This is a genomic window from Citrobacter sp. Cpo030, assembly GCF_030333005.1.
GTDB lineage: Bacteria > Pseudomonadota > Gammaproteobacteria > Enterobacterales > Enterobacteriaceae > Citrobacter > Citrobacter portucalensis.
The window spans coordinates 1-53,485 of the sequence record NZ_JAOWGT010000054.1 but is presented as its reverse complement, the minus strand read 5'-3'; the positions used below and the strand labels follow the sequence as shown (position 1 = coordinate 53,485).

General features: G+C 53.6%; 49 protein-coding genes and 1 pseudogene. 22 read left to right on the top strand and 28 right to left on the bottom strand.

Annotated features, from left to right (window positions below):
- Positions 1-55 precede the first annotated feature (55 nt).
- The 4 genes and pseudogenes from OGY37_RS09555 (at position 56) to OGY37_RS09540 (ending at position 4,591) form a co-directional block, all read left to right on the top strand.
- A protein-coding gene (locus OGY37_RS09555) for an IS1 family transposase (RefSeq protein WP_286619986.1) occupies positions 56-753 on the top strand; the annotation gives its coding sequence in 2 pieces (ribosomal slippage) (positions 56-305 and positions 305-753; 699 coding nt in all).
- Positions 754-767: 14 nt separating this feature from the next.
- Positions 768-980: pseudogene (locus OGY37_RS09550) on the top strand (fimbrial biogenesis chaperone); the annotation flags it as partial.
- A gap of 42 nt (positions 981-1,022) precedes the next feature.
- Complete coding sequence (locus OGY37_RS09545; RefSeq protein ID WP_232794629.1) at positions 1,023-3,518, top strand: fimbria/pilus outer membrane usher protein; 2,496 nt, start codon at positions 1,023-1,025, stop codon at positions 3,516-3,518.
- Entirely contained in the window at positions 3,509-4,591 is a 1,083-nt protein-coding gene (locus OGY37_RS09540) for a fimbrial protein (protein ID WP_286620668.1), read from the top strand. Before OGY37_RS09545 ends, OGY37_RS09540 begins: the two co-directional genes overlap by 10 nt.
- Before the next feature lie 4 nt (positions 4,592-4,595).
- Here OGY37_RS09540 and hcaR read toward each other — a convergent pair whose 3' ends face one another.
- Entirely contained in the window at positions 4,596-5,477 is an 882-nt protein-coding gene (hcaR, locus tag OGY37_RS09535; RefSeq protein WP_286620666.1) for a DNA-binding transcriptional regulator HcaR, read from the bottom strand.
- A 135-nt stretch (positions 5,478-5,612) separates the two neighbouring features.
- On the opposite strand from hcaR, the gene hcaE reads away from it, so the two are divergent.
- From hcaE to hcaD, 5 genes are read left to right on the top strand one after another with little or no spacing between them, the layout of a single operon-like run.
- Positions 5,613-6,974: a 3-phenylpropionate/cinnamic acid dioxygenase subunit alpha gene (hcaE, locus tag OGY37_RS09530; protein ID WP_063941929.1), complete on the top strand. Its 1,362-nt coding sequence runs from the start codon at positions 5,613-5,615 to the stop codon at positions 6,972-6,974.
- Positions 6,971-7,489 carry a 3-phenylpropionate/cinnamic acid dioxygenase subunit beta gene (gene hcaF, locus OGY37_RS09525; RefSeq protein WP_032944241.1) on the top strand — a complete coding sequence of 173 codons (519 nt, stop codon included), beginning with the start codon at positions 6,971-6,973 and terminating at the stop codon, positions 7,487-7,489. Before hcaE ends, hcaF begins: the two co-directional genes overlap by 4 nt.
- Positions 7,489-7,809: a 3-phenylpropionate/cinnamic acid dioxygenase ferredoxin subunit gene (gene hcaC / locus OGY37_RS09520; protein ID WP_003835270.1), complete on the top strand. Its 321-nt coding sequence runs from the start codon at positions 7,489-7,491 to the stop codon at positions 7,807-7,809. Before hcaF ends, hcaC begins: the two co-directional genes overlap by 1 nt.
- Entirely contained in the window at positions 7,806-8,618 is an 813-nt protein-coding gene (hcaB, locus tag OGY37_RS09515; RefSeq protein WP_048215769.1) for a 3-phenylpropionate-dihydrodiol/cinnamic acid-dihydrodiol dehydrogenase, read from the top strand. Before hcaC ends, hcaB begins: the two co-directional genes overlap by 4 nt.
- 9 nt (positions 8,619-8,627) lie before the next feature.
- Positions 8,628-9,830: a phenylpropionate dioxygenase ferredoxin reductase subunit gene (hcaD, locus tag OGY37_RS09510; RefSeq protein ID WP_286620663.1), complete on the top strand. Its 1,203-nt coding sequence runs from the start codon at positions 8,628-8,630 to the stop codon at positions 9,828-9,830.
- 92 nt (positions 9,831-9,922) lie between these two features.
- Here the strand turns inward: hcaD and glyA are convergent, their stop codons facing one another.
- Positions 9,923-11,176: a serine hydroxymethyltransferase gene (glyA, locus tag OGY37_RS09505; RefSeq protein ID WP_003835277.1), complete on the bottom strand. Its 1,254-nt coding sequence runs from the start codon at positions 11,174-11,176 to the stop codon at positions 9,923-9,925.
- A gap of 326 nt (positions 11,177-11,502) precedes the next feature.
- Between glyA and hmpA the strand changes: the two genes are divergently transcribed.
- Positions 11,503-12,693 (top strand): NO-inducible flavohemoprotein, encoded by a 1,191-nt coding sequence (hmpA, locus tag OGY37_RS09500; RefSeq protein ID WP_191222276.1) that lies wholly within the window; start codon positions 11,503-11,505, stop codon positions 12,691-12,693.
- Between the two features lie 101 nt (positions 12,694-12,794).
- Here hmpA and glnB read toward each other — a convergent pair whose 3' ends face one another.
- The 5 genes from glnB to purL form a co-directional block, all read right to left on the bottom strand.
- The gene (gene glnB, locus OGY37_RS09495; RefSeq protein WP_002914032.1) at positions 12,795-13,133 is read right to left on the bottom strand and encodes a nitrogen regulatory protein P-II; all 339 of its coding nucleotides are present in this window, start codon (positions 13,131-13,133) and stop codon (positions 12,795-12,797) included.
- Positions 13,134-13,193: 60 nt separating this feature from the next.
- Entirely contained in the window at positions 13,194-14,528 is a 1,335-nt protein-coding gene (gene glrR, locus OGY37_RS09490) for a two-component system response regulator GlrR (RefSeq protein WP_353622288.1), read from the bottom strand.
- Positions 14,528-15,271: a two-component system QseEF-associated lipoprotein QseG gene (gene qseG / locus OGY37_RS09485; RefSeq protein WP_286553061.1), complete on the bottom strand. Its 744-nt coding sequence runs from the start codon at positions 15,269-15,271 to the stop codon at positions 14,528-14,530. Before qseG ends, glrR begins: the two co-directional genes overlap by 1 nt.
- A gap of 22 nt (positions 15,272-15,293) precedes the next feature.
- Complete coding sequence (gene qseE, locus OGY37_RS09480) at positions 15,294-16,724, bottom strand: two component system sensor histidine kinase QseE/GlrK (protein ID WP_125112766.1); 1,431 nt, start codon at positions 16,722-16,724, stop codon at positions 15,294-15,296.
- A gap of 648 nt (positions 16,725-17,372) precedes the next feature.
- Positions 17,373-21,260 carry a phosphoribosylformylglycinamidine synthase gene (gene purL, locus OGY37_RS09475; RefSeq protein WP_286620659.1) on the bottom strand — a complete coding sequence of 1,296 codons (3,888 nt, stop codon included), beginning with the start codon at positions 21,258-21,260 and terminating at the stop codon, positions 17,373-17,375.
- Positions 21,261-21,517: 257 nt separating this feature from the next.
- Here purL and mltF point away from each other — a divergent pair, with 257 nt between their 5' ends.
- The gene (gene mltF / locus OGY37_RS09470; RefSeq protein WP_286620657.1) at positions 21,518-23,068 is read left to right on the top strand and encodes a membrane-bound lytic murein transglycosylase MltF; all 1,551 of its coding nucleotides are present in this window, start codon (positions 21,518-21,520) and stop codon (positions 23,066-23,068) included.
- Positions 23,069-23,108: 40 nt separating this feature from the next.
- Here the strand turns inward: mltF and tadA are convergent, their stop codons facing one another.
- Genes tadA through murQ form a run of 4 tightly spaced genes read right to left on the bottom strand, consistent with a single transcriptional unit; the run spans position 23,109 to position 26,580 of the window.
- Positions 23,109-23,645, bottom strand: coding sequence for a tRNA adenosine(34) deaminase TadA (gene tadA / locus OGY37_RS09465; protein WP_071845284.1), 537 nt, complete (start codon positions 23,643-23,645; stop codon positions 23,109-23,111).
- A gap of 28 nt (positions 23,646-23,673) precedes the next feature.
- Positions 23,674-24,309, bottom strand: a complete 636-nt coding sequence (gene yfhb, locus OGY37_RS09460; RefSeq protein ID WP_048234700.1) for a phosphatidylglycerophosphatase C — start codon at positions 24,307-24,309, stop codon at positions 23,674-23,676.
- Positions 24,310-24,312: 3 nt separating this feature from the next.
- The gene (locus tag OGY37_RS09455) at positions 24,313-25,677 is read right to left on the bottom strand and encodes a PTS transporter subunit EIIC (RefSeq protein WP_008785492.1); all 1,365 of its coding nucleotides are present in this window, start codon (positions 25,675-25,677) and stop codon (positions 24,313-24,315) included.
- 9 nt (positions 25,678-25,686) lie between these two features.
- Positions 25,687-26,580 (bottom strand): N-acetylmuramic acid 6-phosphate etherase, encoded by an 894-nt coding sequence (gene murQ / locus OGY37_RS09450; protein ID WP_003835317.1) that lies wholly within the window; start codon positions 26,578-26,580, stop codon positions 25,687-25,689.
- Positions 26,581-26,697: 117 nt separating this feature from the next.
- Here murQ and OGY37_RS09445 point away from each other — a divergent pair, with 117 nt between their 5' ends.
- Together OGY37_RS09445 and OGY37_RS09440 are read left to right on the top strand one after the other, a co-directional pair.
- On the top strand, positions 26,698-27,546 hold the full coding sequence (locus tag OGY37_RS09445) for a MurR/RpiR family transcriptional regulator (protein WP_286620654.1): 849 nt from the start codon (positions 26,698-26,700) through the stop codon (positions 27,544-27,546).
- 55 nt (positions 27,547-27,601) lie between these two features.
- The gene (locus OGY37_RS09440) at positions 27,602-27,862 is read left to right on the top strand and encodes a YfhL family 4Fe-4S dicluster ferredoxin (protein WP_003037590.1); all 261 of its coding nucleotides are present in this window, start codon (positions 27,602-27,604) and stop codon (positions 27,860-27,862) included.
- Positions 27,863-27,968: 106 nt separating this feature from the next.
- Here OGY37_RS09440 and acpS read toward each other — a convergent pair whose 3' ends face one another.
- From acpS to rseD, 12 genes are all read right to left on the bottom strand, one after another.
- Complete coding sequence (gene acpS / locus OGY37_RS09435; protein ID WP_003037588.1) at positions 27,969-28,349, bottom strand: holo-ACP synthase; 381 nt, start codon at positions 28,347-28,349, stop codon at positions 27,969-27,971.
- The gene (gene pdxJ, locus OGY37_RS09430) at positions 28,349-29,080 is read right to left on the bottom strand and encodes a pyridoxine 5'-phosphate synthase (protein WP_126317551.1); all 732 of its coding nucleotides are present in this window, start codon (positions 29,078-29,080) and stop codon (positions 28,349-28,351) included. The genes acpS and pdxJ overlap by 1 nt, the downstream gene beginning before the upstream one ends.
- Positions 29,081-29,095: 15 nt before the next feature.
- Positions 29,096-29,806 carry a DNA repair protein RecO gene (recO, locus tag OGY37_RS09425; RefSeq protein WP_008785495.1) on the bottom strand — a complete coding sequence of 237 codons (711 nt, stop codon included), beginning with the start codon at positions 29,804-29,806 and terminating at the stop codon, positions 29,096-29,098.
- 27 nt (positions 29,807-29,833) lie between these two features.
- Positions 29,834-30,739 (bottom strand): GTPase Era, encoded by a 906-nt coding sequence (gene era, locus OGY37_RS09420; protein ID WP_003037581.1) that lies wholly within the window; start codon positions 30,737-30,739, stop codon positions 29,834-29,836.
- On the bottom strand, positions 30,736-31,416 hold the full coding sequence (gene rnc / locus OGY37_RS09415; protein ID WP_003037579.1) for a ribonuclease III: 681 nt from the start codon (positions 31,414-31,416) through the stop codon (positions 30,736-30,738). The genes era and rnc overlap by 4 nt, the downstream gene beginning before the upstream one ends.
- 269 nt (positions 31,417-31,685) lie before the next feature.
- Positions 31,686-32,660, bottom strand: a complete 975-nt coding sequence (gene lepB, locus OGY37_RS09410) for a signal peptidase I (RefSeq protein ID WP_286620652.1) — start codon at positions 32,658-32,660, stop codon at positions 31,686-31,688.
- 15 nt (positions 32,661-32,675) lie between these two features.
- The gene (gene lepA, locus OGY37_RS09405) at positions 32,676-34,475 is read right to left on the bottom strand and encodes a translation elongation factor 4 (protein ID WP_003037577.1); all 1,800 of its coding nucleotides are present in this window, start codon (positions 34,473-34,475) and stop codon (positions 32,676-32,678) included.
- A gap of 270 nt (positions 34,476-34,745) precedes the next feature.
- Complete coding sequence (gene rseC, locus OGY37_RS09400) at positions 34,746-35,210, bottom strand: SoxR-reducing system protein RseC (RefSeq protein WP_003037576.1); 465 nt, start codon at positions 35,208-35,210, stop codon at positions 34,746-34,748.
- Complete coding sequence (gene rseB, locus OGY37_RS09395) at positions 35,207-36,163, bottom strand: sigma-E factor regulatory protein RseB (RefSeq protein WP_003835334.1); 957 nt, start codon at positions 36,161-36,163, stop codon at positions 35,207-35,209. The genes rseC and rseB overlap by 4 nt, the downstream gene beginning before the upstream one ends.
- Complete coding sequence (gene rseA, locus OGY37_RS09390) at positions 36,163-36,813, bottom strand: anti-sigma-E factor RseA (RefSeq protein ID WP_008785497.1); 651 nt, start codon at positions 36,811-36,813, stop codon at positions 36,163-36,165. The genes rseB and rseA overlap by 1 nt, the downstream gene beginning before the upstream one ends.
- 31 nt (positions 36,814-36,844) lie before the next feature.
- Positions 36,845-37,420 carry an RNA polymerase sigma factor RpoE gene (gene rpoE / locus OGY37_RS09385; RefSeq protein ID WP_003037573.1) on the bottom strand — a complete coding sequence of 192 codons (576 nt, stop codon included), beginning with the start codon at positions 37,418-37,420 and terminating at the stop codon, positions 36,845-36,847.
- A complete protein-coding gene (gene rseD / locus OGY37_RS09380) occupies positions 37,417-37,581 on the bottom strand; it encodes a rpoE leader peptide RseD (protein ID WP_122973798.1) in 165 nt (54 codons plus the stop codon). Before rseD ends, rpoE begins: the two co-directional genes overlap by 4 nt.
- A gap of 263 nt (positions 37,582-37,844) precedes the next feature.
- On the opposite strand from rseD, the gene nadB reads away from it, so the two are divergent.
- Positions 37,845-39,467 carry an L-aspartate oxidase gene (gene nadB, locus OGY37_RS09375; protein ID WP_286620650.1) on the top strand — a complete coding sequence of 541 codons (1,623 nt, stop codon included), beginning with the start codon at positions 37,845-37,847 and terminating at the stop codon, positions 39,465-39,467.
- Here the strand turns inward: nadB and trmN are convergent.
- On the bottom strand, positions 39,452-40,189 hold the full coding sequence (gene trmN / locus OGY37_RS09370) for a tRNA(1)(Val) (adenine(37)-N(6))-methyltransferase TrmN (protein ID WP_286547449.1): 738 nt from the start codon (positions 40,187-40,189) through the stop codon (positions 39,452-39,454). The two genes, nadB and trmN, sit on opposite strands and share 16 nt — an antisense overlap.
- Before the next feature lie 130 nt (positions 40,190-40,319).
- On the opposite strand from trmN, the gene srmB reads away from it, so the two are divergent.
- Positions 40,320-41,648 (top strand): ATP-dependent RNA helicase SrmB, encoded by a 1,329-nt coding sequence (gene srmB / locus OGY37_RS09365; protein ID WP_003835340.1) that lies wholly within the window; start codon positions 40,320-40,322, stop codon positions 41,646-41,648.
- A gap of 17 nt (positions 41,649-41,665) precedes the next feature.
- Here srmB and OGY37_RS09360 read toward each other — a convergent pair whose 3' ends face one another.
- Positions 41,666-42,562, bottom strand: coding sequence for a LysR family transcriptional regulator (locus tag OGY37_RS09360; RefSeq protein WP_126319767.1), 897 nt, complete (start codon positions 42,560-42,562; stop codon positions 41,666-41,668).
- 102 nt (positions 42,563-42,664) lie between these two features.
- Here OGY37_RS09360 and eamB point away from each other — a divergent pair, with 102 nt between their 5' ends.
- Positions 42,665-43,252: a cysteine/O-acetylserine transporter gene (eamB, locus tag OGY37_RS09355; protein WP_003835342.1), complete on the top strand. Its 588-nt coding sequence runs from the start codon at positions 42,665-42,667 to the stop codon at positions 43,250-43,252.
- A 79-nt stretch (positions 43,253-43,331) separates the two neighbouring features.
- Here the strand turns inward: eamB and grcA are convergent, their stop codons facing one another.
- Positions 43,332-43,715: an autonomous glycyl radical cofactor GrcA gene (gene grcA / locus OGY37_RS09350; RefSeq protein WP_003037563.1), complete on the bottom strand. Its 384-nt coding sequence runs from the start codon at positions 43,713-43,715 to the stop codon at positions 43,332-43,334.
- Between the two features lie 317 nt (positions 43,716-44,032).
- Here grcA and ung point away from each other — a divergent pair, with 317 nt between their 5' ends.
- Positions 44,033-44,722 (top strand): uracil-DNA glycosylase, encoded by a 690-nt coding sequence (gene ung, locus OGY37_RS09345; RefSeq protein WP_003835344.1) that lies wholly within the window; start codon positions 44,033-44,035, stop codon positions 44,720-44,722.
- A gap of 33 nt (positions 44,723-44,755) precedes the next feature.
- Here the strand turns inward: ung and OGY37_RS09340 are convergent, their stop codons facing one another.
- On the bottom strand, positions 44,756-45,835 hold the full coding sequence (locus OGY37_RS09340) for a tRNA/rRNA methyltransferase (protein ID WP_003835345.1): 1,080 nt from the start codon (positions 45,833-45,835) through the stop codon (positions 44,756-44,758).
- Between the two features lie 207 nt (positions 45,836-46,042).
- On the opposite strand from OGY37_RS09340, the gene trxC reads away from it, so the two are divergent.
- From trxC to OGY37_RS09310, 5 genes are all read left to right on the top strand, one after another.
- Positions 46,043-46,462 carry a thioredoxin TrxC gene (gene trxC, locus OGY37_RS09335; protein ID WP_003835346.1) on the top strand — a complete coding sequence of 140 codons (420 nt, stop codon included), beginning with the start codon at positions 46,043-46,045 and terminating at the stop codon, positions 46,460-46,462.
- Between the two features lie 69 nt (positions 46,463-46,531).
- Positions 46,532-47,230, top strand: coding sequence for a tRNA-uridine aminocarboxypropyltransferase (gene tapT / locus OGY37_RS09330; protein WP_003835347.1), 699 nt, complete (start codon positions 46,532-46,534; stop codon positions 47,228-47,230).
- A 36-nt stretch (positions 47,231-47,266) separates the two neighbouring features.
- Complete coding sequence (locus OGY37_RS09325) at positions 47,267-49,927, top strand: bifunctional acetate--CoA ligase family protein/GNAT family N-acetyltransferase (protein WP_003835349.1); 2,661 nt, start codon at positions 47,267-47,269, stop codon at positions 49,925-49,927.
- A 114-nt stretch (positions 49,928-50,041) separates the two neighbouring features.
- Entirely contained in the window at positions 50,042-51,397 is a 1,356-nt protein-coding gene (gene pssA / locus OGY37_RS09315) for a CDP-diacylglycerol--serine O-phosphatidyltransferase (RefSeq protein ID WP_286547503.1), read from the top strand.
- Between the two features lie 44 nt (positions 51,398-51,441).
- A complete protein-coding gene (locus tag OGY37_RS09310) occupies positions 51,442-51,765 on the top strand; it encodes a YfiM family lipoprotein (RefSeq protein ID WP_003835351.1) in 324 nt (107 codons plus the stop codon).
- On the opposite strand, the gene OGY37_RS09305 is transcribed toward OGY37_RS09310, so the two are convergent.
- A complete protein-coding gene (locus OGY37_RS09305) occupies positions 51,762-53,060 on the bottom strand; it encodes an MFS transporter (RefSeq protein WP_048225111.1) in 1,299 nt (432 codons plus the stop codon). The two genes, OGY37_RS09310 and OGY37_RS09305, sit on opposite strands and share 4 nt — an antisense overlap.
- Positions 53,061-53,485: the final 425 nt, after the last annotated feature.

Here is a 53,485-nt window from a genome sequence, read left to right as displayed (position 1 = left end):
GGCAATGCTGCCAACTTGCTGATTTAGTGTATAATGGTGTTTTTGAGGTGCTCCCGTGGCTTCAGTCTCCGTCTGCTGTCCCTCCTGTTCCGCTACTGAAGGCGTGATGCGTAATGGCAAAAGTACTGCCGGGCATCAACGTTATCTCTGCTCTCACTGCCGTAAAACATGGCAGCTCACCTTCACTTATGCCGCTTCTCAGCCCGGTACACACCAGAAAATCATTGATATGGCTATGAACGGCGTCGGTTGCCGTGCCACCGCACGACTAATGGGCGTGGGCCTCAACACCATTTTGCGCCATTTAAAAAACTCAGGCCGCAGTCAGTAACCTCCCGGATACAGCCGGGCAGTGATGTCATTGTCTGTGCGGAGATGGACGAGCAATGGGGCTACGTCGGTGCAAAATTACGTCAGCGCTGGCTGTTTTACGCGTATGACAGGATACGCAGGGCGGTGGTAGCCCACGTTTTCGGTGAACGCACTATGGCCACACTGGAGCGTCTTCTGAGCCTGCTGTCAGTTTTTGACGTGGTGATATGGATGACGGACGGCTGGCCGATGTATGAGTCACGTCTGAAGGGAAAACTGCACGTCATCAGTAAGCGTTACACGCAGCGAATTGAGCGACACAACCTGAATCTGAGACAGCATCTGGCAAGGCTGGGCAGGAAGTCCCTGTCGTTCTCCAAATCGGTGGAGCTGCATGACAAAGTCATCGGGCACTATCTGAACATAAAACACTATCAGTAAATTGGAGTCATTACCATGAGTTAGATATATATAACCCATCGGCTTATCACGTCGTATTCGCCGGTCTTGCGCTAGGGAAAACCGATCTCACGAATAAAATCGATTACATCGCTCCCGGCGAGCATAAACGGCTGGCGGTCCCCGCCGCCGCAGGGAAAACGGTGCAGTGGGCCGCGATCAACGACTATGGCGGTACCACCAAAACAGAAACCCAGACGCTGCAATAAGCCGCGCCTCACGATGATAGCTCTCAGGGAATGACAAGCGATATGACGCAAAGAACGCCGAATTTATCAACCGTGAAGCCACTTGCCTTCTGGTTGCACTGCGCAATCGCCAGCGGATGCCTGGCCTCCGGCCATGCCTGGGCCGGTGACTTCTACTTTGACCCAACCCTTCTGGAAACGGAGAAAAGCGGCCAACAGGCGGTGGATCTGGCGGTATTTTCGCAGAATAACGCCCAGCTTCCCGGCGAATATATTGTTGATATTTATATTAACAACAAGAAAACCGGCCAGCGTAAGCTGCCGTTCGTTGCAGGTAAAGAACACCAGTTGATTCCTCAGTTCACCCTCGGGCAATTGCGTGAACTGGGCTTTAAAATCGACAACTATCCACAGTTGGCGGAGCAGGACAACGCCACGACGGTTGCCGACCTGACGCAGGCGATTCCCGGCAGCATCTCACAGTTTGATATCAACCACAGCCGACTGAATCTCAGCGTGCCGCAGATTGCCCTTTACCGTGACGCCCGCGGCTATGTAGATCCTGCTCGTTGGGACGACGGGATGCCGGTTTTGTTCACCAACTACAACTTTAGCGGTTCGCAAAACCAGTACGACAACGACAGCGATCGGCGCCAGTATCTGAATATGCAAAATGGCGCCAACATCGGCCCCTGGCGACTACGCAATTACTCGACCTGGGCGCACAGCGATAATGACACGCGTTGGGATAGCATTAATAGCTGGCTACAACGGGATATCAAAAGCCTGAAATCGCAGCTGGTGATAGGCGAGAGCGCCACCGAAGGCACGGTGTTCTCCAGCTATCAGTTTACCGGCGTGCGGCTGTACTCTGATGAAACCATGCTACCCAACAGCCAGCGCGGTTTTGCGCCGACCATTCGCGGCATCGCCAACTCCAGCGCTATCGTTACGGTACGGCAAAACGGCTACATCCTGTATCAAAGCAACGTTCCGGCGGGGGCTTTTGAAATCAACGATCTCTACCCTTCGGCGTTCAGCGGCGACTTAGACGTCACTATCGAAGAAGCCGACGGCAGCATACGTCATTTCGTCCAGCCGTTCTCCGCGCTGCCGCAGATGCAAAGACCGGGTTATCTAAAATACAGCGTCACCGCGGGGCGCTTTCGCGCTGCCAGCTCGCAGGACAGCCACGAGCCGGAGTTCCTTGAAAGCACCGCCAGCTATGGTCTGAACAACGCGTTCACGCTTTACGGCGGCCTGAACGCCTCGCAGGACTACCGAGCGCTGGCGCTGGGCCTCGGCTCTACGCTTGGCGTTCTGGGAGCAGTATCGATGGACGTCAGCCGCGCGGACACTCAGCTTGATAACGATGAAAGCTATCATGGCTACAGCTGGCGCACCCAGTACATCAAAGACCTACCGGAAAGCGGCACCAGCGTGTCGCTAAGCTACTACCGCTACACCAGCAGCGGTTATTTCAACTTCTCCGACGCCAACCAGAAGGGTATCAACGGCGGCGATCACCTGCGCAATGAAGCTCAGTTCACTGTCAGCCAGACGTTGTTTTCTGGTATCAGTTTCTACGCCTCTGGCTCGCAGCAGGAGTACTGGGATCGCGAGCAGCAGGATAAAAACCTGTCCATTGGCCTGAACGGCAATCTGTGGGGCGTGAGCTATAACCTCAGCGGCCAGTTTACCGACTCACATGACAGCGACAACGACCGTACGCTGTCGCTCAGCCTGAGCGTACCGTTGGATCGCTGGCTGTCGCATGCGCAGGCAACCTGGCGCACCACTGACCAGCGCGATCGCGCTACTCAGCACGAAGTGGGCATCAATGGCTCGCTGCTGGAAGACCGTCGGCTGACTTATAACCTGAAACAACGGCAAAGCGAAGGCGGCGATCCGGGCAGCAGCAGTCTGTACGGCAGCTACCGTTCTGCCTACGGCACCGTGAATGCCGGTTACGACTACAGCAGCGATAACCGCCAACTGAGCTACGGTCTCTCTGGTGGTATTGTCGCCCATCGTCACGGCGTGACCCTGTCGCAGTCGCTGGGCAATGCCTTTGCGCTGATTGACGCCAACGGCGCGGCAGGGATCCGGGTGAAAAATTACCCCGGCATCGCCACCGACTATTTTGGCTATGCCGTGATCCCCTATCTGACCGCGTATCAGGAAAACGCCATCTCTCTCGATACCACAATGATGCCGGATAACGTCGACGTCACCGAAACGGTACGCACCGTAGTGCCTAATCGCGGTGCCGCCGTAACGGCACACTTTATTGCCCGGACCGGCTACCGCGTACTGCTGAAACTCACCGATGCGCGCGGAAAAGCACTGCCCTTCGGCGCCATCGCCAGCAGTCAGACGCAGCAGAGCATCGTCGATGAAGGTGGCGTGCTGTATATCACTGGTGTAAACAGCCAGCCGCAGATCTGGTCCGTACGCTGGGGTAATCAGCCAGATCAACAGTGCCAGTTTACCTTCAGCCTGCCGGAAGATTCTGCTCGCAACACCGCAATACAAAATGGGAACGCGCTATGTCAATAAAGAGTCTGTGGATGAAAAATGGGATTACCGCCGTGCTACTGGCGCTACCTATCACCCCGGTCTACGCGGTGAACGGGGCCTGCTCCGCGACGGGAAGCTTTAACGTCAATATAGCCAGCGACTGGACGCAAGCACAGAACGTTGCGGGAACCTCGCTGGAACTGCCAACGCCGCTCTCAGGCAATGCTTATCAAATCGATTGCAGCTGTAGCGCGGGTAGCAAAGTGGCGTTGTACTATACGGTCACCAGCGCGCTATCTAAAAACGGTAAACTCAGCGGCTTTTACCAGTTGAATGATAATCTGGATATTAAAACTGAAGTTGATGACATTCCCGGGAAGACGGCGGTCACGCCGCAGAACACTAAACCTATCCAGGAAAGTGGCTCTTACAGCCCCAGCAGCAGCAAAGGTAGCGTGTGCACGGCTGACCCAGCGGAGATCCGCGCCGCGCCGGTAAACATTGGCGCGAGCACCCGTTTTACGCTGTACGTCACCAAACCCTTCCTGGGGGAACTGGTAATTCCAGACACCCTGGTCGCCTCAGTACAGGCCGGATGGACCAGTTCGGCCACCCCACCATCGGTGAGCAGCATGGAAGATATCGCCGAACTGCGCATCCAGGGGAGCATCACCGTGCCCCAGGATTGTAAAATCAACCAGGGCGACGTGATTCAGGTCGATCTCGGTTTTATCAACGCCAACCGTTTCACCACCAAGGACCAGATGCCGGACGGCTATACACCGGTCAATTTTGACATTCACTATGACTGCGGTGATACCTCAACCATCAAAAATAGCATGGAAATGAGGATTGATGCTGATGATGTGATTGAGCAGTACACGTTAGTCGCCCGCCGCCAGGAAGCCAATAACGTCCCGGACATCGGTGTGAGAATGGCCCGTATCGACGGGACCCATGTCAATGTCCCGTTCACAAATGGATTGATCAATATCGATCCTTCCGGCAAGGGAGTAATCAACCTGGAAGCCTGGCCGATTAATATGCTCGGCGGCACGCCCGCGCCGGGGAAATTTAGCGGTACCGCAACCATCACCGTTCTCGTGAAATAATGGCTCACAACATCGGCTGGCGCTGAGCCAGTTCGATAAAATGCTGCAGGGCGGGCTTTAGCTCGCCTTTTTTCCACGCCATCAACAGCGCAATGGTCGGAACATCGCCAACAATAGGACGGAAAACCACCTGTCCGGTATTAAAATTATTCATATAACCGGGTATCAAAGTCACCCCCAGCCCCATGCCGACCAGGTTCATGGTCACCAGAATGTTGGTTGCCACCTGCACAATGTTGGGCTGGCTTTTTTGTTGCTGAAACCAGTTTTTGACAATCATCGCTAACGCGCCGGAGTAGGCCGGATCGGTACTGACAAAATTCACGCCGTGTAGTTGTTCTGCGGAGATTGCTTGCTCATTAGCTAACGGATGATTCACCGGTAAAACCACTACCAACGGCTCATGAATCAGCTCCAGATAATCGAGATCCGGGCTATAAACCGGGTGGCGCATTAAGCCCACATCGAGCTCTCCGCTGAGGATTTTATCTTCCTGCTCGGTGGTGATCAGACTCACCAGCTCAATGTGCGTATCCGGTTGTTTTAAACGAAACAGAGGTAACACCTTCGGCAGCAGATTTACCTCTGCGGAAGGGACAAAACCGATGGCGAAATGATTATCTTCCTGCACCGTTTTACGGGCACGAACTTTGGCGTTTTCCGCCTGTTCGAGGATCGCCAGCGCATCTTGTAAAAAGCACTCACCCGCCGCCGTCAGCGCAACTTTTCGTTTATCCCGCACCAGCAACGGAACGCCCACGCAAGTTTCCAGATCGCGGATCTGGCTGCTTAACGACGGCTGAGAGGTATGCAGCTTTTCTGCTGCTCGGGTGAAATTCAGCGCCTGCGCCACCGCTACGAAATAGCGTAAGTGCCTCAGTTCCATGCCCTTCTCCTTGTTATCGAAAAAATGTCTCAACTGGTAGAAATTTACTATTTCACAGATTGATAACTAACTAGCAACATCCTTAAGGTACAAAAAAAGAAGGTCAATACATCTTAGCTTTCAGGATTAAAAAATATGACCACACCCTCAAATTTAGACATCTACCAACTGATCGATACGCAAAACGGTCGCGTAACCCCACGAATTTATACCGACCCTGAAATTTACCAACTGGAGCTGGAACGCATCTTCGGACGCTGCTGGTTATTTCTCGCCCACGAAAGCCAAATCCCCAAACCCGGTGATTTTTTTAACACCTACATGGGCGAGGATGCAGTTGTGGTGGTTCGCCAGAAAGACGGCAGCATCAAAGCGTTTCTCAACCAGTGTCGCCACCGCGCAATGCGCGTCAGCTACGCCGACTGCGGTAATACCCGCGCCTTCACCTGCCCGTATCACGGCTGGTCGTACGGCATTAACGGCGAGCTGATCGACGTCCCGCTGGAACCGCGCGCCTACCCGCAAGGGCTGTGCAAATCGCACTGGGGGCTGAACGAAGTTCCTGGCGTAGAGAGCTACAAGGGACTGATTTTCGGCAACTGGGATACCTCCGCGCCTGCACTGCGCGATTATCTCGGCGACATCGCCTGGTATCTCGACGGTGTGCTGGATCGTCGTGAAGGCGGCACCGAAATCGTCGGTGGCGTACAAAAGTGGACCATCGATTGTAACTGGAAATTCCCCGCCGAACAGTTTGCCAGCGACCAGTATCACGCGCTGTTCAGCCATGCCTCGGCCGTGCAGGTGCTGGGGGCAAAAGACGACGGCAGCGATAAACGCCTGGGAGACGGACAAACCGCCCGCCCGGTGTGGGAAACCGCCAAAGACGCACTACAGTTCGGTCAGGATGGGCACGGTAGCGGATTTTTCTTTACCGAAAATCCTGATGCCAATGTCTGGGTCGACGGCGAAGTCTCCAGCTACTACCGTGACACCTACGCGGAAGCCGAGCAGCGTCTGGGTAAAGTTCGCGCCCTGCGTCTGGCCGGTCACAACAACATTTTCCCAACGCTTTCCTGGCTCAACGGTACTGCCACCTTAAGGGTCTGGCATCCGCGCGGGCCGGATCAAGTTGAAGTGTGGGCATTCTGTATTACCGATAAAGCCGCCTCTGATGAAGTGAAAGCCGCGTTTGAAAACAGCGCAACGCGGGCTTTTGGCCCCGCCGGATTCCTGGAGCAGGACGACTCGGAAAACTGGTGTGAAATACAAAAACTGTTGAAGGGTCATCGCGCACGCAACACCAGGTTGTGTCTGGAAATGGGGCTTGGCCAGGAGAAACGTCGTGAAGACGGCATTCCGGGGATCACCAACTACATCTTTTCGGAAACCGCCGCGCGCGGCATGTATCAGCGCTGGGCCGATTTGCTCAGCAGCGAAAGCTGGCAGGAAGTGCAGGAGAAAACCGCAGCTTACCAGCAGGAGGTGATGAAATGAGCACCTTAGTTTCTCAGGAACTACACCATCGCATTACACAGTTTCTCTACCATGAAGCCAGCCTGCTGGATGACTGGAAGTTTCGTGACTGGCTGGCACAACTGGATGAAGACATTCGCTACACCATGCGTACGACGGTCAATGCCCAGACGCGCGATCGTCGCAAAGGCGTGCAGCCGCCGACCACCTGGATTTTCAACGACAACAAAGACCAGCTCGAACGTCGTATCGCGCGCCTGGAAACCGGCATGGCCTGGGCGGAAGAGCCACCGTCGCGTACCCGGCACCTGATCAGCAACTGCCAGGTCAGTGAAACTGGAGTTCCCGACGTCTTTGCCGTGCGCCTTAATTATCTGCTGTATCGCGCGCAAAAAGAGCGCGATGAAACCTTTTACGTCGGCATGCGCATAGACAAAGTGCGCCGTTTGCCGGGCGATGAGTGGCGCTTACTGGAGCGTGAGATCGTGCTGGATCAAGCGGTGATCACCTCCCATAACCTGAGTGTACTGTTCTGATGAGTCGTGTTTATGCCTGCCCCGTAGGGGATTTGCCGGAGGGTGAAGCGCTCCGGCTTGATACTTCGCCCGTCATCGCGCTGTTCAACGTTGGCGGCGAGTTCTATGCCATTAACGATCGCTGTAGCCACGGTAACGCCTCGATGTCGGAAGGCTATCTGGAAGACGACGCTACGGTGGAATGCCCGCTGCATGCCGCCAGTTTTTGCCTGAGAACCGGCAAGGCGTTGTGTCTACCCGCCACCGATCCGCTAACCACCTACGCAGTATATGTGGACGGTAGCGATGTGTTTGTTGATATTCCAGAGGACGCAAGATGAGCGATTTACGCGATAACGTGGTCTTTATCACCGGCGGCGGCTCCGGTCTTGGCCTGGCGCTGGTCGAGCGTTTCATCGAGGAAGGTGCGCGGGTCGCCACGCTGGAGCTGTCGCCAGCTAAAGTTGCCAGCCTGCGTCAGCGCTTTGGCGAACATGTGCTGGCAATCGAAGGCAACGTCACCTGCTACGCCGACTATCAGCGCGCGGTAGATCAAATCCTGACGCATTACGGTACGCTGGACTGTTTTATCGGAAATGCGGGGATATGGGATCACAACGCCTCGTTGGTCAATACGCCTGCGGATGCGCTGGAGAGCGGCTTTCATGAGCTGTTTAACGTCAACGTGCTGGGCTATCTGCTGGGCGCAAAAGCCTGTGCCCCTGCACTTATCGCCAGCGAAGGCAGCATCATCTTTACCCTGTCCAATGCGTCGTGGTATCCCGGCGGCGGCGGCCCGCTGTATACCGCCAGCAAACATGCGGCTACCGGGCTGATTCGCCAGCTGGCATACGAGCTGGCACCAAAGGTTCGTGTTAACGGTGTCGGTCCATGCGGTATGGCGACAGATCTACGCGGCCCGCAGGCGCTGGGACAAAACGATACATCGATTATGCAGTCGCTTACGCCGGAAAAAATCGCCGCTATTTTGCCACTACAGTTTTTCCCGGAGCCGGCGGATTTTACCGGCCCGTATGTGATGCTGGCGTCAAAGCGTAACAACCGCACATTGAGCGGCGTGATGATCAATGCCGACGCCGGTCTGGGTATTCGCGGTATTCGTCACGTCGCCGCCGGACTGGATCTCTGAGGAGGCGTTATGAACCCAAAAACTATCGCTATCGTCGGCGGCGGTCAGTCGGCAGCTATGGCTGCCGCTGCACTGCGCCAACAAGGATTTGACGGCGAATTACACCTGTTTTCCGATGAGCAACATCTGCCCTATGAACGCCCACCGCTCTCCAAAGCGATGCTACTGGACGACAATCCGCAACTTCAGCCGATACTCCCCGCTGACTGGTGGCGGGAACACAACGTACTGCTGCATCTGGGGGTTACTGTGCGGACGCTCGGCCGCCAAACGCATCAGTTGGTGCTGGCTAATGGGCAGAGTTATCCATGGGATCGGCTACTGATTGCGACGGGCGCTGCGGCACGCCCCCTTCCGCAACTGGATAAGCTGGGCGATCGTTGCTTCACCCTGCGCCACGCGGGCGATGCCGAGCGCCTGCGCGACAATTTATTGCCGGGCAAGTCGATTGTCATTGTCGGTGCGGGCACCATTGGTCTGGAACTGGCGGCCAGCGCGACTCAACGCGGCTGTCAGGTGACGGTGGTAGAGCTGGCGCCAACGGTCATGGGCCGCAACGCGCCTGCTCCGGTGCGCGACTACCTGCTAGCCCGCCACCAACTTGCGGGCGTGCGGGTACTGCTTAACAGCGCTATTGAGCATGCCGAAGCGGGAGAGTGTCTCTCGCTCACGTTGCAAAACGGTGAAACTCTCACCGCTGATGCGGTGATCTATGGCGTCGGTATTGTGGCGAACGATATGCTGGCCCGCGAAGCGGGGCTGGAAACGGCGAACGGCATTATCATTGATACCGCCTGCACCACCTCCGATCCCGCGATTTTCGCCGCCGGTGACGTAGCGATAACGCGCAAACCCGACGGTTCGTTAGTACGCGTGGAAAGCTGGGAAAATGCCAACTTTCAGGCACAGACTGCCGCCGCCGCAATGCTCCACCTGCCATTACCAGAGACAACGCCAGGTTGGTTCTGGACCGACCAATACCGCGATAATTTGCAGTTCATTGGCGAAATGCAGGGAGACAGCTGGCTCGTTCGCAGCGATTCAGATACGCAGAAAGCAATATGGTTTAACCTGCAGGATGACGTGATTGTCGGGGCAGTAACGTTGAACCAGGGCCGAGAAATACGTTTATTGAGAAAATGGATTCAGGCAAAGAAAAAGCCGCCAGTGGCGGCTTTAATCGATGAAACAATCTTGCTGAAGTCAATATAACTGCCGGAGGGCACTTCGTTTATTCGGCCTACATGTGAGTGACCTGTAGGCCGGATAAGGTGTTTACACCACCATCTGGCAATTCGTATTACTTACGCGTAAACCGGGAAGCGTGCACAGATATCCAGCACTTTACCTTTGACGCGCTCGATAACAGCTTCGTCATTGATGTTGTCCAGAACGTCACACATCCAGCCAGCCAGTTCTTTCACTTCCGCTTCTTTAAAGCCACGGCGAGTCACAGCCGGAGAACCAATACGGATACCGGAAGTCACAAACGGGCTCTTCGGATCGTTCGGTACGCTGTTTTTGTTAACGGTGATGTTAGCACGGCCCAGCGCGGCGTCAGCTTCTTTACCGGTCAGGTTTTTATCAACCAGATCCAGCAGGAACAGGTGGTTTTCAGTACCGCCAGAAACCACTTTGTAGCCACGGTTCAGGAACACTTCCACCATCGCTTTGGCGTTTTTGGCAACCTGCTGCTGGTAAACCTTGAACTCAGGCTCCATCGCTTCTTTCAGCGCCACAGCTTTCGCCGCGATCACGTGCATCAGCGGGCCACCCTGCGCGCTTGGGAACACTGCGGAGTTCAGTTTTTTGTACAGCTCTTCGTCACCGCCTTTCGCCAGGATCAGGCCACCGCGTGGACCTGCCAGGGTTTTGTGGGTGGTGGTGGTCACAACGTGTGCGTGTGGAACCGGGTTCGGATAAACGCCTGCAGCAATCAGACCCGCAACGTGCGCCATATCGACGAACAGGTATGCGCCGATGCTGTCAGCGATTTCACGCATTTTTGCCCAGTCAACAACGCCGGAGTAAGCAGAGAAGCCGCCGATGATCATCTTCGGTTTGTGCTCTTTTGCCTGCTTAGCCATGTCTTCATAGTCAATTTTGCCGGACTCATCAATACCGTAAGGGATGATGTTGTACAGTTTGCCGGAGAAGTTAACCGGGGAGCCGTGAGTCAGGTGGCCGCCTTGTGCCAGGTTCATACCCAGAACGGTATCGCCCGGTTGCAGCAGAGCGGTGTAAACAGCGAAGTTAGCCTGAGAACCAGAGTGCGGCTGGACGTTAGCGTAGTCAGCGCCAAACAGCTCTTTTGCACGATCGATAGCCAGTTGCTCAACGATATCAACGTACTCGCAACCGCCGTAGTAGCGCTTGCCCGGATAACCTTCAGCGTATTTGTTGGTCAGCTGAGAACCCTGCGCCTGCATAACACGCGGGCTGGTGTAGTTTTCGGAGGCGATCAGTTCGATGTGCTCTTCCTGACGTACTTTTTCCTGCTCCATAGCCTGCCACAGTTCGGCATCATAATCGGCAATGTTCATTTCACGCTTTAACATCCGCATCTCCTGACTCAGCTAACAATAGAATTTCGGCCTAAAAAGGCAGTCCCGTTGGACGACGGCGAACAGTATAACCGAATCATTCTTCGATAACAGGTCTTGACAAAGGATTTTACGCAAACGATTACCTTCACGGCACGCAAGGCTTTGGAGAACAAAGGTCTGCTGAATTTCAACGGATTTCTTTTCAGGTTTGTGATGCAGATTTTTCACGATGTAACCTTTACAACGCAAAGTTACAAAGAACCATTTACAATGCAGGGGTATTTTTTATAAGATGTATTTGACATACATCATTAAAGTCTCAGATAAAGGAAGACCGTATGCTTGACGCACAAACCATCGCTACAGTGAAAGCCACCATCCCCCTGCTGGTTGAAACAGGCCCGAAGCTAACCGCTCATTTCTACGATCGCATGTTTACGCATAACCCAGAGCTGAAAGAAATCTTCAACATGAGTAATCAGCGTAATGGCGATCAGCGTGAAGCGCTGTTTAATGCTATTGCCGCGTATGCCAGCAATATCGAAAATCTGGCGGCATTGTTGCCGGCTGTTGAGAAAATCGCGCAGAAGCATACCAGCTTCCAGATTAAACCCGAGCAGTACAACATCGTAGGTGGCCATTTGCTGGCAACGCTGGACGAAATGTTCAGCCCAGGCCAGGAAGTTCTGGATGCTTGGGGCAAAGCGTACGGCGTGCTGGCGAACGTTTTCATCAACCGTGAAGCGCAAATCTACAGCGAAAATGCCAATAAAAATGGCGGCTGGGAAGGTACCCGTCCTTTCCGCATCGTGGCAAAAACTCCACGCAGCGCACTTATCACCAGCTTTGAGTTTGAACCTGTCGATGGTGGCGCAGTGGCTGAATATCATCCGGGGCAATACCTGGGCGTCTGGCTGAAGCCAGAAGGTTTCCCGCATCAGGAAATTCGTCAGTACTCACTGACCCGTAAACCCGATGGCAAAGGCTACCGTATTGCGGTTAAGCGTGAAGACGGTGGTCAGGTTTCAACCTGGCTGCACAACCATGCCAATGTTGGCGACGTTGTTCACCTGGCCGCTCCTGCGGGCGATTTCTTTATGGACGTTGCGACCGACACCCCGGTATCTCTGATCTCCGCAGGCGTGGGACAAACCCCAATGCTGGCAATGCTGGATACGTTGGCGAAAGCGAAGCATACGGCGCAGGTTAACTGGTTCCACGCGGCAGAAAATGGTGACGTGCATGCCTTCGCTGATGAAGTCAATGAACTCGGCAAAACGCTGCCACGCTTTAGCGCACACACCTGGTATCGTGAGCCAACCGAAGCCGATCGTGCGAAAGGTGCGTTTGATAGCGTAGGTCTGATGGATTTGAACAAACTGGAAGGCGCAATCAGCGATCCGGCGATGCAGTTTTATCTGTGCGGTCCGGTTGGTTTCATGCAGTTCGCCGCGAAGCAGCTGGTCGGCCTGGGCGTGAAAAACGAGAACATTCATTACGAATGCTTCGGCCCGCATAAAGTCTTGTAATGTATTACGCGAGTAGGCCGGATAAGGCGCTTACGCCGCCATCCGGCAATCACTCTGCCTGATGCGCTACGCTTATCAGGCCAACAAATTAACGGCGCGGCTTAGATTGCCGCGTCGTCTTCTTCACCGGTACGAATACGAATAACGCGTGCCACGTCGAAGACAAAAATCTTACCGTCGCCAATCTTGCCGGTCTGGGCAGTACGGATAATGGTGTCGACGCAGGTATCGACGATGTCGTCGGTAACCACAATTTCAATTTTTACCTTCGGCAGAAAATCCACCATATATTCCGCGCCACGGTACAGCTCGGTATGGCCTTTCTGACGGCCAAAGCCTTTCACTTCCGTTACCGTCATCCCGGTAATGCCGACTTCTGCCAGCGCTTCGCGGACATCGTCCAGCTTGAAGGGTTTAATAATCGCATCAATCTTTTTCATGCTATTCCTTGAAAAGGTCGCCTGTCTTTTGATCAAATAAAGCTAACATAATCCGCAGATTTATTCTTTGAAATCGTTTGCATCCAGCTCGTGTCGAGAAAGCAATTTATAGAATTCGGTGCGGTTGCGCCCCGCCATTCTTGCCGCGTGGGTCACATTGCCCTTGGTGATTTGCAGCAGCTTACGCAGATAGTTGAGTTCAAACTGGTTACGCGCCTCAACAAAGGTCGGCAGCGCGGTGTTTTCCCCTTCCAGCGCCTGCTCCACCAGCGCGTCGCTGATCACTGGCGAAGAGGTCAACGCCACACACTGCTCAATTACGTTGACCAGCTGACGCACGTTGCCCGGCCAACTGGCGGTCATTAACCGCTTCATGGCATCGGTTGAAAAGGCGCGTACGAACGGTTTGTGCCGTTCAGCAGACTGGCGCAGCAGATGGTTCGCCAGCAGCGGAATATCTTCCGTACGCTCGGCCAGCGCAGGGATCTTCAGGCTCACCACGTTGAGGCGATAGTACAAATCCTCGCGAAATTCGCCCCGAGCCATCGCTTTGGGTAAATCGCGGTGGGTCGCAGAAACGATCCGCACATCAATGTCGATATCGCGGTTACTGCCTAACGGTCTGACTTTTCGTTCCTGCAATACGCGCAGCAGTTTCACCTGTAACGGCGCAGGCATATCGCCAATCTCATCGAGAAACAGCGTGCCGCCTTCCGCGGCCTGAAACAGCCCTTCACGATTGCTCACCGCACCGGTAAAAGCACCGCGCGCATGACCAAACAGTTCTGATTCCAGCAGTTGTTCCGGCAACGCGCCGCAGTTAATGGCAATGAAAGGTTTTTGGCTGCGCGGGCTGGCGTTGTGAATAGCCTGAGCGAAAACTTCTTTCCCGGTTCCGCTTTGGCCGTTGATCAAGACACTAACGTCCGATTGCGCCACCATCCGCGCCTGTTCCAGCAGGCGTAGCATCAGCGGGCTGCGGGTAACGATAGATTCGCGCCAGCTGTCATCGGCGGCGGGCGCAGACTGTTCCAGCGCCCCGTCGATCGCGTGATACAACGCGTCCTTGTCGACTGGTTTAGTGAGGAAACTGAACACCCCTTGCTGGGTCGCCGCAACAGCGTCCGGGATGGAGCCGTGAGCGGTCAGGATAATCACCGGCATCCCAGGCTGTACTTTCTGGATTTCAGTAAACAGCTGCATGCCGTCCATTTCATCCATGCGCAGATCGCTAATAACCAGATCCACTTTTTCACGGTTCAGCACCCGTAACCCTTCCTGCCCACTTTCCGCGGTCACGACGCTGTAGCCTTCGCTGGTCAGTCGCATTCCAAGTAATTTCAACAGTCCCGGATCGTCATCCACCAGCAGCAGATGCGCGGGCTTACGGCTTATCATGGCGTAACCTCATCGGCAGACGGCGCTGCGCCTTCTTCGTTATCAGGCGTAGTGAGTTTATCGTTCCCGTGCAGCGCATCAGGATTGTAGTTACCGCCAGGTTTGCGCGTGGAAAGCTGGCGCTCAATATCGGTCAGATTCTCCAGCTTGCGGGTCGTGAGATCGAGCTGGGACTGCAAATGCTGCTGCTGTTGGCGCAGCGTATCGAGATCGCTGTCGGACGCCTGCTGGAGTTTACTGTAGCGCATACGCTCTTCGGCAAGCTGCAACTGCAACGTTTGGCTGCTGCGCCAGACCTGATACAGCGGGCGTACCTGCGGCGGAATTTGCGGGCTTAACGCATCGAGGCGCGTAACAGCCTCCCGCCTTTCAGGCGGCGTAATGTTGGCGTTCTCGAGCAGGATCCCACGCCTGAAAGCGCCCTGCCAGGTATCTGTCATCAGGGTGCTGGCTTCACTACGCGCCTGCACCGGCATCAGGCGATTGGCACAATCCATCGCCCTCAGCCAGTACAACGGATTGGTTTCTGTGGACTGGCCAGACAGCGACCAGATATCCGTACAGTCGGTTGCAAGGTAGTCTGCCAGTTGATTAGGCGGAATTTTCTCCTGCGAAGGATCGCCGATAATATGATTCACCGCGTTCGGAACGCAACCAACCAGCGCCAGGCACGGCAGGCTTGCGAGGATGACGCGACGAAGAAAATGTCGTTTAAGCATTCGGACAACAACGTATGGCATACTCACCAGACTTAGGTTTATTTTAGTGATTTTTCGCAGCAGCTAGCGGCAGTTCTATGCGAAAACAAACGTTTTGCGCATGGTCATCAACCAGATACAGTTTGCCCCGCATACGGCGAATGCAATCTCTGGCAATGCTTAGCCCCAACCCGCTTCCTTTTACCGCCCCTTTTCGCTGATGGCTACCCTGGAAAAAAGGCTCGAAGATCATGGTCTGTTCTGCTTCTGGGATCGGTGTGCCGGTATTCATTACATCGATGTATACCGTTGAGCCATGCAAACTGCTGCGGATCCAAATGTTACCGGATTCAGCACCATAGTGCACCGCATTGGAATAAAGATTGTCCAGCACGCTCATCAACAGCATCGGTTCTGCCAGGCAGGTGTTCACCGCAAGCGCAACATCAGTATGTATCATTTTGGCGCGAGCGGGCAGGCTATGCGCAGAAACAACGCTTTCCACCAGCGGCGTGATTTCCACACTTTCAAGTTCCACCTCGTCATCAGCCAGCTTGCGGTTGTAATCAAGGAGTTGTTCAATCAGCTTTTGCAGGTTGCGGCTGCTGTCATCCAGAATACCGACCACCTCTTTTTGCTCCGCTGTTAACGGGCCAACCACCTGATCGGCCAACAATTCGGTACCTTCGCGCATGCTCGCCAGCGGTGTTTTCAGCTCATGGGAAAGATGGCGTAAAAACTGATGCCGTTGCGACTCAAGCCAGGAGAGGCGTTCGCTTAACCAGATGATACGCTGCCCCACGGATCTCAATTCCCGTGGCCCGGTAAATAATACGCTATCCCCCAGCGAGCGCCCTTCTCCCAGACAGTTGATCATCCGTTCAATGCCCTTCACCGGACCGATAATCATGCGGGTAAACAGCAAGACCATCGCCAGGCTGACGAGAAACAGCACCAGTGCCTGCCAGCCAAAAAACTGCCCACGTTCGGCTATTTCCTGCTGTAACTGCTGCCCACGAGAAAAGATCACGGTACGCGTCGCTTGCACCATCTCGGTATTGGCATTGGCGAATGCTTCCAGTCGTGCAGCCGACACACTGTCAGGACCACTGTTTTTACACTGCAACTGCGCGAGATCGTTAAGATCCTGACGCAACGCCTGGTAGAGCTTGGTATCCGGCAACACCCCCGCATGCGCATCCAGCATGTCGCTGTAGCGTTTACGCTGGCTTTGGTAGACCCTGGCCAATGTTGGGTCATCAAGCACGCAGTATTGCCGATAGCTGCGCTCCATCTCCAGCGCGACGTTGGTCATCGCCTCGCTGCGTCTGGCATCAATCAGCGTGGTGCGGTTGGTCAGCGCAGCCTGCGCGCTCAGGGCATTCAGACTTTGCCATGCCTGCCAGGCCAGAACTAACAACGGCAGCAGGATAAGCAAGAAGGCCAACGTCACCAATTGACGTAAAGATCGGGGAAAAACTGACCAGCGCTTCAAGGCGTTACTCTCAATGGACAGGAATAGATTGATGCTAACTGAGGGGAACGCCAGATACAACAAAGCCGGGATTAACCCGGCTTTGTTATGGAATAAGGCGGTGCCTAACTCGACGTTTCGCCCGGAGGTTGATATGAGCAATGCTAATATCAGATGTTGGACGGCAGGCACCTTGTTGTGCGTCATTCGAAGTTTATGTAGCACGTCCCGAAGGGGCTGACATAAGAAGGTGAATGAGCCACTGGTTAATATTATGCAGCATCTGTGCCAATATTCAAAACACTTTATTAACACAATGATAAGTATGAAAAATATTATTATTTTCACAAATAACAATTCTGGCTGTTTTTTGTTCTCTCTGTCGCCAACCAGCGACACTTGCAGCACTTAAAAACAAATCACTATTAAATCAAATAATTAAACGTCTCTTTTTGACGACACCGCAACCCTATCCATGTCGGCATTTCCCGACACTTTACTTTTAGGTGCAAGCGCTGAGTTTATTGCCGGATGGCGGCGTGAACGCCTTATCCGGCCTACAACCGCATTTTCCCTGTAGGCCTGATAAGCGTAGCGTCATCAGGCGGGTTCCATCCGGCAGACAAAAAAAACCCCTCGTGAAGAGGGGCTTGATGACTATTGCGCGAATTAACCGAGCTGTTTACGCGCGTTGCGGAAAATACGCATCCACGGGCTATCCTCGCCCCAGTTTTCCGGGTGCCAGGAGTTGCTCACGGTACGGAACACACGTTCCGGGTGCGGCATCATAATGGTGACGCGACCATTTTCAGTGGTCACTGCAGTAATACCGTTCGGCGAACCGTTCGGGTTAGCCGGATAGGTCTCGGTCACCTTACCGAAGTTATCAACATAGCGCAGCGCCACCAGACCTTTGCTCTCAAGCTGAGCCAGATGCGCACCGTCACGCACTTCGACACGACCTTCACCGTGAGAAACGGCAATCGGCATCATCGACCCCACCATATCGGCAAGCAGCAAAGACGGGCTTTGCGTCACTTCGACCAAGCTGAAGCGGGCTTCAAAGCGGTCAGAGTGGTTACGCACAAAGCGCGGCCACAGGTCACTTCCCGGGATCAGCTCACGCAGGTTAGACATCATCTGACAACCGTTACACACGCCGAGAGCCAGCGTTTGCGGGCGATGGAAGAAGGTTTCGAACTCATCACGGACGCGGTTGTTGAACAGAATCGACTTCGCCCAACCTTCCCCAGCGCCAAGCACATCGCCGTAAGAGAAACCGCCGCAGGCCACCAGCGCCTGGAAATTACCCAGGCCGATACGTCCGCCCAGCAGGTCGCTCATGTGCACATCGATGGCGTCGAAACCCGCACGGTGGAAGGCGGCTGCCATCTCAACGTGGGAGTTCACACCCTGCTCACGCAGTACGGCCACTTTGGGACGCGCACCGGTGGCGATGTACGGAGCGGCAACATCTTCGTTGATATCAAACGACAGTTTAACGTTGAGACCAGGGTCCGCATCGTTAGTTTTAGCGTCGTGTTCCTGATCGGCACATTCCGGGTTGTCACGCAGACGCTGCATCTGCCAGGTGGTTTCCGCCCACCACATACGCAGGGTAGTACGGCTTTCGCTAAACACCGGCTGGTCGTTAGCGGTCAGGTTGAAGCGGTCGCCTTCAACGGCTTTACCGAGGAAGTGTACGCAGTCTGCCAGGCCGTGGGCAGCCAGAATCGCTTCCACCGCCTCACGTTCAGCAGCACGAACCTGAATCACCGCACCCAGTTCTTCGCTAAACAGCGCCGCCAGACGATCTTCACCCAGAGAGTGGATATCAGCGTCAATACCGCAGTGACCGGCGAAGGCCATTTCCGCCAGCGTAACCAGCAGACCGCCGTCAGAACGGTCATGATAGGCCAGCAGCTTACGCGCAGCGACCAGCGCCTGAATCGCATCGTAGAAGCCTTTCAGTTGCTCAACGTTACGCACGTCGGCAGGCTTATCACCCAGTTGACGGTAAACCTGCGCCAGCGACGTTGCGCCCAGCGCATTGTGACCAAGACCGAGGTCAATCAGCAGCAGGGCGTTGTCTTCAGTAGAGAGCTGCGGGGTAATGGTGTGGCGCACATCTTCCACGCGGGCAAAGGCGGTGATCACCAGCGACAGTGGCGAGGTCATTTCACGCTGCTCGTTACCTTCCTGCCAGCGGGTTTTCATCGACATAGAGTCTTTGCCCACTGGAATGGTCAGGCCGAGCGCCGGGCATAGCTCTTCCCCGACGGCTTTTACTGCTTCGTACAGGCCAGCATCTTCACCAGGGTGACCCGCAGCCGCCATCCAGTTTGCCGACAGCTTAATACGTTTGATGTCGCCAATCTGCGTTGCCGCAATGTTGGTCAGCGCTTCACCGACAGCCAGACGCGCTGAGGCAGAGAAGTCCAGTAGCGCAACCGGCGCGCGCTCGCCGATAGACATCGCTTCACCGTAGTAGCTATCGAGGCTTGCGGTAGTGACCGCGCAGTTGGCGACCGGGATCTGCCATGGACCAACCATCTGGTCACGCGCAACCATGCCGGTAACGGTACGGTCACCGATGGTCACGAGGAACGTTTTTTCCGCGACAGTCGGCAGATGCAGCACGCGGTTAACCGCATCTGCAATCGAGATTTCGCCACGATTCAGGGCATCGCCTTTGGCTTTCAGCGTCTGCACATCGCGGGTCATTTTCGGTGTTTTACCCAGCAGCACATCGAGCGGCATGTCGATCGGCTGGTTGTCGAAGTGGCTGTCGCTCAAGGTCAGATGCTGTTCTTCGGTAGCTTCACCAATCACCGCATACGGCGCGCGCTCGCGCTTACACAGTTCGTCAAACAGCGGCAATTGATCGGCAGCAACCGCCAGCACGTAGCGTTCCTGGGATTCGTTACACCAGATTTCCAGCGGACTCATACCCGGCTCGTCGCTGAGGATATCGCGCAGCTGGAACTTACCGCCGCGACCGCCATCGCTTACCAGCTCCGGCATAGCGTTAGACAGTCCACCCGCACCAACGTCATGGATAAACAGAATCGGGTTCGCATCCCCCATCTGCCAGCAACGGTCGATAACTTCCTGGCAACGACGTTCCATTTCCGGGTTGTCACGCTGTACGGAAGCGAAATCAAGATCGGCATCAGACTGGCCGGAAGCCATAGAGGAGGCTGCCCCACCGCCAAGACCGATGTTCATCGCCGGGCCGCCGAGGACGATAAGCTTAGCGCCAACGACGATCTCGCCCTTCTGCACGTGATCGGCACGGATGTTACCGATCCCGCCTGCCAGCATGATCGGTTTATGGTAACCGCGCAGCTCTTCGCCGTTATGGCTGTTGACCTTTTCTTCATAGGTACGGAAGTAGCCGGTCAGCGCCGGACGACCAAATTCGTTGTTAAACGCCGCTCCGCCCAACGGGCCTTCGGTCATGATATCAAGCGCGGTAACAATACGGTCCGGCTTACCGAAGTCTTCTTCCCACGGCTGTTCAAAGCCAGGAATACGCAGGTTGGAAACGGAGAAACCCACCAGCCCGGCTTTCGGTTTTGCACCGCGACCGGTTGCCCCCTCATCGCGGATTTCGCCGCCGGAGCCGGTTGCAGCACCTGGCCACGGAGAGATAGCCGTCGGGTGGTTGTGAGTTTCAACCTTCATCAGGATGTGGGCTGGTTCCTGATGGAAATCGTAGCGGCCGGTTTTGTGGTCGGCAAAATAGCGGCCCACTTCAGAGCCTTCCATTACCGCAGCGTTGTCTTTATAGGCAGACAGCACGTGGTCCGGCGTGGTTTCGAAGGTATTCTTGATCATCTTGAACAGCGACTTCGGCTGCTGTTTACCATCGATAACCCAGTCGGCGTTAAAAATCTTGTGGCGGCAGTGCTCAGAGTTGGCCTGCGCAAACATGTATAGTTCAATATCGTTCGGGTTACGTCCCAGTTTGGTGAACGCATCCTGCAGATAGTCAATTTCGTCTTCCGCCAGCGCCAGACCCAGACGCAGGTTAGCGTCGATCAGCGCCTGACGCCCCTCACCCAGTAGATCAACGCTGGAGACCGGCGCCGGTTGGTGATGGGCAAACAGTTTTTCGGCATCGTTCAGCGCAGAGAAAACCGTTTCCATCATGCGGTCGTGCAGTTCGTCGGCCACCATCTGCCATTGCTCAGCTGTCAGCGTAGAGGCTTCTACATACCAGGCAATGCCACGTTCCAGGCGGCTAATCTGGTGCAGACCGCAGTTGTGGGCAATATCAGTCGCTTTAGAAGACCACGGGGAGATGGTGCCAGGGCGAGGCGTAACCAGCAGCAGTTTGCCTTCCGGGGCGTGGCTTTGCAGAGCAGGACCATATTTCAGCAGGCGTGCAAGCTGCGCGTGCTCATCTTCATTTAACGGTGCATTCAGATCGGCAAAATGGACGTACTCGGCGTAAATGTTGTGGACCTGGAGGTTGGCAGCCTGAAAACGTGCCAGCAGTTTGTTAATACGGAATGCAGACAGTGCAGGTGAACCACGCAGAATTTCCATCATAAGTCTCTCGTCTTCTAAGCTTTCGGTGTGCCCAAGTGGGGGAAACGGGCGTCATTATAAAGAATCTACCGCGCCGACGAAACCGTTTGCGTCGAAATAAAATCACGACCGTCACTTATCATCAAATGCGGTCAGATTTCTGAATAAGTTGCCAACTGACGCAAGTTTAAGCAAAATGCCGTTCATTAATGACGACTTCACTTCTTAATCAACACCACAGCAGACAGAGACAACGTACGGTTCAGAGAATTAACTAATTGAAAAAATTAAAGATTAATTATCTGTTCATCGGCATATTGACGCTGTTGTTGGCAGCGGCCCTTTGGCCATCTATCCCCTGGTTCGGTAAAGCCGAAAATCGTATCGCCGCCATTCAGTCGCGGGGAGAGCTGCGCGTCAGTACCATTGATTCGCCATTAACTTACGCGACCCTCAACGGCAAAAAATTCGGTCTGGATTATGAACTGGCCCAGGAATTTGCCGACTACTTAGGCGTGAAGTTAAAAGTTACCGTACGCCAGAACATCAGCCAGCTTTTTGACGACCTGGATAACGGCAATGCCGACCTGTTAGCCGCAGGCCTGGTCTATAACAGCGAGCGGGTTAAAAATTACCAGCCCGGCCCGACCTATTATTCGGTTTCACAACAGCTGGTGTACCGGGTTGGGCAATACCGTCCGCGCACGCTTGCCACGGTGAACGAAAACCAGCTGACTATCGCCCCGGGGCACGTGGTAGTTAACGACCTCCAGCAGCTAAAAGAGAAAAAATTTCCCGATCTGAGCTGGAAAGTCGATGACAAAAAGGGCACCACCGAACTGCTTGATGATGTAATCGCCGGAAAGCTGGATTACACCATAGCCGATTCTGTCGCCATCAGCTTATATCAACGCGTTCATCCTGAGCTGGCCGTAGCGCTCGACGTCTCTGACGAACAACCGGTGACCTGGTTTAGTCGGCTGGACGATGACAACACGCTATCTGCCGCCCTACTGGATTTCTTCAACACCATGAATGAAGACGGTTCTCTGGCACGGCTGGAAGAGAAATATCTCGGGCATGGCGATGATTTTGACTATGTCGATACCCGCTCCTTTTTGCGCGCCGTAGACAGCGTGTTGCCGGACCTCAAGCCGCTGTTTGAGAAATATGCGCAAGAGATAGACTGGCGACTGCTGGCCGCTATCTCATATCAGGAGTCACACTGGGATGCGCAGGCCACCTCTCCAACCGGCGTACGCGGGCTGATGATGCTGACCAAAAATACCGCTCAGAGTCTTGGGCTGACCGACCGTACCGATGCCGAACAAAGCATCAGCGGCGGCGCGCGATATTTGCAGGACATGATGAGCAAAGTACCGGATACCGTCCCCGAAGGAGAACGCATCTGGTTTGCGCTTGCAGCCTACAATATGGGTTATGCGCACATGCTGGACGCACGGGCGCTGACGGTGAAAACCAAAGGCAATCCGAACAGTTGGTCCGACGTAAAACAGCGACTACCGCTGCTTAGCCTAAAGCCGTATTACAATAAGTTGACCTATGGTTATGCGCGTGGCCATGAAGCCTACGCCTATGTGGAAAACATCCGTAAATACCAGATTAGCCTGGTGGGATATCTGCAAGAGAAAGAAAAACAGGCGCTAGAAACGCAGCAACTGGCGCAGGATTACCCGGCGGTGACGCCCGCAGAGCTAATAGGTAAAGATGAATTCCCGCTTTCGGCGTTTCTGTCTCAGACGTCGTCAAACTACCTGTCGCACTCGCCTTCCCTGCTGTTTTCACCGCAGAAAAAAGAGGGAAAGTAGTCCTGGTAGCCTGATAAGCGCAGCACCATCAGGCTGAGAGTTACTGATTAGCGGATTTTTTCAGGGCCTTAATTTCCTGCCGGCGCATGCGGAAGAAATCACTGAGCAGCGTGGCGCATTCATCCCGCAGTACCCCTTCGGTCACTTCAACCCGATGATTCATTCCAGGGTGATGCAGCACATCCATTAATGACCCGGCAGCCCCGGTTTTCGCATCGCGCGCGCCAAAAACGACCCGACCGATACGGCTGTGCACCATCGCGCCAGCGCACATCACGCACGGTTCCAGAGTGACGTACAGCGTGGCATCTAACAGGCGGTAGTTTTGCAGCACCAGGCCGCCCTGACGCAGCGCCATAATCTCAGCATGAGCAGTCGGATCATGATGACCTATCGGGCGGTTCCAGCCTTCGCCAATCACTCGGTTGTTATGTACCAATACCGCACCCACCGGGACTTCACGCTCATCCCAGGCGCGCTTAGCCAGCGTTAAAGCATGACGCATCCAGTATTCGTGGCTAAATTCAACATCTGACAAAGGGGTAACTCCAGTAATCAAAGCGGGCGCATTATACACGTCATACTTCAAATTGCATGTGCGTTGGCTATTCGAGTTGCTGAAGCTCTCCGCGCGGCGTGACGCGCCAGCGATGCTGGCAAAAAGAGAGCAGCGGATTGTCCTGATTACTGTCACTATAGCCACTGTAAAGCTGTAGCGGCGCGCCAATGTGGCGTTCCAGTTGTGTCACTTTCTCATGGCCCAGACAGCGCAGAGTCAGTACCCAGCCGCCGTATCCCCGCGCCATTTTGCTGGCAATCAGATTGACTCGCGGTAGCCATGGAGTATCAAAGTAAACCTGCTCGACCAGTGACTGTGGAGAGCCGGTAATAAGCCAGATATCAGCGTCAGAGCTTAACAGGTAGGTTGTCAGCCGCTGCTGCACGAGCGGAAACGCCGTCACGTTACTGCGAAACCAGCGCACAAAGTCGGCCTGATGCGCTTTCAGACGCGCCTCGCTGCGGCCAAAAGTGCATCCCCATAACAGCAGGCTCATTGGCCAGCGGGCGGCACGTCCTTTTATCAGCAACGCCAGCGCAATCACCGGTAACAGAGGCAGCACAAGCAACGCGTTCAGCGGCTGGCGACGCAGCAGATAACGAATAAAACTACCGAACATATCCTGCTGGTGTAACGTGCCATCCAAATCAAAAAAGACAACGCGGCGCTGGTGATTGGTCAAACCTTATTCCTCTGGATCAGTGAATCCCAATAGCCAGGTAAACAAGAACCCGGCGATAACTGCTACCAGATAGCCTAACAGATAGAACATCACTTTTCCGGCAACAATCGTCAGTGCCAGCGGTAATCCGGAGATGCCAAAGGTGATGACCGTCGCCACCTTCCAGTAGCTAATCAGCGCCCCACCTACCGCGCCGCCAAGACAGGCACCGATAAACGGCTTACCCAACGGCAGCGTTACGCCAAAAATCAGCGGCTCGCCAATCCCCAGCAGTCCGACCGGTAGCGCCCCTTTGATCACTTTCTTTAGCCGCGCATTGCGGGTTTTCATCAAAACCGCAATCGCAGCACCTATTTGCCCAACGCCCGCCATCGCCAGGATCGGAAAGAGCGCGTTATAACCGTGCGCCTGAACCAGTTCAACATGGATGGGCACCAATCCCTGATGAAGCCCGGTGAGTACCAACGGCAGGAAGGTTCCTGCCAGCACGGCACCGACCAGAAAACCGCCGCGATCGATAGCCCAGGATGCGCCGTGAGCGATAGATTCAGAAATCCATCCGCCAAGCGGTTGCAGCGCCACAATCGCGATTACGCCGGTAATGATGGTGGTCAGCAGCGGGTTAAGGATAAGCTCCAGTGATTCTGGCAACAGCGTGCGGAATTTACGTTCGATCCAGCACATCAGCGCAACCACCAGCAATACCGCGATCACCCCACCGCGCCCCGGCTGCAACGCTTCGCCAAACAGGGTAATTTGCGCCAGCTGAGGGCTGGAGAGGATCCCCGCCATCACCCCGCCCATTGCCAGGGAGCCACCGAAAACTTTGGCGGTATTCACCCCGACCAGAATATTCATAATGGCAAATACGGCGCTGCCAAATATGCCCATCAACCCCAGCATATTTGGATAGTGGGTCGCAAAATCCCCCACGATATCCGGGCGCTTAAGGATGTTAATAATGCCGGTAATCAAACCGGAGGCGATAAACGCCGGAATAAGAGGGATAAAGACGTTCGCCAGCTTACGCAGCGCATCGCTCATCGGCGCTTTGTACTTCGCTTTGGCCTCTGACTTGGTGCGCTCAATATCATTGGCACCTGCTCGCTCGCCGCCATCGGCAATCAGGGAACGCATGGCATCCACCACTTTGGCTGCTTTACCGGGACCGACAATAATCTGGTGCTGTGCGCCCTGCTTCACGTAGCCGCTAACGCCGGGCAGTTGCCTGAGGCGGGGAATATCGATCTGCCCGTCATCCTGAACTTCCACCCTGACACGGGTCATACAGTTTTCCAGACGCAGAATATTGTTCTCTCCGCCAACGCCCAGCAGGATGTCGCTGGCCAGCAACGCCGTCTTATCCATATACACCTCTTAGTGTTCTAACGCCGCGCGTAAAAAACCCTGGTGAGCGGCAAGTTTTTCGCGGGCGGCAGCAGCATCCAGGCCGGTGAGCGCCATTAAAATAGCCGGCTTAACATCATAATCCGTCTGCTTCAGCAGCGTTTCAGCTTGAGCACGCGCAATGCCGGTGGCTTCAACCACCATACGGCACGCCCGATCGACCAGTTTGACGTTGGTTGCCTGCATATCCACCATCAGGTTCTGGTACACCTTGCCAAATTTCACCATCGCGCCGGTGGAGATCATATTGAGCACCAGCTTTTGCGCGGTGCCGGATTTCAGTCGTGTTGACCCGGTCAGCGCCTCTGGCCCCACCACCGGAGAAATGGCAATGTCCGCTTCATGCGCGATAGGGGAATCCGGATTGCATGAAATAGCCGCCGTCGTACAGCCCACCGAACGCGCATATTTCAACCCACCAATGACATACGGCGTACGACCAGAAGCAGCCAGCCCCACCACCAGATCCTGTGCGGTAAGATTGAGCGTACGCAGATCGTCTTCACCTAGCTGCGGGTTATCTTCTGCGCCTTCTACGGCCTTAAGCAGCGCGCCCGGTCCCCCGGCAATCAGCCCAACCACCAGACCGTGCGGAACGCCGAAGGTTGGCGGGCATTCAGACGCGTCCAGCACCCCAAGACGCCCACTGGTACCTGCTCCCATGTAAATAATGCGTCCACCGGCTTTTAGCGCGTCAGCTGCCGCATCAACCGCGCGCGCAACTTCAGGAAGAGTTGCTTTTACTGCTTCAGCTACCAGCGTATCCTGTTGATTAAAACGATGAACCAACTCCAGAGTGGAGAGCGCATCCAGATCCATGGTCTGAGGATTGCGGGTTTCTGAAACTAACGCACCGAGATTCATTTTTTGTTCCTTAGGAATTTTTAATTCATAATAATCTGTCATAATGGAATATTATATTCACTAAGGCGAGTGATATTTTGTTTTGTAATCGCCATCACATTTTCGCCAGGAGAAAGCATGAACTGTTTAATTCGCATTCGTCAGCGTTATCCGGATCTCGCGCAAAGCGATAAAAAGCTTGCGGATTATCTTCTTGCTCAACCGGATGCTGCGCGTCATCTCAGTTCACAACAGCTGGCCTTTGAAGCGGGCGTCAGCCAGTCCAGCGTGGTGAAATTCGCGCAAAAGATGGGCTTTAAAGGATTCCCGGCACTCAAACTGGCGATTAGCGAAGCATTGGCCAGCAATCCCAATCCCCATTCCATTCCGGTACATAATCAGATTCGCGGTGACGACCCGATGCGAATGGTAGGCGAGAAACTGATTAAAGAGAACGTGGCGGCGATGCATGCGACGCTGGACGTCAACAGCGAAGAGAAACTGATGGAGAGCGTCACGATGCTGCGTTCAGCCCGCCGCATTATTGTGACCGGGATTGGTGCATCGGGTCTGGTAGCGCAGAATTTTGCCAGGAAACTGCTGAAGATTGGTTTTAACGCGGTGGTGGAACGCGATATGCACGCCCTGCTGGCGACGGTGCAGGCGCTTTCGCCTAACGATCTACTGCTGGCCATTTCGTATACCGGAGAGCGTCGAGAGCTCAACCTGGCTGCGGATGAAACGTTGCGCACCGGCGCGAAAATCCTCGCCATCACCGGATTCACACCGAACGCCCTGCAGCAACGGGCAAGTCATTGTCTGTACACCATTGCCGAGGAGCAGGCCACGCGCAGCGCAGCGATTTCCTCCACCCATGCGCAAATGATGCTCACTGATTTACTGTTTATGGCGCTGGTGCAGCAGGATCTGGAGCATGCCCCGGAACGTATTCGCCACAGTGAGGCCCTGGTAAAAAAACTGGTCTGAGCAAAGAATGCGCGTATAATGCCCGCCCGATTTGTGATGTTTTGAGAGTTTCCTGATGGCCCTGTTAATCACTAAAAAGTGTATCAATTGCGATATGTGCGAGCCCGAATGCCCGAATGAGGCGATTTCGATGGGTGATAGCATTTACGAGATTAACAGCGACAAGTGTACGGAATGCGTAGGCCATTACGACACGCCAACCTGCCAGAAGGTGTGCCCTATTCCCAATACTATTTTGAAAGATCCGGCGCATGTCGAAACAGAAGAGCAGCTGTGGGATAAGTTTGTGCTGATGCACCACGCCGATAAACTTTAGCCGCGTCGCCATCTGGCGATGAAGCTCCTACCCTGCCCCTGCAACAAACGCATAACCCGTAGGCCGGATAAGACGCTACGCGTCGCCATCCGGCAACGCCCTGAATCTAACTTTCGATAATCACCGTGGCGCAGGCGTAGTGACGCTCATCGGCCAGCGTCACATGCATGTGCGCAACGCCGAGTTTTTCCGCCAGTTTTAACGCCTCTCCCCATAATCGCAGACGCGGCTTACCGAGTTCGTCGTTAAAGACTTCAAACTGATTAAACGCCAGCCCATTGCGAATACCCGTGCCAAAGGCTTTTGCTGCCGCCTCTTTGACTGCAAAACGCTTCGCCAGAAAACGCACCGGCTGCTGATGCGTTTCCCAGATTGCCCATTCGTTGTCGCTGAGCACACGTCTTGCCAGGCGGTCGCCGGAACGGGAGATCACCGCTTCGATGCGGGCAATCTCCACGATATCCGTACCTAATCCCAGAATCGCCATTAGCCACGCGCTTCCAGCATCAGGCGCTTCATTTCGACTACGGCCTCTTTCAGGCCGCTCATCACCGCACGTCCGATAATGGCATGGCCAATATTCAGCTCGTGCATTTCCGGGATCCGCGCGATAGCTTTAACGTTGTGATACGTCAGACCGTGACCCGCATTCACCTTCAGGCCAAGGCTTGCAGCAAAAGTCGCCGCTTTGGCGATACGCGCCAGTTCGCTGGCCTGTTCTGCGTCGGTTTTCGCATCGGCGTAACAGCCGGTGTGAATTTCAATAAACGGTGCACCAACTTCCGCAGCGGCCTTAATCTGCTCTTCATCGGCATCGATAAACAGCGAAACCAGAATGCCTGCGTCCGCCAGACGTTTGCAGGCATCGTGCATCTTGTCACGCTGGCCGGCGACGTCCAGCCCACCTTCAGTGGTAACTTCCTGACGTTTTTCCGGCACCAGGCAGCAAAAATGCGGCTTAGTCTCAACGGCAATCGCCAGCATCTCTTCAGTGACCGCCATTTCCAGATTCATGCGCGTATCCAGCGTCTGGCGCAGAATACGTACGTCACGGTCGGTGATATGGCGACGGTCTTCACGCAGGTGTACGGTAATACCGTCTGCGCCCGCCTGTTCAACGATAAACGCTGCCTGAACCGGGTCCGGATATGCGGTACCGCGTGCATTACGTAAAGTGGCAATGTGGTCAATGTTGACGCCTAACAGTAATTCGGCCATGACAATCCTCGTTTTTTATTTTCGCTTCGGCATAAACTGCCGGAATAATTCGCGGCTCTTTAAGGGCTTACCACCAAGATACGGCTTTAACGCCATGCGGGTAAAGCGTTTCGCAGCGCGAAGCGTATCAGCATCCGGAAATTCCCGCGATTCGAGTGCTTTCAGATGGCGTCCGGTAAAGGTGGCGTTATCAATCACTACGCTGGCGATAAACCCTTTTTCTTCCCGGTAGCGATAGGTCATGGTGTCGTCTACCGGCTCGCCGCTGCCTGCACAGTGGGTAAAATCGACGCCATACCCCAGATGACCAAGTAAGGCCAGCTCAAAGCGACGCAACGCAGGTTCTGGCGAACCCGTGGCGCCAGCCAGCGCCTGAATACAGTTCAGGTAATCGAAAAAGAGTGCAGAAAAGCGGGTTTCGTACTCGAGTACGCGCGAGATAAGCTCGTTAATATACAAGCCGCTGTACAGCGTGATTCCGCTAAGGGGGAGTGCCAGAGAAACGGCTTCGGCGCTGCGCAAGGTTTTGACCTCGCCACGTCCACCAAAGCGAAGCAACAACGGGGTAAAAGGCTGGAGTGCGCCTTTAAGATTGGAGCGTTTGGAACGTGCGCCTTTAGCCACCAGGCGCACGCGACCCGACTCTTCCGTGAAGACATCCAGCACGAGACTGGTTTCGCTCCAGGGGCGACTATGCAGGACAAAAGCGCGTTGCCATCCTTCCATATACTCGCCGTGTTTCAGAAGATGTGTTTAGACGTCGTCGCCGTAACCGAGGCTACGCAGCGCGCGTTCGTCATCGGCCCAGCCGGATTTCACTTTCACCCACAGTTCGAGGTGAACGGGCGCTTCGAACATCTCCTGCATGTCTTTACGCGCTTCGATGCCGATGGTTTTAATCTTGGCCCCTTTGTTGCCAATAACCATCTTCTTCTGCCCTTCACGTTCGACGAGGATCAGGCCGTTAATGTCGTAGCCGCCGCGTTCGTTAGAGATAAAACGCTCAATCTCCACGGTAACGGAGTACGGCAGTTCAGCCCCCAGAAAACGCATCAGCTTTTCACGGATGATTTCAGAGGCCATAAAGCGCTGAGAACGGTCGGTGATGTAATCTTCCGGGAAGTGATGAATAGCTTCCGGCAAATGCTTACGCACGATGCCCGCAACGGTATCGACATTCAAGCCGGTTTCGGCAGAAATCGGCACGATATCAAGGAAGTTCATCTGGCTTGCCAGGAACTGCAGGTGCGGCAGCAGATCGGCTTTTTCCTGAACGTTGTCGACTTTGTTGACGGCCAGAATAACCGGGGCTTTGCCATCACGCAGCTTGTTGAGCACCATTTCGTCGTCCGGCGTCCAGCGGGTGCCTTCGACAACGAAAATAACCAGTTCAACATCACCGATCGAGCTGCTCGCCGCTTTGTTCATCAGGCGGTTAATAGCCCGTTTTTCTTCCATATGCAGACCCGGGGTATCAACATAAATCGCCTGATACGCGCCTTCGGTATGGATGCCAACAATACGGTGACGTGTTGTCTGAGCCTTACGTGAGGTAATAGAAATCTTCTGCCCAAGCAGATTATTCAACAGGGTGGATTTGCCGACGTTCGGGCGACCGACGATAGCAATAAATCCGCAGTAGGTTTTCTCTTCGCTCATTCCAGCTCCAGTTTTTTCAACGCCTGTTCGGCGGCAGCCTGCTCAGCCTTACGACGGCTCGAACCTGTGCCAACCACCGGTTCACTCAGGCCGCTGACCTGGCAGTGGATAGTAAATTCTTGATCGTGCGCTTCACCACGGACCTGCACCACCAAATAAGACGGCAGAGGCAGGTGGCGACCCTGCAAATATTCCTGCAGGCGCGTTTTCGGATCTTTTTGTTTGTCGCCTGGGCTAATTTCATCCAGACGAGTTTGATACCAGTTCAGGATCAATTGCTCAACGGTTTGAATATCGCTGTCGAGGAAGACGCCGCCGATCAAAGCTTCAACGGTATCCGCCAGGATTGATTCACGACGGAAGCCGCCGCTTTTCAGCTCACCAGGCCCCAAACGTAAACATTCACCGAGGTCAAACTCACGGGCTAATTCTGCCAGCGTATTGCCGCGAACCAGCGTCGCGCGCATGCGGCTCATATCACCTTCATCCACACGCGGGAAACGGTGATACAGCGCATTAGCGATAACAAAGCTCAAAATAGAGTCGCCTAAAAATTCTAAACGCTCGTTATGTTTGCTGCTGGCGCTCCGGTGAGTTAATGCCTGCTGCAACAGCTCCTGATGATTAAAAGTGTAGCCCAGCTTCCGTTGAAGCCGATTAATTACGATGGGGTTCATGCGATACCAATAAATGAATGCGTCAACAATTCAGCACACGAAACAGACCTGATATACGCACTTCGCTGAGCCATCCGGCTTCGCCTGCATGCTTTTATATACAAACCAACGCTGTTTCGTGTGCCGTGGCAACCTGTCGGTGCCAACCTAAAACTTCGGGGGAATATTCTATACACAACGACAAGGGATGTCGTTAGTCTGCGGGAATTTATCCGAGAAATAATTCACGCTGCCGCCGTAATGACGACAACGTGAACAATTATCGGTGATTAGTGAATGCCACCAATACGGCTTAAACGCACACCGGTCGGCCATTCACCTTCTTGCTTATCGAAACTCATCCAGATAGCGGTCGCTTTACCCACCAGATTCGCTTCCGGTACAAATCCCCAGTAACGGCTGTCCGCGCTGTTATCACGGTTATCACCCATCATGAAGTAGTGTCCCGGCGGAACGATCCAGGTTGCCAACGGCTGACCAGGTTGACGGTAATACATCCCCACCTGATCCTGCGCAATCGGCACGGTCAGAATGCGGTGCGTAACCTTACCCAGCGTTTCTTTACGCTCAGAAAGGCGAATACCGTTCTCTTTCGTTTCGTTCAGCGGAACTTCAAAGAAGCCGCTGGTCGCTTCACCGCCGTTACGACGAGCAAAGGTCTGTACAAAATCACTTGGCTGAACATCAGAGTACGTTACCGGCAACGCGTTTTCACACGCCTGACCGGAACGGCATCCTGGCTGAATAGTCACCTCTTTCGCCACTGGATCGTACGTTACTTTGTCTCCCGGTAAACCGACAGCACGTTTAATGTAGTCCAGACGCGGGTCTTCCGGGTATTTAAACACCACGATATCACCGCGTTTCGGATGACCGGTTTCGATCAACGTTTTCTGGTAAATCGGATCTTTAATCCCGTAGGCGAATTTCTCCACCAGGATAAAGTCACCGATAAGCAGCGTCGGCATCATCGAACCTGACGGGATCTGGAATGGTTCATAGATAAATGAACGCACCACCAGCACAATCGCCAGTACCGGGAAAACGGACGCCCCGGTTTCCAGCCAGCCTGGCTTAGGTGCCACTTTTTTCAGCGTAGCTTTATCCAGTGAATCACCTGCAGCAGCTTGCGCTGCTGCCTGACGCTCCCGGCGCTTTGGCGCGAAGATGAATTTATCTACGCACCATAAAATGCCCGTCACCAGTGTGGCAATCACCAGAATCAGGGCAAACATGTTCGCCATGCCAACTCCTTAAGATTATTTGCTGTCTTTACCGACATGCAGAATGGCGAGGAACGCTTCCTGCGGCAGTTCGACGTTACCGATCTGCTTCATGCGCTTTTTACCCTCTTTCTGTTTTTGCAGCAGCTTTTTCTTACGGCTGATATCGCCACCGTAGCATTTCGCCAGAACGTTTTTACGCAGCTGCTTAACCGTTGAACGCGCGATGATGTGCGTACCAATGGCCGCCTGGATCGCGATATCAAACTGCTGGCGAGGGATCAGATCTTTCATCTTCTCAACCAGTTCACGGCCACGGCTCTGGGAGTTGTCACGGTGGGTAATCAGCGCCAGTGCATCGACACGTTCGTTGTTGATAAGGACATCAACACGCACCATGTCAGATGCCTGGAAGCGTTTGAAGTTATAGTCCAGCGACGCGTAGCCGCGAGAGGTCGACTTCAGACGGTCAAAGAAATCGAGTACGACTTCCGCCATCGGAATCTCATACGTCAGCGCCACCTGGTTACCGTGGTAAACCATATTGGTCTGGACGCCACGCTTCTCGATACACAGGGTGATGACATTGCCAAGGTAAGCCTGCGGCAGCAGCATGTGACACTCAGCGATCGGCTCACGCAGTTCGTAGATGTTGTTCAGCGGCGGCAGCTTGGACGGACTATCGACGTAGATAGTCTCTTTCGCCGTGGTTTCAACTTCGTAGACTACGGTCGGCGCGGTGGTGATCAGATCCAGATCGTATTCACGCTCCAGACGTTCCTGAATGATCTCCATGTGCAGCAGACCAAGGAAGCCACAACGGAAGCCGAAGCCTAGCGCGGTAGAGCTTTCCGGCTCGTAGAACAGGGAGGCGTCGTTCAGGCTCAGCTTGCCAAGCGCGTCACGGAAGTTTTCATAGTCGTCAGAGCTCACCGGGAACAGACCGGCGTAAACCTGCGGCTTCACTTTTTTAAAGCCTGGCAGCGGTTTGTCTGCCGGGTTACGCGCCTGCGTCAGGGTATCACCAACCGGTGCGCCGAGGATGTCTTTAATCGCACAAACCAACCAACCTACCTCGCCGCATTTCAGCTCGGTACGGTCAACTTGTTTTGGCGTGAAGATACCCAGACGGTCGGCGTTATAGACCTGACCGGTGCTCATCACTTTAATTTTGTCGCCTTTACGCATGGTGCCGTTTTTAATACGCACCAGTGACACCACGCCAAGGTAGTTATCGAACCAGGAGTCGATAATCAGCGCCTGTAAGGGGCCTTCCGGATCGCCTTCCGGCGGCGGAATGTCGCGTACCAGACGTTCAAGAACGTCAGTGACGCCAACGCCGGTTTTCGCCGAGCAGCGAACGGCATCCGTCGCATCAATACCGACGATATCTTCGATCTCTTCCGCTACGCGTTCAGGATCGGCGGCTGGCAGGTCAATTTTGTTCAGTACCGGTACTACTTCCAGATCCATTTCCATGGCGGTATAGCAGTTAGCCAGGGTCTGCGCTTCAACGCCCTGTCCGGCATCAACCACCAGCAATGCGCCTTCACAGGCAGCAAGCGAGCGGGAAACTTCATACGAGAAGTCAACGTGGCCCGGGGTGTCGATAAAGTTAAGCTGATAGGTTTCACCATCAGATGCTTTGAAATCGAGCGTCACGCTCTGCGCTTTGATAGTAATACCGCGCTCACGCTCAAGATCCATCGAGTCGAGAACCTGCGCTTCCATTTCACGGTCAGACAGGCCACCGCAGATCTGGATAATACGGTCAGACAGCGTCGATTTACCGTGGTCGATGTGAGCTATGATTGAAAAGTTACGTATGTTCTTCATATAGTGTAATTATTGTGCCTTACGCCCGCCGGAGCAGGCTCTGAGAAGTCGCTGATCTGAGCTTAACGTCTGTTTAAGTGAAACGCCGCATTCTACACTACAACGCTGAGGCGAGGAAACGTTCATAGAGCAAGGATAGCGGGAACTGGAAACAACCTTGCAAAGTCGGTGAAACTTTTGCCGGATGGCGTCATAAACGCCTTATCCGGCCTACGCTTGCATCTGAGCACGCTGTAGGCCTGATAAGCGCAACGCCATCAGGCAAAGATATCACTGCTGAGTTTCGACGCGAATAAGATCGGGTGGGAGAGCAACGTTCAGAATGACCGGCTGCCAGGCTTCGCGTTCAGCAAGCTTACGAGAGTATCCACGAGCAATCAGGAATCCGCCCACGCCCCCCAGCACTGCGCCGCTTAATGCGGCAAGATCGGAACCAAACAGCACCTGGAACAGCGCAGCGAAAAGAAACAGTCCTGCCAACGGAGACATGTAGACCAGCATCGCCGATCCCAGCAGGCTACCTTCGGCAATGCCCAGTTCAACTTTTTGACCTGGGGTCAAGGGTTCGTCGCAGGGCACCACGATGGTGTGTGTGGTCTGTGGCCCCAGTTTGTTCAGCACGCGGCTCCCGCATCCGGCCCGGGAAGCACAGCTGCTACATGATGCTTTAACATCGCAGCTGACCGTCGCCAGACCATTTTGCCAGGAGACGACCGTCGCCCACTCTTTAATCATTGTGCTGCCCTGAACTTGATATTGTCCGCGATACGCTTCGCCGTTTGCGGTGGAAGCTCGCCCACAATCGTAATCTCCGCGTTATCACGCACGCTGGTGCTGACCGTTCTGCGGCCAGTACGCAGCAGTTGATCGGCACTGTTCTGCGTCGCACGGTTTACGTTCACGGAGAAACTAAACAGGCCATCAGAATAAAGGCGTGATTCAATCGGCATGTTATCCATCGTCGGCAGCGGACGTCGACTGCTTGAGACCTCACTGAAACCTTGTGGCAACCACGACGGACTCCAGTTGAAGTTGGTTTTCTCGCCCGCAGGAACCGACAGCAACGGTGGTAAATTCGCTTTTGCTAGTGTCTGCATGCTGTCGCTAACACCGTTATTCACGGTAAAGGAGATCACACGGAACTGTTCCAGCGTTTCGCCATCACGATCGAGGAGATCGACACGCATCGGCAGTTTGGTCTCCGTGTCCATCCAAACGATATAGCTGTAACGGGTGCCGTCACGCGCCACAACGCGGATCACTTCACAGAGGCGATCGGCAATACGGGTGCGGCCTACTGAGATAAAATCATAGTAGGGAGCAAGGCGTTTGAAATCGGTGTAAATCAGGGATGGCAGAGAGTCAACGATATAATCGCCATTCAGCGTAAACGGTTCGAGGCCAGGCTCAAAATAGCTAATTTCGTTGCCGCGTTGCACCACTTCCCGGCGTGGTCCATCCATTTGTAACAGTTGCGCGAGTGGACGGTTATCCTGGCGGGCATGACGATAACGTAGGGATTCAACACCCTGCTTATTGATGCTGACAAATGACAGCTCATAGGTTAGCGACTGGCTGGCCAGATTCATCTGCTGCAACAACGCCCCGGACGCAGGATTGGCCGAGGCGTTTACAGAGAAGAACAGGCTACCAGCCACAAGTGACATGGCAAACCAAAGTTGCTTCATTACTGCGATTGCGTTCCTAAAGTTTGAATTCCTGGCACCTGAACAGCGGCTTGCTGTGTTTGCGCCTGCTCAAACTGAAGCTGTTCAGAGTGCAGTCGACGTTGCAATTCGTAATCCTGCAACATGGCATTAATACGACGACGCTGCTCCTGTACCTGCTGTTGTTGACCGCCGCTGGCCGTCGCGTCAGAAGGTACACCCAAGCTAACCGGACTGGCTTTACCCATCATCGGTAATGTATTAAACACCGGCGTTTCGGGCTGCTGGGACGTTTCAGATTGCCCATTATAGTGCTGGACGCCAACGATAACTGCAAGTGATACGCACGCGGCCACACCCATTTGGGTAAGCTGCGCGGCCCACGGACGCATTTTTTTCCAGAATGGCATTTTCTGCCACTGGTGCGGTGCTGGCTGGGCCTCAGGAATCAATGGCGCCGTCTGACGTACTGGCTCATCCTGGATGGCGGCCATTACGCGGGCGGAAATATCGAAATGGAGAACGTCGGCGGTATCACCTCGCATGGAATCGCGAATCAGGTGATAACTCTCCCAGGTTTTTTGCATTTCCGGGTCGTGAGTTAGCTCTTTGAGTAACTCAGTATCCAGCGTTTCGCCATCCATTAAAGCGGAAAGTTTCTCTTTCTGCATGCCTAATACCTTTTCCAGTATCCCGCTATCGTCAACGCCTGATAAGCGGTTGAACTTTATTATCAATAGCTTCCCTCGCTCGGAAGATACGTGAACGCACCGTACCTACCGGACAATCCATGATAGCGGCTATCTCTTCATAGCTCAGGCCATCCAGCTCCCGCAAGGTTATTGCCATGCGTAAATCTTCCGGGAGGGACTCAATAGTTCGGAAAACTATCTGTCTCAGCTCTTCTGACAACATTAAGTTCTCAGGGTTCGAAATTTCTTTCAGCGCACCGCCACTTTCGTAATTTTCTGCTTCAATCGCATCAATGTCACTGGAAGGTGGACGACGCCCCTGAGCGACCAGGTAATTCTTCGCTGTATTGACTGCAATACGATACAGCCAGGTATAAAAAGCACTATCTCCCCGGAACGAGTCCAGCGCACGATAGGCTTTGATAAATGCTTCTTGTACTACATCGGGTACATCACCCGACGGTACATAGCGAGAAACCAGACTCGCCACCTTATGCTGATAGCGCACTACCAGTAGGTTAAAGGCTTTCTGATCTCCCTTCTGGACCCGTTCTACCAGGACCTGGTCCGTTAACTGCTCGCTCATCCGAGGTAAAGTCTCCCCAAACCAAATTTCCACGCGCTTTCGAAACGCCACTCCATCAGCTTCACTATGAGCAAGCAAATGCTTAGAGTGCTCAAGTTTCGTAAAGTTCCGTTACGCATTGTTTTTTGTTTGTCATGTTGTAGACAGGTCTTATCTCTCATTATAAGTCTACATAACCCGATCAACGCACTATCTGTACAGAAATGCCCATTTCACCGCTTGCAGAGTAACCCAACGGGCACTTTATTTCATCACATAATCTGATGCTAACGGCCTGCTTCACAAAATATTTTTGCCTATTTCGTCCTCGTCATGCTTTTCTTTCATGTTTAGTCATTGCAACACATTTAAAAATAAAACGTGCAGTATCGCGCAATGTGGTGCTATGGTGACCAAACACTGTTTAGTAAATTAAACAAACATCATGAATACGACTCCTGAATTATCCTGTGACGTGCTGATCATTGGCAGCGGGGCTGCCGGACTCTCACTGGCGCTGCGCCTGGCTGAAAAACATCAGGTTATTGTCCTGAGCAAAGGGCCGGTCAGCGAAGGCTCGACATTTTATGCCCAGGGGGGTATTGCCGCGGTTTTCGATGAAACCGACAGTATCGACTCCCACGTTGAAGATACGCTGATTGCCGGGGCCGGGCTGTGCGATCGCCATGCGGTTGAATTTGTCGCCAGCAATGCCCGCACCTGCGTTCAATGGATTATCGATCAGGGCGTCTTATTCGATACACAGGTTCAGCCTAACGGCGAAGAGAGCTATCACCTGACCCGTGAAGGCGGTCACAGCCATCGACGCATCCTGCACGCTGCGGATGCTACCGGCAAAGAAGTCGAAACCACCCTCGTCAGCCAGGCACAAAATCACCCCAATATCCGGGTTCTTGAGCGTAGCAACGCCGTCGACCTGATTGTCTCCGATAAAATCGGTCTGCCGGGAACGCGTCGGGTTGTCGGCGCATGGATCTGGAATCGTAATAAAGAAGCCGTCGAAACCTGCCATGCGAAGTCGGTAGTGTTGGCCACCGGCGGCGCATCAAAGGTGTATCAATACACTACCAATCCGGATATTTCCTCGGGTGACGGGATTGCAATGGCCTGGCGCGCAGGATGCCGCGTCGCCAACCTGGAGTTTAACCAGTTTCACCCGACTGCGCTGTATCATCCGCAGGCACGCAATTTTCTGCTAACCGAAGCGCTGCGCGGCGAAGGCGCGCACCTGAAGCGCCCGGACGGTTCACGCTTTATGCCCGATTTTGACGAACGTGGCGAACTGGCTCCCCGCGATATTGTCGCCCGCGCCATTGATCATGAAATGAAGCGCCTTGGTGCAGATTGCATGTTCCTCGATATCAGCCATAAGCCGGAAGAATTTGTTCGTCAGCATTTCCCGATGATTTATGAAAAGTTGCTGGGACTGGGCATTGATTTAACCAAAGAGCCGGTTCCCATCGTGCCTGCCGCGCACTATACCTGCGGCGGTGTGATGGTGGATGACTTTGGCCGTACCGATGTCGACGGGCTGTATGCGATCGGCGAAGTGAGTTACACCGGCCTGCATGGCGCCAACCGGATGGCATCGAACTCATTGCTGGAGTGTCTGGTTTATGGCTGGTCCGCAGCTGAAGATATCGACAGGCGCATGCCTTATGCTCGCGGCGTTAGCACGCTCCCGGGCTGGGATGAAAGCCGGGTAGAAAATCCGGATGAGTTGGTTGTTATCCAGCATAACTGGCATGAGCTGCGGCTGTTTATGTGGGATTACGTCGGTATTGTGCGTACGACCAAGCGCCTGGAGCGCGCTCTGCGCCGTATCACCATGCTGCAACAGGAAATCGACGAGTATTACGCCCATTTCCGCGTGTCGAACAATTTGCTGGAACTGCGTAACCTGGTGCAGGTTGCCGAGTTGATTGTCCGCTGCGCAATGATGCGCAAAGAGAGTCGGGGCCTGCACTACACGCTGGATTACCCAGAGCAGCTTCCAGAAGCCGGCCCGTCCATTCTCTCGCCGCTATGTCATCACATAAACAGGTAAAACGCCTGGGTCAGCGCCGTGTAACCTTCAGAGTAACGTTGGTCTGGCCCACGAATCACCAGTCTGTCGCTAAAGCACTCCCCGGCCTGCGGGGAGAATGCCAGCAATACCCGATGCGGTAGTCGGGCTTCCGTTTCTGCTACATCCGTACGTAATCGCAGATGCCAGCCCATACTTAATGCCTGCTGGGTAAACGCGTTCCCAATCTGTTCCGGCAGCACGACACAAAAAAATCCTTCTTCCGTAATGCTGTCCGCCGCCAGCGTAAGCAACGCCTGGTGATCGAGCGAGGTGGTATAACGCGCTTGCTCACGCTGCGGTGTAGCGCATTCCACGCCCTGTTCATAATAGGGAGGATTGCTGATTATCAAATCAAAACGCACGGTCTGACGCGGTACCCACTGTTGCGCATCTTCTATATGAACACTCACGCGATGCATCCACGGAGATTGCGCGATGTTCTCCTGCGCCTGCTGCGCGGCGTCGACATCAAGCTCCACGGCGTCAATGATGACGTTTTCATCAGTGCGCTGGGCCAGCATCAGCGCCAACAGGCCGCTCCCGGTACCAATATCCAGGATCCTTTTTACGCCCGCAACGGGGGCCCAGGCTCCCAATAAAATGCCGTCTGTTCCGACTTTCATTGCACAGCGATCGTGTGCCACAAAAAACTGCTTAAAAGTAAATCCATTACGTCTCAGTACGGATGTAGACTGGGGCATGAAGAACAACCTTCCTGGAAAAAAAACGATAACATAGGATAAAAACAATACCTGAGAAGGTATATCCATACAAACAGATGAAGATTGCAGCCGTAACGTCTATAATCAGCGCCCCACTCAGAGGTAGAACATGACTGTAACGACTTTTTCCGAACTTGAACTCGATGAAAGCCTTCTGGATGCCCTCCAGGAAAAAGGTTTCACTCGCCCGACCGCCATTCAGGCTGCCGCCATTCCGCCTGCGCTCGATGGCCGTGATGTACTCGGTTCTGCGCCGACAGGCACCGGTAAAACGGCGGCATATTTGCTGCCAGCGTTGCAGCACCTGCTCGACTTCCCGCGCAAGAAATCTGGTCCGCCGCGCATTTTAATCCTGACACCAACGCGCGAACTGGCGATGCAGGTTGCCGAACACGCCCGTGAGCTGGCGAAGAATACGCATCTGGATATCGCTACGATTACCGGCGGCGTGGCTTACATGAACCACATGGAAGTCTTTAGCGAAAACCAGGACATCGTGGTCGCCACCACGGGTCGTCTGCTGCAATACATTAAAGAAGAAAACTTCGACTGCCATGCGGTTGAAACGCTAATTCTCGATGAAGCAGACCGTATGCTGGACATGGGCTTTGCCCAGGACATCGAGCATATCGCCGGTGAAACACGCTGGCGTAAGCAAACCATGCTGTTTTCCGCCACGCTGGAAGGCGATGCGATTAAGGATTTTGCCGAGCGTCTGTTGGAAGACCCGGTCGAAGTCTCAGCGGATCCGTCCACCCGCGAACGCAAGAAGATCCATCAGTTTTACTACCGTGCCGATGACATCGAGCACAAAACTGCCATGCTGATCCACCTGTTAAAACAGCCGGAAGCGACCCGCTCGATTGTCTTCGTACGCAAACGTGAGCGTGTACACGAACTGGCAGGCTGGCTGCGCCAGGCGGGCATTAATAACTGCTATCTCGAAGGCGAGATGGTGCAGAACAAACGTAACGAAGCGATCAAACGCCTGACCGATGGCCGCGTGAACGTGCTGGTAGCAACCGACGTCGCCGCTCGCGGGATTGATATTCCGGACGTCAGCCACGTGTTTAACTTCGACATGCCGCGCAGTGGCGATGCCTATCTGCACCGTATTGGCCGTACCGGTCGTGCTGGCCGTAAAGGCACTGCGATCTCTTTGGTTGAAGCGCACGACCACCTGCTGCTCGGCAAAGCGAGCCGCTATATTGACGAACCGCTGAAAGCTCGCGTCATTGACGAACTGCGTCCAACCACGCGCGCGCCAAGTGAGAAATCTAACGGTAAGCCATCCAAGAAAGTGCTGGCGAAGCGCGCTGAGAAAAAGGCGAAAGAGAAAGAGAAGCCGCGGGTGAAAAAACGTCACCGTGACGCCAAAAATATCGGCAAACGTCGTAAGCCGAGCGGAGCTGCTACCCAGCAGTCCGACAAAGAGTAAACCGAATGCCGGGCCATTTAGCCCGGCATTTTTTCACGTGATGCAAAACTCTCTTCAATACACTCAAGAAACACCCGCATCGCCGGGCTAACGACTTTTCCGGCATGATAACCACACAATGCCGTAATTAACTCAGGTTGTTCACTGAACGGTAATTCAATCAACTCCCCTGAACGTAACTCCTTCTCGACGGCAAAATGCGGCAAAAAGCTGATCCCAAGATTTGCCGATACGCACTGCTTAATGCTTTCAATGCTCCATAACTCAATGGTATTTTCCAGCGTAATCTGTCGTTTACGCAGTAGCCCCTCGAAGCGTTGTCTGAAAATACATTGCGGCTCATTAATGATAAAACTGCAGGGAATGTGCTGGTTATGCTGAGTAAAATCAACGTGCTGAAGCAGTGGCGAAGCAACTAATGCCAGTGACTGATCGCCAAGCGGTATCAACTCCAGGGCATCGTCATTACCCACCCGATAAAACACCCCCAGATCAACATCATCACTGAGCAACGCATCGCGAATGACATAACAATTGAGCGACTGTAAAGACAACCGCACATGAGGCGCACGTTGTTTAAATCGCTGTAAAACCTGCGGCATTTTATACGCCAGCAGCGTTTCGCCTGTTGCGACACGTAGATCGCCGCTCGGCTGCGCATCCTGATGTGCCGACTGTCGAATCGATGCCATCACGCGCGTCAGGTCATGGATATGCGGCATCAGCCGTTTTCCCTCACTGGTGAGACACATCCGGCGACCAATTTTTTCAAACAACTGCACCGAAAGCTCTTGCTCAAGCTGTTGAATATGAAAGGTAACCGTTGACTGCGTACAGCACAGTTTTTGTGATGCCCGCAGAAATGATCCCTCTTCCACCACCGTTTTTAGCGTAATAAACCGACGTAAATCCATCCGCACCAACCCATCGAAAATATCGAATTCAGAATGCAAAAACATTCATTTTTTTTAATGTTTTGCCTCGGGTACTGTCTATCAAAACAGAGGAGATAACAAGTGACCCCCATGCTTTTAAGTGCATTCTGGACCTATACATTGATTACCGCGCTAACCCCCGGACCAAACAACATCCTTGCGCTCAGTGCCGCGACGTCACACGGTTTTCGTCAGAGTACACACGTACTGGCCGGAATGAGTCTGGGCTTTTTAATCGTCATGATGATGTGCGCCGGGATTTCATTTTCACTGGCGGTCATGGATCCAGCCATCATCCACTGGCTTAGTTGGGCTGGGGCCGCTTATATCCTGTGGCTGGCGCTGAAGATCGCTACCAGCCCGACCTCGAACGATAGATTGCAGTCAGAGCCGATTAGCTTCTGGGCAAGTTTTGGCTTGCAGTTTGTTAACGTGAAAATCATTTTGTACGGCATTACCGCGTTATCCACGTTTGTATTACCGTACACTCAGGACGCCCACTGGCTGATTGGGGTGAGTATTCTGTTAGCGCTGATAGGCACCTTCGGGAATGCCTGCTGGGCGCTGGCGGGCCATCTTTTTCAGCGCGTTTTTCGCCGTTACGGTCGACAGTTGAATATCATTCTGGCGCTGTTGTTGGTGTATTGCGCGGTGAGGATCTTTTACTAACAGATGCAAAAAAGCGGAAGACGCACTGGCATCTTCCGCTTTTTGATTCTCTGCTAAACGGGGTTATTCCCCGTGAGCCTTACAGGCTCTCAGTAAAGGTACGAGCAATAACGTCGCGCTGCTGTTCTGGGGTCAGAGAGTTGAAACGCACTGCATAACCAGAAACACGGATGGTCAGCTGCGGATATTTTTCCGGATGCTTAACTGCATCTTCCAGCGTTTCGCGACGCAGAACGTTCACGTTCAGGTGCTGACCACCTTCCACGCGGACTTCCGGCTGTACGTCTACCGGTACTTCACGGTATTCGATTTCGCCCAGTTTGCTGACTGCAACGACTTCATCAGCATTGAAACCTGCTTTCGCAACGATGCAGCGTGCTTCGCCTTTTTCGCTGTCCAGCAGCCAGAAAGAGTTCAGCAGGTCGTCGTTTGCAGCTTTAGTAATCTGGATACCTGTAATCATTTGATGCCTCCCCGGCAAAATTATTTGATCTCGGTTGGCCGTCATCCGGCCAATTGGTAAAACCATTGTTGCTTGAGTGTATATATACCCCTCACACACCCTTGAATCTTTGATTTAAATCAATAAAAACCACACATGAAAAGTGGTGATAGGTGGATTTTATTGTTTTACATCAACTTACGCCATATGCGCAGCTAAACTTTTTACATAAATTTTCAACTATCTTTAAGGGGTAGACCATTGAGAAACGTACAGAATTTTGCGACGCCGAAAGAAGCAGTTAAGCTAGGGGGATTGAAAATTCGCAGGAGAGCGAGATGGCCACCGAATTAACCTGGCACGATGTGCTGGCTGAAGAGAAACAGCAGCCTTATTTTGTTAACACACTGCATACTGTTGCCGGTGAGCGTCAGTCAGGAATGACAATTTATCCGCCGCAAAAAGATGTGTTTAACGCTTTTCGCTTTACCGAGCTTGGTGACGTGAAAGTTGTCATCCTGGGTCAGGATCCTTACCACGGTCCAGGCCAGGCACACGGTCTCGCGTTCTCTGTCCGCCCCGGCATTGCCACTCCACCCTCATTGCTGAACATGTACAAAGAGCTGGAGGCAACGATTCCAGGCTTCACGCGCCCAACACACGGATATCTGGAAAGCTGGGCACGTCAGGGGGTACTGTTACTCAACACCGTACTCACCGTCCGCGCCGGTCAGGCACATTCTCACGCCAGCCTTGGGTGGGAAACATTTACCGATAAAGTCATCAGTCTGATTAACCAACATCGGGAAGGCGTGGTTTTCCTGCTCTGGGGTTCTCACGCACAGAAGAAAGGCGCGATTATTGATACGCAGCGTCACCATGTGTTGAAAGCGCCCCACCCATCACCGCTCTCTGCGCATCGCGGTTTCTTTGGCTGCAATCACTTTGTACTGGCGAATGAATGGCTGGAACAACGAGGTGAAAAGCCAATTGACTGGATGCCGATATTACCCGTAGAAAGCGAGTAAAAAAATGCCAGCGATTCGCTGGCATTTTTATTATCAGGCTTTGTTCTGACGCCACCACTCCGCGAGCAGCACGCCTGTTGCCACAGAAACGTTGAGCGTTTCTACCTTGCCAGTGCCGTCAATCGCTATGCACAAATCGTCGGCTGAGCATGCTGCTTCTGGCAGAGCTTCACGCTCACGCCCTAATACCAGCACCATTTTTTCCGGCAGGGTGGTAGTAAACAGCGGTTTGCCTTTCCCGCTTGAGGTCATCACAACCGTGTAACCCGCCTGGCGGAAGTCGTCCAGCACATCAACAATGCTGTCGCCGGTAATCGGCTGAACGTGCTCAGCTCCGCCTTCAGCTGTACGGATGGCCGCACCTGATTCCAGCAGCGCCGCATCCTGCACCACTACGCCTTTCACACCGAAGTGCGCGCAGCTACGCATCATGCCGCCCAGGTTATGGGGGTTAGCGATATCTTCCAGTGCCAGCACGCAATCCTGCGCCCCTGCCTGACCAACCCATTGCTTAACGGTAGTACCGTTACGTTTTTTGATCAGGAAACAGACGCCGCCATGGTGTTCGGTGCCAGAGGCTTTCGCCAGCTCGGCTTCGTCAACCACGTGATAGGCTTTGCGGTTTGCCGCCATCCAGCGTAATGCTTCTTTAAAGCGCGGGGTTACGCTCTGAACAAACCAGGCGCGAACGATGGCGTCCGGGCGACTCTGGAACAGAGCCTGGCAGGCATTCTCACCGTAAACGCGGGTTTCTTCCGCGCGCTGACGGCGTAATACTTCGGGATCGATAAAGCTCTTACCGCTAATACCGCCGTGATCGGCTTTATCCGCTGCGTCATCATTCGGTGCGCGGGACACGGTACGCCACGGTGAATCTTCACGTCTGCGGTCACGTTCTACATCGCGGTCACGACCACGTTCACGACCGCGTTCGCTGTTCGGACCCTTTCGGTCATCACGGGCAGGGCGACGACCGCCTTCGGCTCGGGAAGTACCGGGGCGACCACCGCCTTTGCCAGTACGTGGATTTTGGGTGCGTTTATCCGAGTCATCGTCACTGCGGACGTACATCACTTTGACCTTGCCGTTTTTGTTCTTCAGTTCGTCGCTCATGTTTTTCTCCACCTGCTCTGCGCGAAGCGCGCAGATTACCCGATGTGCACGTCGTTAGCCATTATTTCATTTAAAAGCTAAGGACTATTGTACTCATTGAATAAAACGCATTGTTGTTTAGAACAGACTCCCCGATAATATGTAACATAATAGAAACATACTGGCGTTCCTGCCGTGAAGTCCACTCCACTCATCCAGAGGTTAGTTATGAATACCGTTTGTACCAGCTGCCAGGCTATCAACCGCATCCCTGACAATCGTGTCCAGGAAGCGGCTAAATGCGGACGCTGTGGTCACGACCTGTTTGATGGGGAGGTGATCAATGCGACCGGTGAGACACTGGATAAACTGTTAAAAGACGATCTCCCGGTGGTCGTTGACTTTTGGGCCCCCTGGTGTGGTCCATGTCGTAACTTCGCCCCGATTTTTGAAGATGTCGCGGAAGAGCGTAGCGGTAAAGTGCGTTTTGTTAAAGTGAATACGGAAGCCGAGCGAGAACTCAGCGCCCGTTTCGGTATCCGCAGCATTCCGACCATTATGATTTTCAAAAAAGGGGAAATCGTCGACATGCTTAACGGCGCTGTACCAAAAGCCCCGTTTGATAGCTGGCTTAACGAATCATTATAATCTCTACGGGGCGCATCTTGTGCCCCGTTTTCACCTCTGCGACAATAGCGTTTTTCAACGTGTTTACCCATGACCGATAACGCTGTTCTTCAGTTACGCGCTGAGCGCCTCGCGCGCGCCACGCGTCCTTTCCTTGCCCGAGGTAATCGCGTTCGCCGATGTCAGCGCTGCCTGCTGCCGCAGAAACTCTGCTTGTGCGCAACGCTGGCACCCTCTGAGGCAAAAAGTCGCTTTTGTCTGGTGATGTTTGATACCGAGCCGATGAAGCCCAGCAACACGGGGCGTTTGATTGCTGATATTCTGCCCGATACCACGGCTTTTCAGTGGTCACGCACCGAGCCGCCGCAGGCGCTGCTGGAACTGGTGAAAAATCCGGATTACCAGCCGATGGTTGTATTCCCGGCCTCCTATGCGGGTGAAGAGCGTGAAGTGATTTTCACGCCACCAGCCGGTAAGCCCCCATTGTTTATCATGCTCGACGGCACCTGGCCTGAGGCGCGTAAAATGTTCCGCAAAAGCCCGTACCTCGATAACCTGCCGGTGATCTCCGTTGATTTATCACGCCTTTCTGCTTACCACCTGCGTGGCGTTCACGCTGAAGGGCAATATTGCACTGCCGAAGTGGCCATCGCCTTGTTGGATCTGGCGGGAGATACGCAAGCCGCTGAAGGGTTAAGCGATCATTTCACTCGCTTTAAAACCCGCTACCTGGCAGGAAAAACTCAACATCAGGGAAGCGTCACAGCAGATTCATCAGAAAACGTTTAAAATCATTCGGTCACTGGTGTCATTAAGGAAGCCGATATGAGTCAGCGTGGCCTGGAAGCACTACTGCGACCGAAATCCATTGCGGTGATTGGGGCGTCAATGAAGCCTAATCGCGCGGGTTACCTGATGATGCGTAACCTGCTTGCCGGCGGTTTCAATGGACCTGTTTTACCGGTGACGCCCGCATGGAAAGCGGTGTTGGGCGTACTGGCGTGGCCCAATATCAACAGCCTGCCTTTTAGCCCGGATCTCGCCGTGTTGTGCACCAATGCCAGCCGTAACCTGGCGTTACTCGAAGCGCTTGGCGAGAAAGGCTGTAAAACCTGCATTATTCTCTCAGCTCCCGCGGCGCAGCACGCAGAGCTACTGGCCTGCGCATCACGCTACAACATACGTTTGCTGGGCCCCAACAGCCTGGGACTTCTCGCGCCCTGGCAAGGACTTAACGCCAGCTTTTCCCCCGTTCCGATTAAGCGCGGCAAGCTGGCTTTTATCTCTCAATCCGCCGCCGTATCCAACACCATACTCGACTGGGCACAGCAGAGAGAAATGGGCTTTTCTTACTTTATCGCGCTGGGTGATAGCCTGGATATCGACGTTGATGAGCTGCTGGATTACCTGGCGCGCGACAGCAAAACCAGCGCGATATTGCTGTATCTCGAGCATTTAAGTGATGCCCGACGCTTTGTTTCCGCCGCCCGCAGCGCCTCGCGCAATAAACCTATTCTGGTGATTAAGAGCGGTCGTAGTCCAGCGGCGCAGCGTTTACTGCATACCAGCGCCGGGATGGACCCCGCGTGGGACGCCGCTATTCAGCGCGCCGGTTTACTACGCGTACAAGACACCCACGAGCTGTTCTCGGCGGTCGAAACCCTGAGCCACATGCGCCCGCTGCGTGGCGACAGGCTGATGATCATCAGCAATGGGGCCGCGCCTGCCGCACTGGCATTAGATGAACTGTGGTCAAAAAATGGCAAGTTGGCGACGTTGAGTGAAGACACCTGCCAGAAATTACGCGATGCCTTGCCTGAACATGTTGATATCGCCAACCCGCTGGATCTGCGTGATGACGCCAGCAGCGAACACTACGTTAAGACGCTGGATATTTTGCTTGCCAGCCAGGATTTCGACGCGTTGATGGTGATTCATTCCCCCAGCGCAGCCGCTCCCGGAACCGAAAGCGCACAGGCATTGATTGAAGCGGTAAAGCATCACCCCCGAGGAAAATTCGTCTCGTTACTGACCAACTGGTGCGGAGAGTTTTCCTCTCAGGAAGCCCGTAGACTGTTTAGTGAAGCCGGACTGCCCACCTACCGCACGCCGGAAGGTACCATCACCGCATTTATGCATATGGTGGAGTATCGGCGAAACCAGAAGCAGCTACGAGAAACGCCTGCGCTGCCTGACAGCCTGACCTCCAACACCGCCGAAGCGCATAATCTGTTACAGCGGGCGATTGCTGAAGGAGCCACATCGCTTGATACCCACGAAGTGCAGCCGATTTTACAGGCTTATGGCTTACACACGCTGCCAACGTGGATCGCCAGCGACAGCGCGGAAGCGGTACACATCGCGGAGCAAATCGGCTACCCGGTGGCGCTCAAGCTGCGTTCTCCTGATATCCCGCATAAGTCGGAAGTTCAAGGGGTAATGCTCTACCTGCGTACAGCAACAGAAGTGCAGCAGGCTGCCAATGCAATTTTCGATCGGGTAAAAATGGCCTGGCCGCAGGCACGCATTCACGGTTTATTAGTACAAAGTATGGCGAATCGCGCTGGTGCTCAGGAACTTCGCGTCGTCGTTGAACACGACCCGGTATTTGGCCCGTTGATTATGCTGGGTGAAGGTGGTGTTGAGTGGCGACCGGAAGATCAAGCCGTGGTGGCATTGCCGCCATTGAACATGAATCTGGCGCGTTATCTGGTGATCCAGGGGATCAAAAATAAAAAGATCCGCGCGCGCAGTGCACTGCGCCCATTGGATATCGCCGGGTTGAGCCAGCTTCTGGTGCAGGTCTCCAACCTGATCGTCGACTGTCCGGAAATTCAGCGTCTGGATATTCATCCGCTGCTGGCCTCGGCCGGAGAATTTACCGCGCTGGACGTTACGCTGGATATTGCCCCTTTCACGGGCGATAACGAAAGCAGACTGGCTGTACGTCCCTACCCTCATCAGCTTGAAGAGTGGGTGGAGTTGAAGAACGGCGAGCGCTGTCTGTTCCGCCCCATTTTGCCGGAGGATGAACCTCATCTTCAGCAGTTCATTTCTCAGGTGACAAAAGAAGATCTTTATTATCGCTATTTCAGTGAGATCAACGAATTTACCCACGAAGATTTAGCCAATATGACGCAGATCGACTACGATCGGGAAATGGCCTTTGTTGCGGTGCGTTGTAAAGATAATCACGAAGAGATCCTCGGCGTAACGCGAGCGATCTCGGATCCTGATAACGTAGACGCTGAGTTTGCCGTACTGGTTCGTTCCGATCTCAAAGGGCTTGGACTGGGTCGCCGATTGATGGAAAAATTAATTGCCTATACTCGAGATCACGGACTTATACGTTTGAATGGTATTACGATGCCGAACAATCGTGGGATGGTCGCCCTGGCCCGAAAACTCGGGTTTGTTGTTGACGTCCAGCTCGAAGAGGGAATTGTTGGGCTAACGCTTAATCTGGCCCAATGTGAGGAATCGTGAGTAAGGTACTGGAAATGTTGACCACATTAATGGGTACTGGTGGTATCATTGCCCGCTTATGTCGTCTGCATAGCACAGAGGACCCTTCAATGAACAGAGAAGAAATGCACTGTGATGTTGTCAAAATTTAAGCGTAATAAACATCAACAACACCTTGCCCAACTACCCAAGATTTCTCAGTCAGTTGATGATGTAGATTTCTTTTATGCTCCCGCTAATTTCAGGGAGACTCTGCTGGAAAAAATAGCCAGCGCGACGCGACGGATCTGCATTATTGCGCTGTACCTGGAACAGGATGACGGTGGTAAAGGCATACTTGACGCTCTCTATGCGGCAAAACGGCAGCGTCCTGAACTGGATGTCCGGGTGCTTGTCGACTGGCACCGAGCCCAGCGCGGTCGTATTGGGGCTGCGGCATCCAATACCAATGCTGACTGGTATTGCCGAATGGCGCAAGAAAACCCTGGTATCGATATTCCTGTCTATGGCGTTCCGATTAACACCCGTGAAGCGCTTGGCGTCCTGCATTTCAAAGGCTTTATCATTGATGACAGCGTCCTGTACAGCGGGGCTAGTCTGAACGATGTTTACCTGCATCAGCATGATAAATATCGCTATGACCGTTATCAGTTGATTCGCAACGCGCAAATGGCCGATATTATGTTCGATTGGGTGACGCAAAACCTGATGAACGGTCGCGGCGTTAACCGTCTTGATGATATCAACCGCCCTAAAAGCCCAGAAATTAAAAACGACATCCGCCTGTACCGTCAGGAACTGCGCGATGCATCATTCCATTTTCAGGGTGATGCTGATAACGAACAGCTTTCGGTTACGCCTCTGGTGGGTCTTGGGAAATCCAGTCTGTTAAATAAGACCATTTTCCATCTTATGCCCTGCGCGGAGCACAAGCTTACAATCTGTACCCCTTATTTCAACCTTCCCGCCATACTGGTGCGCAATATCATTCAACTGCTGCGTGAAGGGAAAAAGGTTGAAATCATTGTCGGTGATAAAACCGCCAACGACTTTTTCATCCCGGAAGATGAGCCATTCAAGATCATCGGTGCGCTGCCTTATCTGTATGAAATAAATCTGCGCCGTTTCCTGAGCAGATTGCAGTATTACGTGAATACCGACCAGTTGATCGTGCGCTTATGGAAAGATGATGACAATACCTATCATCTGAAAGGTATGTGGGTTGATGATAAATGGATGCTGCTCACCGGCAACAACCTTAACCCTCGCGCCTGGCGTCTGGATCTGGAAAACGCCATCCTTATCCACGATCCTAAGCAAGAGCTCACCCCTCAGCGCGATAAAGAGCTGGAGCTTATCCGTACGCATACTACCGTCGTTAAGCACTATCGCGACCTGCAAAGCATTGCTGACTATCCAGTCAAAGTGCGTAAACTCATCCGTCGACTGCGCCGTATTCGTATCGACAGATTAATTAGCCGTATTCTGTAATCAAGACCCCGTCCAGTGACGGGGTTTTTCATATGGAGGCAACGGTGCGCCTGTTCATTCTTATCAGTATCCTTGCCATTTCGGGCTGCAGCCATATGGCTAACGACCAGTGGAGCGGGCAAGACAAAGCTCAACACTTCATCGCCTCCGCCATGCTTGCCGCAGCCGGCAATGAATATGCCCAACATCAGGGCAACAGCCGCGATCGCAGTGCGGCTATCGGCCTGATGTTCTCAGTCAGCCTGGGTGCGTCAAAAGAGCTATGGGACAGCCGTCCCGCTGGGAGCGGCTGGAGCTGGAAGGACTTCGCCTGGGATGTTGCAGGCGCATCTACCGGCTATGCGGTCTGGCAACTGGCACATTACTAGAGGCGCAGACCTTTCCCCTTCCCATGCAGCATTAGCGATACTAAAAACGCAACGACTGCCAGCGCAGTGACGTACCAGAAGAATGTCGTCTCCATACCGACAGACTTCAGGGACAACGCGACATATTCGGCTGAACCGCCAAACAACGCATTGGCCACCGCATAAGATAATCCAACCCCCAGAGCGCGCACCTGCGCCGGGAACATTTCGGCCTTCAGAATACCGCTAATTGACGTATAGAAACTGACGATTAACAGAGCACACATCACCAGAGCAAACGCCATATACGGGGATGTTACGCTTTGCAATGCTGTCAGAATGGGAACAGTGAAAATCGCGGCCAACGCGCCAAAACACAGCATTGAAGTACGTCGGCCAATTTTATCAGACAAGGCGCCGAACAGCGGTTGTACCAGCATGAACACACACAGTGCCGCCGTCATAATCCCGCTGGCTACGTTGGCATGCATACCGGCTGTGTTAACCAGGTACTTCTGCATATAGGTTGTGAACGTGTAAAAACACAACGAACCCGCGGCGGTAAAACCAAGCACCATGACAAAAGCTTTGCGATTACGCCACAGACCTTTCAGAGAGCCCGCTTCTTTCAGCGCACGAACGTCCTGTTTCGAGGTTTCATCCAGTTGGCGACGCAGCCATAGCGCAACAATAGCCAGCACGGCGCCCAACGCAAATGGAATACGCCAACCCCATTCTCTGAGCGCTGAGTCTTCTAACGTGTGCTGTAATATGACCACAACCAGCAATGCCAGTAACTGTCCGCCGATTAACGTTACGTACTGGAATGAAGCATAAAAACCTTTCTTACCTTCAACGGCGACTTCACTCATATAGGTCGCGCTGGTTCCGTATTCACCACCGACAGATAACCCCTGGAATAGCCTGGCCAGCAGTAATAGCGCAGGCGCCCAGGTACCGATAGTTTCATATCCCGGTAGACAAGCGATCACCAACGATCCCATGCACATCATGCAAACGGACAGCAACATGGACTTTTTACGCCCGTGCTTATCTGCGATACGGCCAAACAGCCAGCCTCCAATTGGTCGCATCAAGAAGCCAGCGGCAAAAACGCCGGCGGTTTGTAAGAGTTGTGTGGTGGTATTTCCTGATGGAAAAAAGATATGAGCAAAATAAAGAGAGCAGAATGAATAGATATAGAAATCAAACCATTCGACCAGATTTCCTGATGATGCTCCGACAATCGCCCATATACGACGACGGGTATCGCCGTCTGACAGCGCCCCGTTCTCAGTTACACTACTATCAGCCATTAGAATTGTACCCCTGCCAACGATCGCGTGAATTTATCAATGATGGTTGTGTGTTTTTTAGTGAATAGAATGTTATGCAATTGTTATATATTATTGTGCGGTAAAGATCACGATTTTAATTAGCAAAGAAAGGATTCAGATATGTTCGAGGGAGAGATCCGTGTAGTAGATCGAGACAGTGTGCTTTTGTTGGTCGATTAAGGCTGTTACGTCGAATCCGGCAATGTACCGCCGCGTTGCCTGATGCGCTACGCTTATCAGGCCTACAAAATACGTTCAGCCCAGCCCCTGCAGGCCGGATAAGGCGGCACGCCGCATCCGGCGGTTTTCATCCCGCACAGACGAAAAAAAGCCCATCCGGCAGGATGGGCTTCTTCACTTTAATTAATGCCTGGCAGTTCCCTACTCTCGCATGGGGAGACCCC

Excerpts from the sequence above, each read along its gene's own strand:
- hcaB (WP_048215769.1), top strand. The coding sequence starts at position 7,806 with ATGAGCGATTTACGCGATAACGTGGTCTTTATCACCGGCGGCGGCTCC.
- rnc (WP_003037579.1), bottom strand. The coding sequence starts at position 31,416 with ATGAACCCCATCGTAATTAATCGGCTTCAACGGAAGCTGGGCTACACT.
- acpS (WP_003037588.1), bottom strand. The coding sequence starts at position 28,349 with ATGGCGATTCTGGGATTAGGTACGGATATCGTGGAGATTGCCCGCATC.
- era (WP_003037581.1), bottom strand. The coding sequence starts at position 30,739 with ATGAGCGAAGAGAAAACCTACTGCGGATTTATTGCTATCGTCGGTCGC.
- OGY37_RS09340 (WP_003835345.1), bottom strand. The coding sequence starts at position 45,835 with ATGAGCGACGAACTGAAGAACAAAAACGGCAAGGTCAAAGTGATGTAC.
- OGY37_RS09540 (WP_286620668.1), top strand. The coding sequence starts at position 3,509 with ATGTCAATAAAGAGTCTGTGGATGAAAAATGGGATTACCGCCGTGCTA.
- rseC (WP_003037576.1), bottom strand. The coding sequence starts at position 35,210 with ATGATTAAAGAGTGGGCGACGGTCGTCTCCTGGCAAAATGGTCTGGCG.
- pdxJ (WP_126317551.1), bottom strand. The coding sequence starts at position 29,080 with ATGGCCGAATTACTGTTAGGCGTCAACATTGACCACATTGCCACTTTA.
- hcaE (WP_063941929.1), top strand. The coding sequence starts at position 5,613 with ATGACCACACCCTCAAATTTAGACATCTACCAACTGATCGATACGCAA.
- hcaR (WP_286620666.1), bottom strand. The coding sequence starts at position 5,477 with ATGGAACTGAGGCACTTACGCTATTTCGTAGCGGTGGCGCAGGCGCTG.
- OGY37_RS09360 (WP_126319767.1), bottom strand. The coding sequence starts at position 42,562 with ATGGATTTACGTCGGTTTATTACGCTAAAAACGGTGGTGGAAGAGGGA.
- srmB (WP_003835340.1), top strand. The coding sequence starts at position 40,320 with ATGACTGTAACGACTTTTTCCGAACTTGAACTCGATGAAAGCCTTCTG.
- hcaC (WP_003835270.1), top strand. The coding sequence starts at position 7,489 with ATGAGTCGTGTTTATGCCTGCCCCGTAGGGGATTTGCCGGAGGGTGAA.
- rseA (WP_008785497.1), bottom strand. The coding sequence starts at position 36,813 with ATGCAGAAAGAGAAACTTTCCGCTTTAATGGATGGCGAAACGCTGGAT.
- nadB (WP_286620650.1), top strand. The coding sequence starts at position 37,845 with ATGAATACGACTCCTGAATTATCCTGTGACGTGCTGATCATTGGCAGC.
- recO (WP_008785495.1), bottom strand. The coding sequence starts at position 29,806 with ATGGAAGGATGGCAACGCGCTTTTGTCCTGCATAGTCGCCCCTGGAGC.
- purL (WP_286620659.1), bottom strand. The coding sequence starts at position 21,260 with ATGATGGAAATTCTGCGTGGTTCACCTGCACTGTCTGCATTCCGTATT.
- ung (WP_003835344.1), top strand. The coding sequence starts at position 44,033 with ATGGCCACCGAATTAACCTGGCACGATGTGCTGGCTGAAGAGAAACAG.
- hcaF (WP_032944241.1), top strand. The coding sequence starts at position 6,971 with ATGAGCACCTTAGTTTCTCAGGAACTACACCATCGCATTACACAGTTT.
- trmN (WP_286547449.1), bottom strand. The coding sequence starts at position 40,189 with ATGCCCCAGTCTACATCCGTACTGAGACGTAATGGATTTACTTTTAAG.
- lepB (WP_286620652.1), bottom strand. The coding sequence starts at position 32,660 with ATGGCGAACATGTTTGCCCTGATTCTGGTGATTGCCACACTGGTGACG.
- OGY37_RS09305 (WP_048225111.1), bottom strand. The coding sequence starts at position 53,060 with ATGGCTGATAGTAGTGTAACTGAGAACGGGGCGCTGTCAGACGGCGAT.
- rseB (WP_003835334.1), bottom strand. The coding sequence starts at position 36,163 with ATGAAGCAACTTTGGTTTGCCATGTCACTTGTGGCTGGTAGCCTGTTC.
- grcA (WP_003037563.1), bottom strand. The coding sequence starts at position 43,715 with ATGATTACAGGTATCCAGATTACTAAAGCTGCAAACGACGACCTGCTG.
- trxC (WP_003835346.1), top strand. The coding sequence starts at position 46,043 with ATGAATACCGTTTGTACCAGCTGCCAGGCTATCAACCGCATCCCTGAC.
- OGY37_RS09325 (WP_003835349.1), top strand. The coding sequence starts at position 47,267 with ATGAGTCAGCGTGGCCTGGAAGCACTACTGCGACCGAAATCCATTGCG.
- glnB (WP_002914032.1), bottom strand. The coding sequence starts at position 13,133 with ATGAAAAAGATTGATGCGATTATTAAACCCTTCAAGCTGGACGATGTC.
- OGY37_RS09545 (WP_232794629.1), top strand. The coding sequence starts at position 1,023 with ATGACGCAAAGAACGCCGAATTTATCAACCGTGAAGCCACTTGCCTTC.
- pssA (WP_286547503.1), top strand. The coding sequence starts at position 50,042 with ATGTTGTCAAAATTTAAGCGTAATAAACATCAACAACACCTTGCCCAA.
- lepA (WP_003037577.1), bottom strand. The coding sequence starts at position 34,475 with ATGAAGAACATACGTAACTTTTCAATCATAGCTCACATCGACCACGGT.
- rpoE (WP_003037573.1), bottom strand. The coding sequence starts at position 37,420 with ATGAGCGAGCAGTTAACGGACCAGGTCCTGGTAGAACGGGTCCAGAAG.
- qseG (WP_286553061.1), bottom strand. The coding sequence starts at position 15,271 with ATGCCATACGTTGTTGTCCGAATGCTTAAACGACATTTTCTTCGTCGC.
- rseD (WP_122973798.1), bottom strand. The coding sequence starts at position 37,581 with ATGAGAGATAAGACCTGTCTACAACATGACAAACAAAAAACAATGCGT.
- hcaD (WP_286620663.1), top strand. The coding sequence starts at position 8,628 with ATGAACCCAAAAACTATCGCTATCGTCGGCGGCGGTCAGTCGGCAGCT.
- OGY37_RS09445 (WP_286620654.1), top strand. The coding sequence starts at position 26,698 with ATGAACTGTTTAATTCGCATTCGTCAGCGTTATCCGGATCTCGCGCAA.
- OGY37_RS09455 (WP_008785492.1), bottom strand. The coding sequence starts at position 25,677 with ATGGATAAGACGGCGTTGCTGGCCAGCGACATCCTGCTGGGCGTTGGC.
- glyA (WP_003835277.1), bottom strand. The coding sequence starts at position 11,176 with ATGTTAAAGCGTGAAATGAACATTGCCGATTATGATGCCGAACTGTGG.
- tapT (WP_003835347.1), top strand. The coding sequence starts at position 46,532 with ATGACCGATAACGCTGTTCTTCAGTTACGCGCTGAGCGCCTCGCGCGC.
- OGY37_RS09440 (WP_003037590.1), top strand. The coding sequence starts at position 27,602 with ATGGCCCTGTTAATCACTAAAAAGTGTATCAATTGCGATATGTGCGAG.
- hmpA (WP_191222276.1), top strand. The coding sequence starts at position 11,503 with ATGCTTGACGCACAAACCATCGCTACAGTGAAAGCCACCATCCCCCTG.
- murQ (WP_003835317.1), bottom strand. The coding sequence starts at position 26,580 with ATGAATCTCGGTGCGTTAGTTTCAGAAACCCGCAATCCTCAGACCATG.